The 56,460-nt window shown below is 70.5% G+C and carries 53 protein-coding genes, 4 tRNA genes and 4 pseudogenes (2 of these 61 cut by a window edge); 29 read left to right on the forward strand and 32 right to left on the reverse strand.

Annotation, left to right across the window (positions count from 1 at the left end):
- Nucleotides 1-1,035, forward strand: partial view of an acyl-CoA dehydrogenase family protein gene (locus QQK49_RS15400; protein ID WP_284304695.1) — the 3' portion only. 177 nt of this gene lie to the left of the window's left edge; the window shows 1,035 of its 1,212 coding nt (coding positions 178-1,212); its start codon lies beyond the left edge, outside the window; the stop codon is at nt 1,033-1,035.
- Nucleotides 1,036-1,120: 85 nt separating this feature from the next.
- Here the strand turns inward: QQK49_RS15400 and QQK49_RS22890 are convergent, their stop codons facing one another.
- Nucleotides 1,121-1,330 (reverse strand): hypothetical protein, encoded by a 210-nt coding sequence (locus QQK49_RS22890; RefSeq protein WP_348536208.1) that lies wholly within the window; start codon nt 1,328-1,330, stop codon nt 1,121-1,123.
- 32 nt (nt 1,331-1,362) lie between these two features.
- Between QQK49_RS22890 and QQK49_RS15405 the strand changes: the two genes are divergently transcribed.
- Nucleotides 1,363-2,613, forward strand: a complete 1,251-nt coding sequence (locus QQK49_RS15405; protein ID WP_348536209.1) for an APC family permease — start codon at nt 1,363-1,365, stop codon at nt 2,611-2,613.
- 190 nt (nt 2,614-2,803) lie between these two features.
- Here QQK49_RS15405 and QQK49_RS15410 read toward each other — a convergent pair whose 3' ends face one another.
- The gene (locus QQK49_RS15410) at nt 2,804-3,754 is read right to left on the reverse strand and encodes a threonine/serine dehydratase (protein ID WP_284304696.1); all 951 of its coding nucleotides are present in this window, start codon (nt 3,752-3,754) and stop codon (nt 2,804-2,806) included.
- Complete coding sequence (locus tag QQK49_RS15415; protein ID WP_284304697.1) at nt 3,751-5,073, reverse strand: glycosyltransferase; 1,323 nt, start codon at nt 5,071-5,073, stop codon at nt 3,751-3,753. Before QQK49_RS15415 ends, QQK49_RS15410 begins: the two co-directional genes overlap by 4 nt.
- A 99-nt stretch (nt 5,074-5,172) precedes the next feature.
- Here QQK49_RS15415 and QQK49_RS15420 point away from each other — a divergent pair, with 99 nt between their 5' ends.
- Together QQK49_RS15420 and QQK49_RS15425 are read left to right on the forward strand one after the other, a co-directional pair.
- The gene (locus tag QQK49_RS15420) at nt 5,173-6,135 is read left to right on the forward strand and encodes an ABC transporter ATP-binding protein (RefSeq protein ID WP_284304698.1); all 963 of its coding nucleotides are present in this window, start codon (nt 5,173-5,175) and stop codon (nt 6,133-6,135) included.
- The gene (locus tag QQK49_RS15425; RefSeq protein WP_284304699.1) at nt 6,132-6,887 is read left to right on the forward strand and encodes an ABC transporter permease; all 756 of its coding nucleotides are present in this window, start codon (nt 6,132-6,134) and stop codon (nt 6,885-6,887) included. Before QQK49_RS15420 ends, QQK49_RS15425 begins: the two co-directional genes overlap by 4 nt.
- A 112-nt stretch (nt 6,888-6,999) precedes the next feature.
- On the opposite strand, the gene QQK49_RS15430 is transcribed toward QQK49_RS15425, so the two are convergent.
- Both QQK49_RS15430 and ddaH read right to left on the reverse strand, forming a co-directional pair.
- Nucleotides 7,000-8,298, reverse strand: a complete 1,299-nt coding sequence (locus tag QQK49_RS15430) for a glycosyltransferase (protein ID WP_284304700.1) — start codon at nt 8,296-8,298, stop codon at nt 7,000-7,002.
- A 4-nt stretch (nt 8,299-8,302) separates the two neighbouring features.
- Nucleotides 8,303-9,073 (reverse strand): dimethylargininase, encoded by a 771-nt coding sequence (gene ddaH / locus QQK49_RS15435; RefSeq protein ID WP_284304701.1) that lies wholly within the window; start codon nt 9,071-9,073, stop codon nt 8,303-8,305.
- Nucleotides 9,074-9,481: 408 nt separating this feature from the next.
- Here ddaH and QQK49_RS15440 point away from each other — a divergent pair, with 408 nt between their 5' ends.
- Nucleotides 9,482-10,621 carry an exonuclease domain-containing protein gene (locus QQK49_RS15440; RefSeq protein WP_284304702.1) on the forward strand — a complete coding sequence of 380 codons (1,140 nt, stop codon included), beginning with the start codon at nt 9,482-9,484 and terminating at the stop codon, nt 10,619-10,621.
- A 125-nt stretch (nt 10,622-10,746) separates the two neighbouring features.
- On the opposite strand, the gene QQK49_RS15445 is transcribed toward QQK49_RS15440, so the two are convergent.
- The 3 genes from QQK49_RS15445 to QQK49_RS15455 form a co-directional block, all read right to left on the reverse strand.
- Complete coding sequence (locus QQK49_RS15445) at nt 10,747-12,288, reverse strand: FAD-dependent monooxygenase (protein ID WP_284304703.1); 1,542 nt, start codon at nt 12,286-12,288, stop codon at nt 10,747-10,749.
- 154 nt (nt 12,289-12,442) lie between these two features.
- Complete coding sequence (locus QQK49_RS15450) at nt 12,443-12,730, reverse strand: hypothetical protein (RefSeq protein ID WP_284304704.1); 288 nt, start codon at nt 12,728-12,730, stop codon at nt 12,443-12,445.
- Complete coding sequence (locus tag QQK49_RS15455; RefSeq protein ID WP_284304705.1) at nt 12,727-13,401, reverse strand: MBL fold metallo-hydrolase; 675 nt, start codon at nt 13,399-13,401, stop codon at nt 12,727-12,729. The genes QQK49_RS15450 and QQK49_RS15455 overlap by 4 nt, the downstream gene beginning before the upstream one ends.
- 233 nt (nt 13,402-13,634) lie before the next feature.
- Between QQK49_RS15455 and QQK49_RS15460 the strand changes: the two genes are divergently transcribed.
- A complete protein-coding gene (locus QQK49_RS15460; protein WP_284304706.1) occupies nt 13,635-14,327 on the forward strand; it encodes an IclR family transcriptional regulator in 693 nt (230 codons plus the stop codon).
- A 4-nt stretch (nt 14,328-14,331) separates the two neighbouring features.
- On the opposite strand, the gene QQK49_RS15465 is transcribed toward QQK49_RS15460, so the two are convergent.
- The gene (locus QQK49_RS15465) at nt 14,332-14,478 is read right to left on the reverse strand and encodes a hypothetical protein (protein WP_284304707.1); all 147 of its coding nucleotides are present in this window, start codon (nt 14,476-14,478) and stop codon (nt 14,332-14,334) included.
- A complete protein-coding gene (locus QQK49_RS15470) occupies nt 14,475-15,692 on the reverse strand; it encodes an MFS transporter (protein WP_284304708.1) in 1,218 nt (405 codons plus the stop codon). Before QQK49_RS15470 ends, QQK49_RS15465 begins: the two co-directional genes overlap by 4 nt.
- A gap of 443 nt (nt 15,693-16,135) precedes the next feature.
- Between QQK49_RS15470 and QQK49_RS15475 the strand changes: the two are divergent.
- The 7 genes and pseudogenes from QQK49_RS15475 (at nt 16,136) to QQK49_RS15505 (ending at nt 24,132) form a co-directional block, all read left to right on the forward strand.
- Nucleotides 16,136-17,844 (forward strand): annotated as a pseudogene (locus tag QQK49_RS15475) (nitrite/sulfite reductase).
- A gap of 2 nt (nt 17,845-17,846) precedes the next feature.
- A complete protein-coding gene (locus QQK49_RS15480) occupies nt 17,847-18,668 on the forward strand; it encodes a phosphoadenylyl-sulfate reductase (protein ID WP_284304709.1) in 822 nt (273 codons plus the stop codon).
- Nucleotides 18,668-19,633, forward strand: a complete 966-nt coding sequence (cysD, locus tag QQK49_RS15485; RefSeq protein ID WP_284304710.1) for a sulfate adenylyltransferase subunit CysD — start codon at nt 18,668-18,670, stop codon at nt 19,631-19,633. The genes QQK49_RS15480 and cysD overlap by 1 nt, the downstream gene beginning before the upstream one ends.
- A complete protein-coding gene (locus QQK49_RS15490; protein ID WP_284304711.1) occupies nt 19,633-21,000 on the forward strand; it encodes a sulfate adenylyltransferase subunit 1 in 1,368 nt (455 codons plus the stop codon). The genes cysD and QQK49_RS15490 overlap by 1 nt, the downstream gene beginning before the upstream one ends.
- Nucleotides 20,997-22,373 carry a uroporphyrinogen-III C-methyltransferase gene (gene cobA, locus QQK49_RS15495; protein ID WP_284304712.1) on the forward strand — a complete coding sequence of 459 codons (1,377 nt, stop codon included), beginning with the start codon at nt 20,997-20,999 and terminating at the stop codon, nt 22,371-22,373. Before QQK49_RS15490 ends, cobA begins: the two co-directional genes overlap by 4 nt.
- Nucleotides 22,370-23,317: a sulfite exporter TauE/SafE family protein gene (locus QQK49_RS15500; RefSeq protein ID WP_284304713.1), complete on the forward strand. Its 948-nt coding sequence runs from the start codon at nt 22,370-22,372 to the stop codon at nt 23,315-23,317. Before cobA ends, QQK49_RS15500 begins: the two co-directional genes overlap by 4 nt.
- A complete protein-coding gene (locus QQK49_RS15505) occupies nt 23,314-24,132 on the forward strand; it encodes a sirohydrochlorin chelatase (RefSeq protein ID WP_284304714.1) in 819 nt (272 codons plus the stop codon). Before QQK49_RS15500 ends, QQK49_RS15505 begins: the two co-directional genes overlap by 4 nt.
- 17 nt (nt 24,133-24,149) lie before the next feature.
- Here QQK49_RS15505 and QQK49_RS15510 read toward each other — a convergent pair whose 3' ends face one another.
- The gene (locus QQK49_RS15510) at nt 24,150-24,869 is read right to left on the reverse strand and encodes an alpha/beta fold hydrolase (RefSeq protein WP_284304715.1); all 720 of its coding nucleotides are present in this window, start codon (nt 24,867-24,869) and stop codon (nt 24,150-24,152) included.
- A gap of 76 nt (nt 24,870-24,945) precedes the next feature.
- Here QQK49_RS15510 and QQK49_RS15515 point away from each other — a divergent pair, with 76 nt between their 5' ends.
- Nucleotides 24,946-25,167 (forward strand): type II toxin-antitoxin system Phd/YefM family antitoxin, encoded by a 222-nt coding sequence (locus QQK49_RS15515; RefSeq protein ID WP_284304716.1) that lies wholly within the window; start codon nt 24,946-24,948, stop codon nt 25,165-25,167.
- Nucleotides 25,164-25,553: a type II toxin-antitoxin system VapC family toxin gene (locus QQK49_RS15520; protein WP_284304717.1), complete on the forward strand. Its 390-nt coding sequence runs from the start codon at nt 25,164-25,166 to the stop codon at nt 25,551-25,553. The genes QQK49_RS15515 and QQK49_RS15520 overlap by 4 nt, the downstream gene beginning before the upstream one ends.
- A 320-nt stretch (nt 25,554-25,873) precedes the next feature.
- Here QQK49_RS15520 and QQK49_RS15525 read toward each other — a convergent pair whose 3' ends face one another.
- The 8 genes and pseudogenes from QQK49_RS15525 to QQK49_RS15565 all read right to left on the reverse strand — a co-directional run bounded on the left by QQK49_RS15525 (nt 25,874) and on the right by QQK49_RS15565 (nt 33,316).
- Nucleotides 25,874-26,341 carry a carboxymuconolactone decarboxylase family protein gene (locus QQK49_RS15525; RefSeq protein WP_284304718.1) on the reverse strand — a complete coding sequence of 156 codons (468 nt, stop codon included), beginning with the start codon at nt 26,339-26,341 and terminating at the stop codon, nt 25,874-25,876.
- A complete protein-coding gene (locus tag QQK49_RS15530) occupies nt 26,341-27,288 on the reverse strand; it encodes a sigma-70 family RNA polymerase sigma factor (RefSeq protein WP_284304719.1) in 948 nt (315 codons plus the stop codon). The genes QQK49_RS15525 and QQK49_RS15530 overlap by 1 nt, the downstream gene beginning before the upstream one ends.
- 99 nt (nt 27,289-27,387) lie before the next feature.
- Entirely contained in the window at nt 27,388-29,106 is a 1,719-nt protein-coding gene (locus QQK49_RS15535; protein ID WP_284304720.1) for an alpha-glucosidase, read from the reverse strand.
- Nucleotides 29,103-29,987, reverse strand: a complete 885-nt coding sequence (locus QQK49_RS15540; protein WP_284304721.1) for a carbohydrate ABC transporter permease — start codon at nt 29,985-29,987, stop codon at nt 29,103-29,105. The genes QQK49_RS15535 and QQK49_RS15540 overlap by 4 nt, the downstream gene beginning before the upstream one ends.
- Complete coding sequence (locus tag QQK49_RS15545) at nt 29,984-30,925, reverse strand: carbohydrate ABC transporter permease (RefSeq protein WP_284304722.1); 942 nt, start codon at nt 30,923-30,925, stop codon at nt 29,984-29,986. The genes QQK49_RS15540 and QQK49_RS15545 overlap by 4 nt, the downstream gene beginning before the upstream one ends.
- A 14-nt stretch (nt 30,926-30,939) precedes the next feature.
- Nucleotides 30,940-32,207 (reverse strand): annotated as a pseudogene (locus tag QQK49_RS15555) (ABC transporter substrate-binding protein).
- Between the two features lie 206 nt (nt 32,208-32,413).
- Nucleotides 32,414-32,503, reverse strand: a tRNA-Ser gene (locus QQK49_RS15560).
- 312 nt (nt 32,504-32,815) lie between these two features.
- Nucleotides 32,816-33,316: a nucleoside deaminase gene (locus tag QQK49_RS15565; RefSeq protein ID WP_431310543.1), complete on the reverse strand. Its 501-nt coding sequence runs from the start codon at nt 33,314-33,316 to the stop codon at nt 32,816-32,818.
- A 16-nt stretch (nt 33,317-33,332) separates the two neighbouring features.
- Between QQK49_RS15565 and upp the strand changes: the two genes are divergently transcribed.
- From upp to QQK49_RS15580, 3 genes are all read left to right on the forward strand, one after another.
- Nucleotides 33,333-33,971, forward strand: a complete 639-nt coding sequence (gene upp / locus QQK49_RS15570) for a uracil phosphoribosyltransferase (protein WP_284304723.1) — start codon at nt 33,333-33,335, stop codon at nt 33,969-33,971.
- A 186-nt stretch (nt 33,972-34,157) separates the two neighbouring features.
- A complete protein-coding gene (locus QQK49_RS15575) occupies nt 34,158-34,328 on the forward strand; it encodes a hypothetical protein (RefSeq protein ID WP_284304724.1) in 171 nt (56 codons plus the stop codon).
- A 16-nt stretch (nt 34,329-34,344) separates the two neighbouring features.
- The gene (locus QQK49_RS15580) at nt 34,345-35,286 is read left to right on the forward strand and encodes a PH domain-containing protein (protein ID WP_284304725.1); all 942 of its coding nucleotides are present in this window, start codon (nt 34,345-34,347) and stop codon (nt 35,284-35,286) included.
- 40 nt (nt 35,287-35,326) lie between these two features.
- Here QQK49_RS15580 and QQK49_RS15585 read toward each other — a convergent pair whose 3' ends face one another.
- Nucleotides 35,327-35,938, reverse strand: a complete 612-nt coding sequence (locus QQK49_RS15585; RefSeq protein ID WP_284304726.1) for a MerR family transcriptional regulator — start codon at nt 35,936-35,938, stop codon at nt 35,327-35,329.
- 39 nt (nt 35,939-35,977) lie between these two features.
- Between QQK49_RS15585 and QQK49_RS15590 the strand changes: the two genes are divergently transcribed.
- A complete protein-coding gene (locus tag QQK49_RS15590) occupies nt 35,978-36,535 on the forward strand; it encodes a DUF2306 domain-containing protein (protein ID WP_284304727.1) in 558 nt (185 codons plus the stop codon).
- Here QQK49_RS15590 and QQK49_RS15595 read toward each other — a convergent pair.
- Nucleotides 36,496-37,128: a VOC family protein gene (locus tag QQK49_RS15595; RefSeq protein ID WP_284304728.1), complete on the reverse strand. Its 633-nt coding sequence runs from the start codon at nt 37,126-37,128 to the stop codon at nt 36,496-36,498. The genes QQK49_RS15590 and QQK49_RS15595 overlap by 40 nt on opposite strands.
- Nucleotides 37,129-37,280: 152 nt before the next feature.
- Between QQK49_RS15595 and QQK49_RS15600 the strand changes: the two genes are divergently transcribed.
- Entirely contained in the window at nt 37,281-37,919 is a 639-nt protein-coding gene (locus QQK49_RS15600) for a hypothetical protein (protein WP_284304729.1), read from the forward strand.
- A gap of 67 nt (nt 37,920-37,986) precedes the next feature.
- Here the strand turns inward: QQK49_RS15600 and QQK49_RS15605 are convergent.
- Nucleotides 37,987-38,059 (reverse strand) — tRNA-Arg (locus QQK49_RS15605).
- 355 nt (nt 38,060-38,414) lie between these two features.
- On the opposite strand from QQK49_RS15605, the gene QQK49_RS15610 reads away from it, so the two are divergent.
- The 3 genes from QQK49_RS15610 to QQK49_RS15620 all read left to right on the forward strand — a co-directional run bounded on the left by QQK49_RS15610 (nt 38,415) and on the right by QQK49_RS15620 (nt 42,596).
- Complete coding sequence (locus QQK49_RS15610) at nt 38,415-40,241, forward strand: phosphoenolpyruvate carboxykinase (GTP) (protein WP_284304730.1); 1,827 nt, start codon at nt 38,415-38,417, stop codon at nt 40,239-40,241.
- Nucleotides 40,242-40,383: 142 nt separating this feature from the next.
- On the forward strand, nt 40,384-41,121 hold the full coding sequence (locus tag QQK49_RS15615) for a response regulator transcription factor (protein WP_284304731.1): 738 nt from the start codon (nt 40,384-40,386) through the stop codon (nt 41,119-41,121).
- A complete protein-coding gene (locus QQK49_RS15620) occupies nt 41,118-42,596 on the forward strand; it encodes a sensor histidine kinase (protein WP_284304732.1) in 1,479 nt (492 codons plus the stop codon). Before QQK49_RS15615 ends, QQK49_RS15620 begins: the two co-directional genes overlap by 4 nt.
- 91 nt (nt 42,597-42,687) lie before the next feature.
- On the opposite strand, the gene QQK49_RS15625 is transcribed toward QQK49_RS15620, so the two are convergent.
- A tRNA-Ser gene (locus QQK49_RS15625) sits at nt 42,688-42,778 on the reverse strand.
- A gap of 213 nt (nt 42,779-42,991) precedes the next feature.
- Between QQK49_RS15625 and QQK49_RS15630 the strand changes: the two genes are divergently transcribed.
- Complete coding sequence (locus QQK49_RS15630; protein WP_284304733.1) at nt 42,992-44,488, forward strand: LCP family protein; 1,497 nt, start codon at nt 42,992-42,994, stop codon at nt 44,486-44,488.
- Here QQK49_RS15630 and QQK49_RS15635 read toward each other — a convergent pair.
- The 6 genes and pseudogenes from QQK49_RS15635 to QQK49_RS15655 form a co-directional block, all read right to left on the reverse strand.
- Nucleotides 44,472-45,095, reverse strand: coding sequence for a DedA family protein (locus QQK49_RS15635; RefSeq protein WP_284304734.1), 624 nt, complete (start codon nt 45,093-45,095; stop codon nt 44,472-44,474). The two genes, QQK49_RS15630 and QQK49_RS15635, sit on opposite strands and share 17 nt — an antisense overlap.
- A gap of 34 nt (nt 45,096-45,129) precedes the next feature.
- A complete protein-coding gene (locus QQK49_RS15640) occupies nt 45,130-46,002 on the reverse strand; it encodes a DedA family protein (RefSeq protein WP_284304735.1) in 873 nt (290 codons plus the stop codon).
- A 92-nt stretch (nt 46,003-46,094) separates the two neighbouring features.
- Entirely contained in the window at nt 46,095-46,298 is a 204-nt protein-coding gene (locus QQK49_RS15645; RefSeq protein ID WP_284304736.1) for a cold-shock protein, read from the reverse strand.
- Nucleotides 46,299-46,534: 236 nt separating this feature from the next.
- Nucleotides 46,535-46,930, reverse strand: a complete 396-nt coding sequence (locus tag QQK49_RS23350) for a substrate-binding domain-containing protein (protein WP_431310544.1) — start codon at nt 46,928-46,930, stop codon at nt 46,535-46,537.
- Nucleotides 46,927-47,391, reverse strand: coding sequence for a substrate-binding domain-containing protein (locus tag QQK49_RS15650; RefSeq protein ID WP_284304737.1), 465 nt, complete (start codon nt 47,389-47,391; stop codon nt 46,927-46,929). The genes QQK49_RS23350 and QQK49_RS15650 overlap by 4 nt, the downstream gene beginning before the upstream one ends.
- Nucleotides 47,392-47,543: 152 nt before the next feature.
- A pseudogene (locus tag QQK49_RS15655) lies at nt 47,544-47,672 on the reverse strand (LacI family DNA-binding transcriptional regulator); the annotation flags it as partial.
- A 168-nt stretch (nt 47,673-47,840) separates the two neighbouring features.
- Between QQK49_RS15655 and QQK49_RS15660 the strand changes: the two are divergent.
- The 3 genes from QQK49_RS15660 to QQK49_RS15670 all read left to right on the forward strand — a co-directional run bounded on the left by QQK49_RS15660 (nt 47,841) and on the right by QQK49_RS15670 (nt 48,534).
- A tRNA-Ser gene (locus QQK49_RS15660) sits at nt 47,841-47,927 on the forward strand.
- A gap of 107 nt (nt 47,928-48,034) precedes the next feature.
- The gene (locus QQK49_RS15665; RefSeq protein ID WP_284304738.1) at nt 48,035-48,361 is read left to right on the forward strand and encodes a YtxH domain-containing protein; all 327 of its coding nucleotides are present in this window, start codon (nt 48,035-48,037) and stop codon (nt 48,359-48,361) included.
- Nucleotides 48,358-48,534, forward strand: a complete 177-nt coding sequence (locus QQK49_RS15670) for a hypothetical protein (RefSeq protein ID WP_284304739.1) — start codon at nt 48,358-48,360, stop codon at nt 48,532-48,534. Before QQK49_RS15665 ends, QQK49_RS15670 begins: the two co-directional genes overlap by 4 nt.
- Nucleotides 48,535-48,617: 83 nt before the next feature.
- On the opposite strand, the gene epsC is transcribed toward QQK49_RS15670, so the two are convergent.
- Both epsC and cysK read right to left on the reverse strand, forming a co-directional pair.
- A complete protein-coding gene (gene epsC, locus QQK49_RS15675) occupies nt 48,618-49,397 on the reverse strand; it encodes a serine O-acetyltransferase EpsC (protein WP_431310545.1) in 780 nt (259 codons plus the stop codon).
- Between the two features lie 47 nt (nt 49,398-49,444).
- Complete coding sequence (cysK, locus tag QQK49_RS15680) at nt 49,445-50,380, reverse strand: cysteine synthase A (RefSeq protein ID WP_284304740.1); 936 nt, start codon at nt 50,378-50,380, stop codon at nt 49,445-49,447.
- Nucleotides 50,381-50,803: 423 nt separating this feature from the next.
- Here cysK and QQK49_RS15685 point away from each other — a divergent pair.
- Together QQK49_RS15685 and QQK49_RS15690 are read left to right on the forward strand one after the other, a co-directional pair.
- Nucleotides 50,804-54,750 (forward strand): annotated as a pseudogene (locus tag QQK49_RS15685) (heterodisulfide reductase-related iron-sulfur binding cluster).
- A gap of 158 nt (nt 54,751-54,908) precedes the next feature.
- Nucleotides 54,909-55,613, forward strand: a complete 705-nt coding sequence (locus QQK49_RS15690) for a type 1 glutamine amidotransferase domain-containing protein (protein ID WP_284304741.1) — start codon at nt 54,909-54,911, stop codon at nt 55,611-55,613.
- A 40-nt stretch (nt 55,614-55,653) separates the two neighbouring features.
- Here QQK49_RS15690 and QQK49_RS15695 read toward each other — a convergent pair whose 3' ends face one another.
- A protein-coding gene (locus tag QQK49_RS15695) for an ABC transporter ATP-binding protein (RefSeq protein WP_284305930.1) crosses the window boundary here: on the reverse strand, nt 55,654-56,460 show its end. Its footprint extends 1,080 nt past the window's final position; only the last 807 of its 1,887 coding nucleotides appear in the window; its start codon lies beyond the right edge, outside the window — the gene reads right to left on this strand; it ends in the stop codon at nt 55,654-55,656.

Consider the following 56,460-nt stretch of genomic DNA (forward strand, 5'->3'; position numbering starts at 1 on the left):
CTGGCGCGCAGCTTCGGCGAGATGGGCCTTCTCGGGATGCACCTGGAGGGCTACGGGTGCGCCGGCATGAGCGCCGTCGACTACGGCCTGGCCTGCCTCGAGCTGGAGGCCAGCGACTCCGGCATCCGCTCGCTCGTCTCCGTCCAGGGGTCGCTGGCGATGTTCGGCATCTGGCGGTGGGGCTCGGAGGAGCACAAGCAGCAGTGGCTGCCGGCGATGGCCGCCGGCGAGGCCATCGGCTGCTTCGGCCTCACCGAACCCGACCACGGCTCCGACCCCGGCAACATGCGGACCTTCGCCAAGAAGGACGGCACCGACTGGGTCCTCAACGGCCGCAAGATGTGGATCACGAACTCCCCCATCGCCGACGTCGCGGTCGTCTGGGCCCAGACCGAAGAGGGAGCCGAGAGCGGCAGCAACGGGATTCGCGGCTTCTGCGTCCCGACGGACACCCCCGGGTTCTCAGCCCCGGAGATCCACCACAAGGGTTCGCTGCGGGCATCGATCACCGGCGAGATCGTCCTCGACGACGTGCGACTCCCGGCCGACGCGGCGTTCCCCGAGGTCCGCGGCCTCAAGGGACCGCTGTCCTGCCTCAACGAGGCCCGCTACGGCATCCTGTGGGGCTCGATGGGCGCCGCCCGCACCGCCTACAGCACGGCCCTGGACTACGCCGGCCAACGCGAACAGTTCGGCCGCCCGATCTCCGGGTTCCAGCTCACCCAGGCCAAACTCGCGAACATGGTCGTCGAGATCTCCCTCGGCACCCTCCTCGCGCTCCACCTCGGCCGACGCAAGGACGCCGTGGGCCTGCGCCCCGAGCAGGTCAGCATCGGCAAGCTCAACAACGTCACCAAGGCGATCGAGATCTGCCGCAGCGCCCGGACGATCCTGGGCGGCAACGGGATCTCCTACGAGTTCCCCATCATGCGGCACATGACCAACCTCGAGTCGGTGCTCACCTACGAGGGCACCCCCGAGATGCACACGCTCATGATCGGCCAGGCCGTCACAGGTCAGGCCGCCTTCCGCTGAGCCCACCCCTTCTGCGGCGACGCCGCATCCTCCACCTGCGCGGTCCGCAAGGGCGCGCCCCGCGACAAGGAACCCCATGACCAGATCACACGAGAAGATGGACCGAGTCCTCGGCCGGTGGGACGTCCTCGCCGTCGCCTTCGGCGCCATGATCGGCTTCGGCTGGATCGTCCTCACCGGCGACTTCCTCAACAACGCCGGCACCCTCGGGGCCGCGCTCGCGTTCGTCGCCGGCGGCACGGTCGTCGCCTTCGTCGCGTTCACCTACGCCGAGCTCGTGGCGGCCCTGCCGCACGTGGGGGCGAACACAGTTACGTACTGCGAGCTATGGGTTCACGTGCGTCGTTCTTCTGTTCGTGGACGCTGGTGCTCGGGTACGTCTCCGTGGTCGCGTTCGAGGCCGTCGCCCTGCCCCAGACGCTGCTCTACATCTTTCCCGACATGCTGGTGGGCAAGCTGTGGACGGTCGCCGGGTACGACGTCTACGGCTCGTGGGTGGCCGTGGGTGTCATCGCCGCCATCGTCATGACGCTCCTCAACGTGATCGGGGTGCGTCCGGCCGCGGTGTTCCAGACGGTCGCGGTCCTCTTCCTCGCGAGCGTCGGTGTGTTCCTCGTCGCCGGCTCGTTCATCGGTGGGTCGGTCGAGAACATGCAGCCCCTGTTCAACGGCGGCATGACGGGCTTCATCGGGGTGCTCGTGGCCACCCCGTTCCTCTTCGTCGGTTTCGACGTCATCCCGCAGTCCGCCGAGGAGATCCACCTGCCGTACAAGAAGATCGGGCAGGCGCTCATCGTCTCGGTGTTCCTCGCGATCAGCTGGTACGTGATGATCATGCTGACGACGAGCTCGTCGATGCACGCCGTCGACCTCGCGAACAGCGATCTCGCCGTCGCCGACGGCATGACCGCGATGTTCGGACACCCTGCCTGGGGCACGTTCCTCGTGCTCGGTGGCGTCGCCGGCATCCTCACCTCGTGGAACGGGTTCCTCATCGGCGCGAGCCGGTTGATCTACGCCCTCGCCCGCTCGGGCATGCTGCCCGCGTGGTTCGGGGTGCTGCACCCCAAGTACCGCACGCCGGCCAACGCCGTCATCTTCATCGGTGCGTTGTCCATCGTGGCGCCGTTCTTCGGCCGCAAGACCCTCGTGTGGCTGGTGGACGCGGGCGGCCTGTCGATCGTCGTCGCGTGGCTGCTCGTCGGCATCGCGTTCGTCCTGCTGCGCAAGCGTGAGCCGGACATGGAGCGCCCGTTCCGCACCCCGGGAGGGGTGGTCACCGGTGGCATCGCGGTGGTGCTGTCCGCCGCCATGGCCGTGCTCTTCCTGCCAGGGATGCCCGCCGCACTGACGCCGCCCGAGTGGGTCATCGTCGGCCTCTGGGGCGTGTTCGGAATCGTCCTGATGCTCCGCATCCCCAGCGTGTCAGGTGGCCCCGACGCCGAGCAGCGACTCCTCGCGGCCACCCACCCCGCCTGGGGTGAGGAGGGCGCGCACCAGCCCCCGGCCGAGATCTTCCGCCACGACCACACGGCGGGCGAGGGCCGCCCTCAGCCCGAGGAACGAGCGGGGCGCTGAGATTCAGGCGGGCGAGAACGCCGGGTCTCCGGCATCGAAGAACAACACCGACAACATCGACCGCATGCTCGGCACCGCCCACCTGGGCAGATGCCCGAAGCGAGCTGGTCGATGTCGTCGGTGTTGTTCTTCACCCGCGCCCATCACCGCTGGGGTACGCCCAGACGGGGCGCACGGTGTCGCGGCTGTCTCACCAGTGCATCGGGTCGGTGTTCGCACCGCACAGGACGACGGCGACGCGGCCCCGCGGCCGGTGGACGCCGCTGGTCAGGGCGGCCAGGGCCGTGGCCGCCCCGTGCTCGACGACGATCCGGTACTCCTCCCACAGCCACCGTCGGGCCTGCCTGATCGCGTCGTCCTCCACCAGCACCGACTCGACGCCGGTGCGCGTCGCCACGTCGTAGGCGATCTCGCCGACCCGTCGGGCGCCGAGGGAGTCGGCGGCGATGCCCGAGACCTCCACGTCGACCGGGCCGCCGCCGGCCAGGGCCGTGTGCAGCGTCGGGATCGTGCGGGGCTCGACGGCCACCACCCGCGCGACCCCCTCCACCGCCGCGGCGACACCCGCCATGAGGCCACCGCCACCCACGGCGACGACGACCTCATCGACCTGATCGACCTGATCGACCTCGTCGACCTCCTCTGTGTCACCGAGGATCTCCAGCCCGATCGTGCCGGCGCCGGCGACGATCTCGGGCTGGTCGTAGGCGTGGCAGAACACGGCACCGCTCGCTTCGGCCAGCTCGAGCGCAGCCTCGTAGGCGAGCGCGTACTCGCGGCCGTGCAGGACGACCTGCGCCCCGAGCGCCCGCAACTTCTCGACCTTGACGATCGGCGCGGTCTCGGGGACGACGACCGTGGCCGGCACCCCCAGCGCCCGGGCGGCGAACGCGTTGGCGAGTCCGGCGTTGCCACCCGAGGCCACGACGATGCCCACCCGCGGATCCAACGTGCCGTCCGCCGCCGCGCCCAGGACGCGGTTGAACGCACCGCGCGCCTTGAAACTGCCTGTGTGCTGGAGGTATTCGAGCTTGAACACGACCTGGCCGCCCAGGGCGTCGCCGACATCGAGCATCGGCGTCCGACGGACCCGCCCGGCGATGCGGTCGCGGGCGGTGTCGATGTCGTCGCGGGTGATCATCGGGGCTCTCCTGATCCGTCGCGGCGCGTGGACGACCGGTGCACCGGCCGGCGGATGGCGGCGAGTTCGAGGAGCAGCGCAGCGCCCAGCTCCCCGGCGTCGAGTCGGCCCATCTCCTCCTGCAAGCGTGCCGCAGCCGCCCGCTGGGGTGAATCGCCGAGCACCCGCCACACCGCGTCGCGCACCCGCTGCGGGGACGGGCGGTGCGTCGCGAGCCGGATCCCCGCGCCGCTGTACGCGATCCGCGCACCGATGTCCGCCTTCTCCTCGGTCGTGCCCGCCTGCACGACGGGAACGCCGTGCGACAGGGCGAGCGTCACGCCGGTGTATCCCCCGTTCGTCACGAACACGTCGACGTGGGGCAGCAGCGCGTCGTAGGGGACGAAGCGTTCGATGAGCACGTTGTCCGGCACGCGGCCGTCCAGGGCGCGCACGACGTCGTCGCTCGTCGCCCGCCCGGAGGTCACCAGCACCGTGACGTCGAGATCGGCCAGACCACGCACCGCGGGGACGACGAGTTCGCCCATGTCACCGCGGATGGTCCCCTGGCCCACGAGCACCAGCGGACGGGAGCCCTCCGCCGTCACCGCATCCCACCACTCCGGTGGCCGCCATTGCGGACTCGGCGCCGGCCGCAGCGCCCCCACCCAGTGCACCTGCTCCGGCAGATGCGCGCGCGGGTACTCGAACCCCGCCGTCGCACCGTGCAGATGCAGGTACGGGGAGAGGTTGGCCTCCAGCACCGACCCGCCGCCGCCGCCGAGCCCGGCCGCGTGCCGCACCGACCGCAACCGCCGTTCGGCGCGCCCGAAGACGACGCGGCGCGAGATCGTGCCGACGACGAGATTGCGCAGCACCCACGGCCATCCGGTGATGCGCGGCAGGCCCGACCCGAAGGGCGGGGTGTCGCGGTCGGGGAAGTGCAGGGGTCCGTCGCCGAAGCTCGCCCACGGGATGCCGGTGGCCTCGGCGGCGAGCCCCGCACCGTAGGCCAGGGAGTCGGTGAGCAGGACGTCGACGCCCTCCGCCTCGATGACGGCCCGCAGATCGGCGAGCCGGGTGGGCGCGGCGCCGACGAACGACTCCTCGAAGGCGCGGCGCACGTCACGCAGCCGGTCCATCTGCTCGGGCTCGGCCACGGCCCGCGAGGGGGCGTGCGGCGTGGCGCCGGAGCGTTCGATGTGGGCGTGGAAGGCGCGGTCGGCGTACCAGTGCACGCGATGCCCCTGCGCCACGAGCCGGGTGACGAAGGGGGTGGCGTTGTAGGTGTGGGCGGGGACGGAGACCGTCGCGACGAGCACGGTCCGGGGCGGCGCCATCACCCTCCTGAGGTCTGATGCGGGACGTCCCGCCACGCTATCGCCCGGCGGCGCACGTAGCCTGACGAGGTACCCCTGGCACCCGACGGACGTGAGTGGATGACCGAGAACGACCCTGACGACGCCCGCGTCGGCGACCTCGCCCGCGCCGAGGTCGCCGACGACACCGATGCCGAGGTCGTCGCCGAACTCAGCGATGTCCACCGGTCTTTCGGCGACCACGAGGTGCTGCGCGGCGTCGATCTGCGGGTGCGCGCCGGTGAGTCCGTGGGCCTGCTGGGGCCCAACGGCGCAGGCAAGTCGACGATGCTGTCGATCCTCACCGGCCTGCGGCGTCCGGACTCAGGCACGGCGTCGTTGTTCGGCGGCTCCCCGACGGACCCGGCCATGCGCGCGGGCCTGGGCGTGACACCGCAGGCCACGGCCCTTCCGTCGGCGCTGCGGGTGCGCGAGGTCGTCGCGCTCGTGGCCGGGCACTACCCCGACCCGATCCCGACGCCCGAGATCCTCGACCGGTTCGGACTCGCTGCCAAGACCGACGCCCAGTGCGGTGGCCTGTCCGGCGGGCAGCAGCGGCGCCTGTTGGTGGCACTCGCGCTCGTCGGGCGTCCGCGCCTCGCGGTGCTCGACGAACCCACGACGGGCCTGGATCTCGACGCCCGCGACGCGCTCTGGGCCGCCCTGTCCCGGTTCCACGCCGAGGGCGGCGCACTGCTCGTGACCAGCCACTACCTGGAGGACGTCGAGCGGCTGGCCGGGCGGGTCGTCGTCCTGGACGAGGGACGGGTGGTGACGCAGGGCTCGCTGGCCGAGGTGCGCTCCACGGCGTCGATGTCGACGGTGCGCTGCCGCACCGACGCCGCTACCGAACGCCTCTGCGCGTTGGCGGGAGTCGTCGAAGTGCGGGACGAATCGGCGCACGGGACCGTGCGGATCGACACCCGCGACGCCGACGCCACCGTCACCGACCTCGTCCGCTCACAGGTCGAGTTCACCGACCTCGACGTGCGACCCGCCTCCCTGGAGGACGCGCTGCGAGCCATCACCGGAGCCGCCTCGTGAGCGCCCCCACGCGACCGCCCACACCCGCCCGGACCTCCGCGCTCCGGCTGGTGCTCGCCCACGCCCGCGCCCAGGCGTTGGAGGTCGTGCGCAATCCCCTGTCGCTGGTCACGAACACGATGTACCCGACGCTCGCCTTCTGCTTCTTCGTGCTGCCGCAGTCGCGCATCGTCACCGACCCGACCCAATCCGTGATCGCCACAGGACAACTCGCGATCTTCGGTGTGCTGACCTCACTCGTGTTCGGCTACGGCATCGCCGCCGCGCAGGACCGCGCCGACCCCTGGACCACCTACGTGCGCACCCTGCCCGCCGGGGCGATCGCCACGACCGCCGCCCGATTCGTCGTCGCGTTCACGGCGGTGGCCGTGAGTCTGATCCCCCTGATGCTCGCGTCGGTGTGGTTCACCGCCACCCCCGCGGCGTTCGGCGACGGAGGTCTGCCCTGGTGGCGGGCGCTGGCCGGAGCACTGATCGTCCTCGCCTCCGGGGTGCCGTTCCTCGCCATGGCCGTGGCCATCGGCTACTCGACGACCCCGCGCTCTGCGCTGGCGTTGGCGCAGTTGGTCACGTTTCCCCTGGCGTTCGCGGGAGGACTCATGTTTCCCCCGACATGTTTCCCGCCTGGGCCGACGTGCTCTCTCTCGCGACCCCGACCCGAGCCGCGCGCGACCTGGCGATCGGGGTGCTCCTCGACGCCCCCATCCCGCCCTCGACCCTGCCGGTCTTCATCGGCTGGTCGGTGCTGCTGACCGTCGTGGCCGTCCGCGCCAACCGCCGCGACGAGGGACGCCGCTTCCGCTGATCGCCCGGCACCCATCCGATCTCGCACCGCCTCGCACCGGGGGTCCTGGTCGAGCGCGGTCAGCGGAGCAGGGCATCGGCGGCGACGGACACTCCGTCGGTGCGCAACTCCGCCGCCGTGGCGAGCGCGCGAGCGCGCATCCGGGGTGCCTCGGGACCGGTCAGGGTCCGCAGAAGCCCGGCCAGGCGGCGGGTCGTCAATCGGGCGCGGGGGACGGGGCGCGGGCCGAGACCCAGCTCGGCGACCCGACGTCCCCAATACCCCTGGTCACCCAGGTGCGGGACGACCGCGCTGGGCACACCCGCCCGCACCGCCGTCGACATCGTCCCGGCACCACCGTGGTGCACGACCGCGGCCATCTCGCCGAACACGAGATCGTGCGGCGCCTCACCCAGCACGAGGACGTCGTCACCGAGGTGCGACGCCGGGTGAGCGCCGGGCGAGGGTTGCGTCACGAGGCGGACTCCGGCGAGGCGGGCGGCGCGGACGAACTTCTCGAGATCCGCGTCGGGATCGGCGACCGGGCAGGTGCCGAAGCCGACGTAGACCGGCGCTGGGCCGGCCGCGAGGAACGCCTCCAGCCGACCGGACCAGTCCTGCTGCCCCGCAGCCGTCCCCGGCTCCGGGACCGCACCGCCTCGGGACTCCTCCACGTGCAGGCGGGCCGAGCGGGTCCAGAACCCCGTCTGCCGGACCCCGGTGGGCCAGGACGACGAGGGCGGGACCAGCGCGGGGTCGGCGGCGAGAAGAATGCGCAGACCCAGGGCCTCGGCGGCGATGAGGTCACCCCGCCCGGCACCGTTCCGATGGCGCATCAGCCGCCCGGCGCGACCCGACATCTCGACACTCATCAGCCATCCCACGGACGACGTCAGCCGCGTCGCGCGGCCCGGCACCCGGACGCCTGCGAGGCCCGCGGCCATGACCGTGCCGGCAGGGTCGTCGCTGGGGAGCACGGGCGCGAACAGGGCCAGCACCACCGGGTGGCGCGGGGCCAGTGCCACGGCGACGCCGGCCGTCGCCAGGCCCGCGACCACGGTGTCACCGGGTCTGACCGCACGCTCTACGGCCTCGACGACCTGTGCAGCGGCACGACGCATCCGGGTCGTCATGCCGAGGAACATCAGTCCGGGCTGGGCGAGCATCAACCGCCGGGTCGTGGAGTCGGGATGCCACATCGCCTCGGCGACGTCGGCATCGACCGGGACGTGAACGGCGCCGGCGGCCCCGACGAGCCCCGCGTAGTCGCGCAGCGCGACGACCGTGACCTCCGCTCCGCGCGAACGACATTCGCCCGCAAGCGCGAGCAGCGGTGCGAGATCGCCCCGCGACCCGATCCCGAGGAGGACCAGACCCACCCGGTCAGCCGCGCAGCCGCACCGACAGGCAGGTGACGCAGCCCTCGAGCTTCTCGAACTCGGAGATGTCGACGGTCACGACGTCCAGGCCGCGACCGCGCAACTCCTCCTCGGTCTGCGGCGCCGAGGAGGCCATCAGCACGGTGTCGCCCCCGAGCAGCACGACGTGCGAGCCGGTCTCCTCGGGCACGGCCTCGAACGACTCACCCCAGGTGAGCGGCGCGTCGACCACCGGCGGATAGCCGATGATCGTCCCGTCCGGCAGCGCGGTCACCGCCGACTTGAGGTGCAGCACCGAGGCCAACGGCACACCGACGACCTCGACGTCGAACGGACGGAGGAGCTCGGTCAACTGCGCCAGACCCTCGGCGTTGGTGCGGCCGCCCTGCCCCACCCACACGGTGCCGTCGAACTTGAGGACGTCACCACCGTCGAGCGTCGCCGGCTCGGTGACCTCCTCGACCCGGTAGCCGTGCTCCTCGAGCACCTCGCGCAACCCCGCGGTCTCACCGCGACGTTCGGGCGCACCGGACCTGGTGAGGACAGCCAGATCGCCGTAGACGAACACCGGATCCTCGAGGAAGACCCCGTCCGGGTGATCGTCGGCCGGCGGGACCTCGACCGTCTCCCAGCCTGCGGCGTTCAGGGCGGCGACGTACCCCTCCCACTGCTCCAGGGCGAGGTCGACATCGACGGCCGACCTGCCGATATGAGTGACGAGCCCGTCTGCCAGACGAGGACTCGGACGACGTACCAGGGCGAGGCGACGATCCATGCCCCCAAGCCTGCCACAGGGCGGGTGCCCGCACCCGCCATCGGTCCGGCTTCCGCCGCCGAGGCCTCACCGGACCCACGCCGACCTCAGGTCGCGTGCGCAGATCCCGATGGGCAGTCGAGGATCGGGGCGACGACGGAGGCAGCACGGCATGACGCAACTCGTGATCGTCGTCGTGTCGGTCGTGATGCTCATCGTCTTGTTCCGGATGTTCGCCGACTCGGGGGACGGTGACGGCGGGCAGGAGTCGGCCGAGCCGGCCCCGCTGCTCCCGGGCACACCCGACCCGTCGCGACGTCCCGGCCCACCGCTGCGAGCCCGCAGCGAGGACTCCGCCCCGCAGGCCCCGCTGCCGCGCCCCACAGGCCCACGGTCGCTGCCCCCGCCTCACGACCCGGCCGGACCCGGTTGTTCGGGCTGGGCGAGATCGACGGCGCGGGCGTTCCGCACACCGGCCCCTACGCGGTCGTCGGCTACCAGACGACCGGATTCACGCCCGTGCGCGACCGGATCGTGTCGCTGGCCGTGCTGCACACCGACGCCGAGGGCCGCGTGCAGGGCCGCTACGCCACCCACCTCGCGCCGGGTCAGGCGAGCATCCCCGCACATCTGGAGTCGGAGGCCGGGCAGATCCTCCAGGCGCCCTCGTTCGCGCGATCCGCGCCCCACCTGCTCAAACTGCTCGAGGGCAGGGTCGTCGTCACCCATCACGCGGAGTTCCTCGAGCAGTTCCTCGACGCCCAGCTCATGGAGGCGGGAATTCTCGCCGCGAGCCTGCCCGCGCTGTGCACGTTCCAGATCGGGCGGACGACCTTCCCCACCCGCAACCATCGCCTTTCGACCTTGGCCCGGCACGTCGAGTCCCCGGTCGTCACCGGCCGCAGCGCGCTGGAGGACGCCTACGCCACGGCCGCCGTGCTGCCGGGAATCCTGCTGCGGCACGGCGATCGGCTGGTCTATCCGTGCGAGGCCGCCGGGACCCCCGCCGCGGTCGTGCTGCAGTCGGCCGGGCGTCCGCCCGCCGCCGACGCCCCCGGCCTCGACCCGTGGCTCGCCCGCCTGTTCGCGCACTCCTCCGGCCTCGCCCGCGAGCTCAACGACACCCGCGTCGCCCGGTTCGTCGACATCCTCGTGCCGATGCTGCTGCAGGGACGCATCGTCGTCGACGAGGTCCGCGAGCTCACCAAACTCATGGTCGCCGCCGGGTACAGCGCCGGTGAACTCCGCCAGATCCAGGAGCGCCTCCTCGAGACCCTGCGACGAGCCGCGTTCGAGCACAAGCGGATCAGTGCGAGGGGCCTGCATCACCTGCGCGCCACCGCGACCTCGGTGGGCGTGCCCACCTACTTCGACGACCTCATTCCCGAGAAGCCGCCACCCGCGCCCGCGCCGGGGTCGGGATCGTTCTCACGCCCCGTGCGCAAACCGCTGCCGCCCGCCCCGCCCGCGCACCTCCCCCGCTGTGGCCACTGCCTGGAGATCGGCCACTACACCTCCCAATGCCCCCGCCGAGAACGGGGCCCGGTCCGGGCGATCTCCCCGATCTGACGCGCGACGCGCCCGGCGTCCGGCTCCGGCGTCCCCATCCCACCGGGTGCACCCGGTTCACCCGTCCTGCACACGATGCTGCGGCCGTGCTCCCCCGATGGCAGGAGCACAGCCGCAGTTTCACGTCACCCGTCGCCGAGGGAGCGGCGGACGGCGGTCTCGACGTCTTCGGGGCTCGGGGAGATGAGGACGGCCGCGATGTGGGCGTCGGGTCGGAGCACCCAGACCTCCTCCGGAGCGGCGTCCAGCGCGACGGCCAGATCGGCGAATCCCGGTGCCGCCAGAGAGTGCACCCCGACCGGCGCCGCGACGGCCCTGCCCAGCCGCTCGGCGAGCTCCGCCGGGTCGTGAGTCTGCGCCCCGACCAGCACCGTCACCCCGAGCCGCGCCAGCTCGCGGCTACGCCCGACGTTCAACCCCTCCACCGAGACGGGGACGTCCGGCACGAGCACTCCGGGCGACGGTTCCGGAGCCTCACCCTTGGGCGGGCGGCCGGCGAACCCCCGACGCCCGCTCGGCGTCGTCAGGGGTGAGTCGACGTACCAGAACGGTTCGGCGAGGCGGCCGGAGTCGACCCGCGCCCGCGCCGCGTCGTGCACGCGGGCCTCCTCGAGGATCTCGCGCCGCTCGACCCACTCCTGCTCGTTCTGCGGCACGAGGAAGCGCATCGTCGCCGAGGTGACCTCGAGGTTCTCCACCGCCGCGGCGTGCCGCTCGACGTGGTAGCTCTCCAGCAGCGACTCCGGCGCCCAGCCGTGCCAGACGAACGCCAGCTTCCACGCGGCGTTCTCGGCATCGGGCACCCCCGAGTTGAGCCCCCGGGCTCCGAAGGGGGCGACGAGGTGCGCGGCGTCGCCCGCGACCAGCACCCGCCCGAGCTGCATCCGATCGACCTGGCGGGCGTGGAAGCGGTACTGGCTCTTCCACACAATCTCGTAGTCGCGGTCGCCGATCACCGACCGGATGCGCGCGTCCAGCGCCCCGCTCGCCTCCTCGTCGGCGATGTCGTACTCCGGCGGCACCTGCCAGTCGATGCGGAACGTGGAGTCCGGACACGGGTGGATGAGCACCTGCCGGCCCGGGTTCCACTCGGGGTCGAAGTAGAAGCGGCGCTCCTGCCCCCAGCCGGGCATGTCGGTGCGTATGTCGCAGATGAGGAACTGATCGCTGAAGGTCTTGCCCTCGAAACTCAGGCCGAGTTCGGCGCGCAGGGTGTCGCTGCGTGCACCGGAGCACACCAGGGCGAAGGAGCCGTCGACCTGCACGAACCGGTCGCTGCCGGCGACGTCGGTCTGGATGTCGACCGCGCACCGCAACCGCACCCCCGAGGCGTCCTGCTCCACCCCGACGACCCGGTGCCCCCACCGCACGTCGATGTGTGGCTGCTCGGCGATGCGCTCGTCGAGGATCTGCTCGGTGCGGGTCTGGGAGATGTTGACGAACGGCGGGAACGGGGAACGCCCCTTGTCGACGAAGCCCTGACAGAACAGTTCGGAGTCGCGGTAGAGCGTGCGGGCGCGGGTCCACGTGAGGCCCTCCCGCGCGATCTGCTCACCGGCACCCACCGCCGTCCAGATGTCGAGGACGTCGCGCTGCTGGCACAGCGCCTTGGACCCGACCGCGTCGCGCTGGGGGCGGGCGTCGAGGAGGACGACCGGAACCCCCACCCGGCCAGCAGGAGCGCGGCGGTCTGCCCGACCGGCCCGTTGCCGACGACGATCACCGGGTCGGAGAAGCCTGCCGATCCGCCGACCGAGGTCATGCCGACGCCGTTGTCGGTCATGGTGTCAGTCATGTCCTGTGCCCTCTCGTCTCGACCGGTCAACCCTGCAGCTGGTCCCAGACCTCGCGGTCCCGCTCGGCGGTCCACACGCGCGGCCAGTCGAGTCCGTCCAGCTCGTCCCACACGCGCTGCACGTCGAAGGGCAGGCAGTGCTCGAAGATCGGCCAGTGCCCGTACGTGGGCGCGAGCGCGGCGTGCGTCGCCTCGAACGCCTCCTTGAGGGTGCCGCCGGCCGAGTGGACCGCGCCGACCTCGCTCAGCATGACGGCGATGAAGTCGCGGGTCTGTTCGATGGCGGCGTCGACCTGGTCGCGGCCGCGGGTCACGCCGCCCCGACCGCCGATGAGCTGCTCGGCCCCGAAGGCCTTGACGGCGTCGAGCGTCGCGCCCGACCAGTCGCGGTGGAACGCGTCCCCGGTGTAGAGGGCGGCCTCGGCCTCGACGAGGTCGCCGGCGAAGAGGATCTTGGGCCCTCGACCCAGGCGACGATGTCGCCGGCCGTGTGGCCGCGGCCGCAGTAGGAGAGCACGAGCTCGCCGCGATCCCCGCCGAGGTCGATGCGGTACTCGTCGGCGAACACCTCGGTGGGGTGGGTGAGTCCGGGGATCGTCTCGGGATGCTTGAACAGCCTCGGCATGCGGCCGTACTCGCTGTCCCAGTCCTCCTGCCCGCGCTCGTCGATGAGCTTCTTCGTGTTCTCGTGGGCGACGATGATCTCCGCGTCGTACGCGGCGGCGCCGAGCACCCGCACCGCGTGGTAGTGCGACAGGATCAGGTACTTGACCGGCTTGTCGGTGTGTTCGCGCAGCTCGGCGAGCCACTCCTGGGCGGCCGCGGGGGTCGCGAGCGCCTCGAAGCACACGAGGAAGTCCTCGCCCTCGATCGCGCCGATGTTGGGGTCGCCCTCGGCGGTGAGGGCGTACACGCCGTCGGCGAGCACCTCGAGGGTGCGCCTCTTCTCACCGAGGTCGGCCGAGGAGGCGAAGGGCTTCGACATGGCATCTCCTGGAGTTCTGCGAGTTCTGCGAGTCCTGCGTGCGCTTCTGGCTGAGTCCGGCCGGCGTTCGGCGTGAGTTCCGCGCGGGCCGGTCAGGCCCAGGCCGACGAAAGGGGTTCGATTATCGAAACGATCGTTCTATACTGCGACAACGCTAGGGGCGACGACCCTCCGGCGCAAGACCCCCGGCACCGCGTGGACGACGCGGTCTCGAACCCGGAAGGAGCGCCGAGGTGACCGACGACAAGCCCACCTCCCGATCGCAGACCCTCGACCGGGGGCTGATGATCCTCGAACTCATCGGCCGCGCCTCGACACCACTGACGGTGGCGCAGATCTCGCGCACCCTCGAGCTACACCGATCGATCGTGTACCGGCTGGTGCGCACCCTGGAGGATCGCGATTTCGTCGTCCGCGAGGGTGGTGACGCCTACCGCCTCGGCCTCGGGCTCCTCGCCCTCCGGCAGGGCGTGGCCTCCGACCTCGGCGCGATCCTCACTCCCGAACTCCGCTCGCTCGCCGACGAACTCGGGTACGCCACGTTCGTCGTCGTGCAGTCGGGCTCGGAGGTCGTCACGCTCGTGGTCGTCGAACCCACCGACCCCGGGCCGATGTTCACCCTGCGGGTCGGCCAGCGACACCCCGTCGACCGGGGCGCGCCGGGCCGCGCCGTGCTCATGCACGCCCCCTACCGCACCGGCGAGGATCCCCGCACCACCGAGGCGCGCGACCGCGGGTGGGCCCAGTCCCACGGCGAGGTCCTCGACGGGGTCTCGGCGATCGCCGTCCCGCTCCTGGGCCACCGCAGTCCGGCCGGCCTCGCGACCTCGTGGGTGGGCGCCGCCGACGAGCAGGCCGTGGCGGCGGCGATGATCCGCACCGGCGCACGCATCGACGACACCCTCCGCCGCCTGCAGGTGTCCTGACCTCTCAGTGCCCCGACATCGTGTGCAGCGGCTCCTGCGAGCGGTCCTTGATGAAGAAGATCGACGCGAGACTGATGGCGGTGATGAGCAGCAGGTACCACGCGACGTTGACGACGCTGCCCGTGGTCTGGGTGATGTACTGCGCGATCATCGGTGCGAACGCGCCTCCGAACACGGCGCCGATCGCGTAGGCCAGGGAGACTCCGGAGAGCCGGATGCGGGCCGGGAACATCTCGGCGAACATCGCGGACTGCGGCCCGTAGGTGAGCCCCTCGGGCACGGCGATCCACAGCAGCGCGAGGCCGACGAGCAGGACGCTCTGCTGCCGCACCCCTCGGCGACGAGCCAGAACGTCGGGAACATCCCGAGCGCCATGAGGACGTAGCCGATCTTGTACGTCTTGGTGCGCCCGATGCGGTCGGACATGATCGCCGCGGCCATCGTCGTGACGCCCCACAGCGCCGCCGAGGCGAGCACCCACATGAGCACCGACGGGCGGGCGAGGCCACCGCGGGTGGCGACGGCGAGGATGAAGCCGCCCACGAGCATGTAGCCGAAGGCGTTGTTCGCCATGAACGAGGCGGCCGCGGTGACGACCTCCTTGAAGTTGTTGCGCATCAGCTCGGTCTGCGGCGCGGTGGCCTGCTCGCGGGCCTCCTTGAGCTCCTCGAAGACCGGGGACTCCGCGACCCGGCGACGGATCCACCAGCCGATGATGATGAGCACGAACGAGAAGAGGAACGGGAGGCGCCAGCCCCAGGCGTCGAAGGCCTCCTTGCCGAGGACCGTCGTCAGGACGGTGAGGAAGATCGTGGCGAGCAGCATGCCGAGCGGCACGCCGATCTGCGGGTAGGCACCGAACTTGCCGCGCTGCCCGTGCGGGGCGTGCTCCACGGCGAGCATCGCGGCGCCACCCCACTCACCACCGGCGGAGAAGCCCTGGAGGCAGCGCAGGACGATGAGCAGGATCGGGGCGAGGACGCCGATCTGTTGTGTGGTCGGCAGGAGCCCGACGGCCGTGGTGGCGATCCCCATGAGCCCGAGGGTGAACACGAGGACGATGCGGCGGCCCCAGCGGTCACCCACGTACCCCATGGCGATCGCCCCGGCCGGGCGGAAGAAGAAGGCCACGCCGACCGTGGCGAAGGAGGCCAGCAGACCCCACTCACCCAGCCCGCTGAAGAAGAGCTGCCCGAACAGCAGCGCCGCCATGTTGGCGTAGATGAAGAAGTCGTACCACTCGATGGTCGTCCCGATCATCGTGGCCATGGCGACCCGTCGGTACTCCGAGGGGGAGGTCGTGGGGGCGTTGGCGTCGAGGTAGATGTCCGGCTCGGTGGAGTCGGAGTGATGCGTCGAAGACATCCTCGTCCTTTCGGCGCACATCGCTGTGCACACATGACGTCGGTTCTATTACCGAACACGGCGTCGGTAATCAGCGTGCGTGAAAGGTAGGGGTCGGGGGTGCGCACCCGATAGACCCACCGGCCCGTGGGGCGACGAGCGGGCCTGCGAGCTCGATGAACGGTCACACGACTTTCGCCGTGGAAAGCCTCAGGTGCTAACAGTTTGTGATGCCTGCGATAAGCGTGCATTATGAGAGGCATGGATTCCCGGGGTCGCCCGCTGACGCGGCGCTATGAGCTCGACCTACAGCGCACCAGCAGCATGCTGATGCGCGCCTGTCGCTGACCCCACCCCGATCCCCTTCTGCCCGAGGGCCGCTCGCTGCGCGAGCCGGAAGACCTCGTCATGCCCGACTCCCATGACACGCCTCTGAACTCCCCACGAAAAGGTGCGATTCCGCCATGACCACGCATGCCCCCACGCCCACCCGCGTGCGCCCCTCCCGCTCCGGCAAGCCGCAGGGCCAGTGGGCCGTCGACGGCACCGAGCCCCTCAACGCCAACGAGGTCTTCAAGGCCGCCGACAACGGGCTCAACGTCCGCGAGCGCATCGAGACGATCTACGCCAAGCAGGGGTTCGACTCCATCCCCACCGACGACCTGCACGGCAGATTCCGCTGGTGGGGTCTCTATACCCAGCGCAAACCGGGCATCGACGGCGGGCGCACCGCCAAGTTGGAGCCGCACGAGCTCGAGGACCGCTACTTCATGTTGCGCGTGCGCACCGACGGCGCCGTGCTGAACGCGGACGCGTTGCGTGTGCTCGGCGGGATCTCCACCGACCTCGCCCGCGGCACCGCTGACATCAGCGATCGGGAGAACATCCAGTACCACTGGGTCGAGATCGAAGACGTCCCCGAGATCTGGCGCCGCCTGGCGAGCGTCGGCCTGGAGACCACCACGGCCTGCGGCGACACCCCCGCGGATTCCTCGGCAGCCCCGTCGCGGGCGTCGCCGCCGACGAGATCATCGACCCGACGCCGGTCATCGCCGAGATCAAGGAACGCTTCATCGGCGACCCGGAGCTGGCCAACCTCCCCCGCAAGTTCAAGACCGCCATCACCGGCCACCCGAGCCTGGACGTGGTCCACGAGATCAACGACGTCTCGCTCGTCGGGGTCGTGCACCCCGAGTTCGGGCCGGGGTACGACGTGTGGGTGGGCGGCGCGCTGTCGACCACGCCGCGGCTGGCCGAGCGGCTCGGGGCGTTCGTCCGCGAGGACCAGGCCGCCGAGGTGTGGCACGGAGTCGTGCGCATCTTCCGCGACTACGGCTACCGCCGGCTGCGCAACAAGGCGCGCCTCAAGTTCCTGCTCGCCGAGTGGGGCACCGAGCGGTTCCGTGAGGTGCTCGAGACCGAGTACCTCGGCTACGCCCTGCCCGACGGCCCGGCCCCGGCACGCCCGACCAGCCCCGGCGACCACGTCGGCGTCCACCCCCAGAAGGACGGGCGCTTCTACGTGGGCGCGGCGCCGACCGTCGGCCGCGTCGGCGGCGACCTGCTCACCCGGCTCGGCGACCTGGTGGAACGCACCGGCTCCGACGGTGTGCGGCTGACCGCGTTCCAGAAGCTGGTGGTGCTCGGAGTCCCGGCCGAGCGGGTCGAGGAGCTGGTCGACGGGCTCGAGGAGCTGGGCCTGACCGCCCGGCCCAGCCTGTTCCGTCGCACGACCATGGCCTGCACGGGCATCGAGTTCTGCAAGCTGGCGATCGTCGACACCAAGGACACCGCCGAGTGGGCCGTGGCCGAGCTGGAGCGCCGCCTCACCGACATCGAGCCGCTGCTGGAGCACCCGATCACGTTGCACCTCAACGGATGCCCGAACTCCTGCGCCCGTATCCAGACCGCCGACATCGGCCTCAAGGGCCAGATCGTCACCACCGACGACGGCGCGCAGGTGCCCGGATTCCAGGTCCACCTCGGCGGCGGCCTCGCCACCGTCGACCACGACGAACCCGAGCTCGGACGAACGGTCCGCGGACTCAAGGTCACCGCTTCCGACCTGCCCGACTACGTCGAGCGCGTCGTCCGCCGGTACGCCGAGACCCGCGCATCGGGCGAGACCTTCGCCGCCTGGGCCCACCGCGCCGATGACGAGGAGCTGCAGTGAGCGTGTCGACCGAGCCCCAGACCGAGACCCGAACGACCGAGACGGCCGAGGAGCGGGCGAGCCGGTTGCGGCAGCTCGCCGAGCGCGCCTCGGCGCACTTCGCCGAGCTGGACGCCACCGGCGACCTGCCGCCGTACCTGCTCAGTGAGGCCGTGCTGAGCTGGGCGGCGACGCAGTTCGCCGACTCCCTCGCGGTCGCCTGCTCGATGGCCGACGCCGTCCTCCCGCACGTCGTCGCCCAGCACGTGCCCGGGGTGGACGTGCTGTTCCTCGAGACCGGCTACCACTTTCCCGAGACGATCCAGACCCGCGACAAGGTCGCCGACAGCCTCGACGTCACGATCGTCGACGTGCTCCCCGAGCGCACCGTCGCCGAGCAGGACGCCGAGCACGGCCCGAGGTTGCACGACCGTGACCCCGGCCTCTGCTGCGCACTGCGCAAGATCGAGCCGCTGCGCCGCACGCTGGCCGGCTACGACGCATGGGTCACCGGGGTCCGCCGCGAAGAGGGCCCGACGCGCGCCGACACCCCGTTGGTGACCTACGACGAGTCTTTCGGCCTGGTCAAGATCAACCCCCTGGCCACGTGGAGCTTCGACGACCTGCTGAGCTTCTCCGAGCGTGAACTCCTGCCGGTGAATCCGCTGCTGGGCCAGGGCTACCCGAGCATCGGCTGCGCGCCGTGCACCCGTCCGGTGGCTCCCGGCGAGGACCCGCGCGCCGGCCGCTGGGCCGGGTTCGCCAAGACCGAGTGCGGCCTGCACCCGGCCGGCTCGACCGCCGCCGACACCACCCCCGACAGCACGACGACCGAGGAGTCCTGATGACGACCACGGCCCAGCGCACATGGCCCACCGAGGCGCAGCACACCCCGCAGCCGGCGCCGGTCGCGCCCCCTGCGCACGACCTCCTGGACACCCTGGAGAGCGAGTCCATCCACATCATCCGCGAGGTCGTCGCCGAGCTCGAGCGGCCGGTGCTGCTCTTCTCGGGCGGCAAGGACTCCGTGGTCATGCTGCACCTGGCGGCCAAGGCGATGTGGCCGGCCCGGATCCCCTTCCCCGTGCTGCACGTCGACACCGGCCACAACTTCCCCGAGGTCCTCGCCTATCGCGACGCGACCGTCGAGCGGCTCGGCATCGAGCTGCGTGTGGCGAGCGTGCAGGACTACCTCGACGACGGCCGCCTCAAGGAGCGCGCCGACGGCACCCGCAACCCGCTGCAGACCATGCCGCTGCTCGACGCCATCGAGGAGCACCGCTTCGACGGTGTCTTCGGCGGAGGCCGCCGCGACGAGGACAAGGCCCGCGCCAAGGAGCGGGTGGTCAGCCTGCGCGACTCCTTCGGCCAGTGGGACCCCAAGAACCAGCGTCCCGAGCTGTGGCGGCTCTACAACACCCGCCACCGTCCCGGCGAGCACGTCCGGGTGTTCCCGCTGTCCAACTGGACCGAGCTCGACGTCTGGCGCTACATCGCCCGCGAGGGCATCGAGCTGCCGGGCCTCTACTACGCCCACGAGCGCGAGGTCTTCGAGCGTGACGGGATGCTGCTCACGCCCGGCCCGTGGACGACACCGCGCGCGAACGAGCAGGTGAGCACACGAATGGTGCGCTACCGCACGGTCGGCGACATGTCGTGCACCGGCGCCGTGGAGTCGGTGGCGGTCGACGTCGAGGACGTCATCGCCGAGGTCGCCGCGACGACCATCACCGAACGCGGCGCCACCCGCGCCGACGACCGCCTGTCCGAGGCGGCCATGGAGGACCGGAAGAAGGAGGGGTACTTCTGATGAGCACCCAGACCCAGCCCCACACGCACGACCTGACCGGCGACCTCCCCGACGCGGCGCCGTTCCTCGAGGAAACGCCCACGCTGCTGCGCCTGGCGACCGCCGGATCGGTGGACGACGGCAAGTCGACGCTGGTGGGTCGACTCCTCCACGACACCAAGTCCGTCCTCGCCGACCAGATGGCCGCGGTCGAGGCGGTCAGCCGCCGACGCGGGTGGACGGGCGAACTGGCCGACCTGGCGTTGCTCACCGACGGCCTGCGGGCCGAGCGCGAGCAGGGCATCACCATCGACGTGGCCTACCGCTACTTCGCCACCCCGCGCCGCTCGTTCGTCCTGGCCGACTGCCCCGGGCACGTGCAGTACACGCGCAACACCGTCACCGGAGCCTCGACCGCCGACGTCGTCGTCGTCCTCGTCGACGCGCGGCACGGGGTCGTCGAGCAGACCCGGCGCCACCTCGCGGTCGTCGCGCTGTTGCGGGTGCCGCACGTCGTGGTGGCGCTCAACAAGATCGACCTGGTCGAGGACGCCGAGGCCGTGCACCGCGCCGTCGTGGCCGACCTCGCCGCCCTCGGTGAGGTCCTGCGGCTGCCCGACGTCTCGATCGTGCCGCTCTCGGCGCTGCACGGCGACAACGTCGTCGAGCCGTCGGCGCGCACCCCCTGGTACACCGGGCCCACGCTGCTGGATCTGCTGGAGACCCTGCCGGCCGAGAACGAGGTCGACGAGCCGATGCGCTTTCCGGTGCAGCTCGTCATCCGCCCGCAGCACGGGGCGATCGACCCGGCGTTCGTCGACTACCGCGGGTACGCGGGCCACGTCGCCTCGGGTGTCGTGCGGGTCGGTGACGAGGTCGTCGTCTCCTCCTCGGGCCGCCGCACCACGGTCACCGGCATCGACCGCGGCGGTGTCTCCGTCGAGCAGGCGGAGGCTCCCCTGTCGGTCACGCTGCGGCTGACCGACCAGGTCGACGTCTCCCGGGGCGACCTCATCGCTGCCGGGACCTCGGCCCCGACCCCGGTGAGCAGCACCGACGCCGTGCTGTGCTGGCTCGCCCAGTCGCCCCTCCGGCCCGGTGCCCGGGTGCTCGTCAAGCACGGCACCCGTACCGTGCGCGCGCGGATCTCGACGATCGAGGAGCGTCTCGACGTCGGATCGCTGGAGGTCGGCCCGGCGCAGGAGGCGGGGCTCAACGATCTCGTCCGGGTGTCGGTCGCCCTCGCCGAGCCGCTGCCGCTGGAGGAGTACGCCCTCTCCCGCGACGGTGGGTCGTTCCTCGTGCTCGACCCGCAGGACGGCACCACCTTGGCCGCAGGCATGGTCGGCGCGGAGCTGCGCAGCCCCACCAGCGAGGAATCGCCGTGAGCACGGCCACGCACTCCCTGCCGCCGGCAGGTGCCGACGCCGCAGCTCCCGTGCTGTTCGGCCTGTCTCTGGCGGGGCGTCGGGTCGTCGCCGTCGGTGGTGGGCGCGTCACGGCGCGGCGAGTGCGGGATCTGCTCGCCGAGGGTGCGCGGGTGGAGGTCATCGCCCCCGAACTCGACCCGTCGCTGAGTTCGCTCGTGAACGGTGAGGACAGCGACGTTCACGCCGATGCGGCCCTGAGCTGGACCTCCCGGCCCTATGCCGGGAACACCGACCTCGACGGCGCCTGGTTGGTGCACGTCGCCACCGGTGATCCGGTGGTCGACGCCCAGGTGGCGGCGGACGCCGAGGCTCACCGGATCTGGTGCATCGCAGCGGGTTCGGCGACCACCGGCAGCGCACGCGTCCCCGCACGCGGGACCGTGCCCACCGCCGCCGGACCGGTGCGCGTCGCCGTCCACGCCGCCGACGACCCGCGCCGGGCCGCGCACGTGCGCGACGAACTCCAGACCCACCTCGCGAGGAGCGCGGCCGCACACCTGTCCTCCGGCGTCGTCGACCTGCGGGCGCGTCGCGCTCGTGGCGGTTGGGTGGCGCTGGTCGGCGCCGGCCCCGGTGACGCGGACCTCCTCACCGGGCGGGCGATGCAGTTGCTGGCCGGTGCGGACGTCGTCGTCACCGACCGGCTCGTGCCGCACTCCGTGCTCGAGGCGCTACCCGAGGACGTCCGCATCATCGACGTGGGCAAACGCCCCGACCACCACCCCGTCCCCCAGGACCGGATCAACCGCATCCTCGTCGAGCAGGCCCGCGCCGGACACGGCGTCGTGCGGCTCAAGGGCGGGGATCCCTACGTGCTCGGACGCGGCGGGGAGGAACGCCTCGAGTGCGAGGCCGCGGGTCTGCCCGTCGAGGTCGTCCCCGGCATCACGAGCGCCGTCTCGGTTCCCGCCGCGGCGGGAATCCCGGTGACCCACCGGGGCCTGGCGCGGGGCTTCACGGTCGTCACCGGACACGACGACATCCCCCACCTGCCGACCGGCGGGGACCACACGGTGGTGCTGCTCATGGGCGTCGCCACCCTGCACCGGACCGTCGCTCTCCTGCGGGAGCACGGTCGCGCGGCCTCGACGCCCCTCGCGATCGTCGAACGCGGATGGACCGCCGACCAGCGCGTGACGCTGGGCACGCTGGCCGACATCGCCGACCGTGCGGAGGCCGCGGGCGTGCGTTCGCCGGCGGTCGTCGTGGTCGGTGACGTCGTCACCCTGGCGCACGGGTGGACCGGTGCGCTGACCGGCGGCGCGAGCAGGCCCGTCACCTCCCGCGCTCATGCCCGAGCGCGTCGTGAAGGCTCGGAGGGAGCAGCATGATCGACCACCTCCTGTCCGCGCTCGCCGGCTTCGGGGCGCAACTCGTCGACGGCGCCCTGGGGATGGGGTACGGCATCACGGCCACGAGCCTGCTGCTCACCGCGGGGTTCGCGCCCGCGCTGGCCAGCGCCTCGGTCAACTTCGCCCAACTGGGCACCACGCTCACCTCCGGCGCGAGTCACTGGCGGGTCGGCAACGTCGACTGGCGGATCGTGCGCCGGCTCGCGCTGCCCGGCGGGATCGGGTCGTTGGTGGGGGCGATGGTGCTGTCGTCGCTGTCCACCGCAGCGGCGAGGCCGGTCATGGCCGTCCTCCTCATCGTGCTCGGAGCGGGGGTCATCCTGCGCTTCGCCACCCGACGTCCCGGCAGCCAACCCGCCGGAGCGGCGTGGGCGGCGCAACGCCGATTCCTCGGCCCGCTCGGGCTGGTCGGCGGGTTCGTCAACGCCACCGGCGGAGGCGGCTGGGGCCCGGTGGTCACCTCGGCCCTGCTGTCCACGGGCCCGGTCCCGCCGCGCAAGGTCATCGGGTCGGTGTCGGCGTCGGAGTTCGTCGTGACCGTCTGTGCCAGCGTCGGTTTCGTCCTCGGTCTCGGACTGACCGGCCTGCAGTGGGGCACGATCCTGGCGCTGATGCTCGGCGGCGTGCTGGCGGCGCCGATCGCGGCGCTGCTCGCCGGGCGGCTGCCGGCGCAGATCCTCGGGGTCACGGTCGGCACGCTGATCGTCGCCCTCAACCTCGGCCCTGCGCTGGCGGTGATCGGGGTCGCCGGTCCGCTCGCGCAGCTGCTCCACCTCGTGACGATCGCCGGCTGCCTCGTGCTCGTGGCGATCACGGCGACGCGGCACGCGGTGGCGGTGCGTCGTGGAGACGTCGTCGTCTCGGACCGAGAGGAGTCGGAGCCGGCATCCAGCGCCCGGCCCCTGAACGAGCCGGTCGGATGACCCGTCCGCTCGTCCTGGCGGCACACGGCACCGAGAACCCCGACGGCCGCGCGGTCGTGGAACAGGTCGCCGCCCGCGCCGCCGCTCTCCTCGGCGTCGAGCACCGCGTCGGCTACGTCGACGTGTGCGGACCGACACTCGCCGAGGTCCTTGCCTCGCTCGTCGAGGCGGGCGGGGCGGCGGGGCAGGGTGGGGGCACTGCGGCGCCGGTCGTCGTCCCGTTCTTCCTGTCCCGTGGCTATCACGTGCGGTACGACGTGCCCTCGGCCGTCGCCGCCATGACCCCGGCTCGAACCGCCTCCGATGAGAGGCGGTTCGAGTCAGGGGGAGCCGATTCGAGCACGGACGCGGCCGTGGTCACTCCCGCCCTGGGCGCCGAACCGGAGGTCGTCGAGGCCTTGACCGGGCGGATCCTGGAGGCCGACCCGACGCCGCGCGCGGTCGTCCTCGCCGCCGCCGGGTCCGGTGTCGCGGCGGCGCGTGAGGAGGTCGCGGAGGTGGCACGGCTCGTGCAGGAAAAGCTCGGCATCCCGGTGGAGCCCGCATTCCTCAGCGGTCCTGGACCTCGACCGGAGGACGTGGTCTCTGGTTGGGCGACATCGACCTCCGACACCACCCGCACCGATCCGGCACCGACGACCCACGGCAGCGAACGCGGCGGGATCGTCGTCGCCGCACATTTGCTCGCGCCGGGGTTCTTCCTGGAGAAGGCCGCCCGCGTGGCCGTCGAGATCGGCGGGGTCGCGACCGGCCCGCTGGCCACCCACCCGAGCCTCGTGAACCTCGTTCTGCGTCGCTACCGCCAGGCGCTCTGACGCCTGCCCGATGGGGGTCAGGCCGACCGCTCCCAGACCTGGCGGATCTGACGTGCCAGGGCCTCCGGCTGCGCGAGCAGGACGAGGGTCCGCGCTGCGCCGATGGTGACCAGGTCGGCGCGTGGAGCGAGTGCGGCCGCCGCAGCGGCGTCCTCGGGCGTCCAGTCACCGCGGTTGTCGGAGGCGACGAAGAGGCTGGGCACGCGCAGGTCCACCAGCCCGGCGGTGACGTCGATCCGGTTGAGGCTGAACGACTGCACCGCCAGGGCCAGGCTGTGGCGGGTAGGCCGGGCCAGGGCTTCCTCCACGACCCGCAGGATGGGTTCGCGAGCGGCGGAGGCGTCGGTGAGCATCGTCGAGAGGATCGCCGAGCGCACCGGTCCGACCGGCCCCGCCGCCCGGAGGATCGGGAGCAGGAGTCTGATCCGGGCGCGCAGCGGACCGGCGACGGCCTGGGTCGGTGAGCTGACGGCGACCAGGCTGCGGAGGACGCCGGGTCGTGCGCCGAGCGCGAACCCGACGTGCCCGCCGAACGCGTTGCCGACCCAGTCGACCGGCCCCTCGACGCCGAGGCCGGCGAGCAGGTCGATGGCGGCGTCGGCGGCGCCCGCGATGTCGCTGACCCGCGTGAGCGGCTCGCTCAGGCCGAGCCCCGGCGGGTCGACGAGGACGTTCTGGTCGACTCCATGAACCCTCCTGGTGGCTGGGACTTCACGCTCATCCCGATTGTCCTGCACCGGTGGCGCTCTCAGCGAGGCGGCGTACAGGCGGAACGGGGTTGACCAACCAAACCTGGTCAACCAGACTAGCTGTATGAGCACGCACACGGTGCAGTCCGCCAAGACCCACCTCTCTCGAATCCTCACCGAGGTGGAAGCGGGGCACGAAGTGACGATCCTCCGGGGCAAGCAGCCAGTGGCCCGGCTGGTGCCCGCGGTCGCGCCGCCACCACGAACGTTCGGGACGATGCGGTTCGAGGTGCCCGACGACTTCCACGCTCCGTTGAGCGACGACGAGCTGGCGGAGTGGGAGTGAAGTACCTGCTCGACACGCACGTCTTGCTCTGGCTTCTCGGGCAGCCTGAGCGCGTCCCGAGCCACGTTCGTGAGACCCTCGCCGATCCTGGGGCGAACCTGCTCGTGTCAGCGGTCTCAGCGATGGAGATCGCGACGAAGACCCGCATCGGCAAGCTTCCCGACGTGGGGGTCGTCCAGGCCTGGCCTCGCCGCCTCGAGGACATCGGCGCGGTCGAGGTACCCCTCACTGGTCCTCACACCACCACCGCCGGCAGCATGCCTTGGGCTCACCGGGACCCCTTCGACCGGCTTCTCGCCAGCGTCGCTATCCACGAGAACGCAGTCCTCGTCACCGTCGACAGCGCGTTCCTCGGCCTCCCTGCTCCCACCTTGCTCACCTGGTGACAGTGGGTCCCGGCCGCCGCACCGCGGTGCCCGCGCGTGTCAGGAGAGGTGTCCGAGAGGAGGACCGATGCGCGATCCGTACGAGTCGCCGGCCCCGGACGGGACGATCGCGTCCGGCGCGAGCCGTGATCGGGTCCCGGTCGAGTTCGAGCCGGTCATCGCGGACGTCGTGAGCCGCCTCGACCCTCAGGTGACCAGTTCGTCGATCAGATCGGCGCCTGGCGCTGAATCCTGCGGCGACGCAGCACCTCTCGCCACACCGCGCCCCCGGCATCCGTTGATGTCGGGGGCTGTCGGGGGCTTGCACGCTACGTGGTGACTCAGGCGAACTGGCCCACCTCGTAGTGGCCGCCCTGCTGCCGGGTCATGACGTTGAAGCGGTTGAAGGTGTTGATGAGGGCGATCTGGGCGACGAGGGCACCCAGCTCGGCGTCGTCGAAGTGACGCGCGGCGTCCGACCAGGTCTCGTCGCCGACGCCGGTGCTGTCGGCCAGGCGGGTGCCCTCCTCGGTGAGCGCGAGGGCGGCGCGCTCCTGGTCGGTGAAGACGCTGGTCTCGCGCCAGGCCCCGACGAGGGTGACGCGCAGCGGGGTCTCGCCGGCGTGGAGGGCCTCTTTGACGTGCATGTCGAGGCAGGCGCCGCAACCGTTGATCTGGCTGGCGCGGATGTTGACCAGCTCGGCGATGCGCTCGGGCAGTGCGCCGCTCGCGGCCCGGCCGGCCGAGATGACGTGCGGGAGGATGCGCTTGAGGGTGTCGTGGGTGAAGGGGTCGAGTCGGGCTTCCATCACGTTCTCCTTGGTTGCGGGTGGTACCCCCTTGACGGCAGCCCGGCCACAGTGGTCACACCGTCACCTCTCGGCGGACGATCCCGCACCCCGGCCGCCAGCACCCGCGCGCGGTCGTTGATCGAGACGATCTCCACGATCCGCCCCTCGACGACGGTGCAGCCCATGACGCCGAACGCCCGGCCGTCCTTGCTCCGGAACACCACGCCGGGAACCCCGTCGACGATCGCCGCAAAGCCCATCGCCCCGCCGCGGGCACCGCGCTCGGCGACGGCTGCGACCTCCGTCGCGCCGAGGCGCACGCTCGAGCCGCGCGGGGTGTCGATGCGCAGGGTCACGTCGGGGTCGAGGACCGCGAGCAACCCCGCGAAGTCACCCTCCCGCGCCGCCGCGAGGAACGCCGTGACGACGGCCCGCTCGGCCCGGCCGCGACCCGGCGGCTCCGTCCCCCGGACCTTGCTCCGGGCCCGGCTCGCCAGCATCTTCGTGGCGTCACCCGACCGACCGAGGATCTGCCCGATCTCGGCGAACGGCACCGCGAACACGTCGTGCAGCACGAACGCGAGCCGCTCGGCCGGGGTGAGCGTCTGCAGCACGACGAGCATCGCCAGCCCGACGGACTCCGCGAGCACCGCCTCGTCCTCGGGCGCCTGCCCCTCGTCCTCGACCACGACCAGCTCCGGGAGCTCGTCGAACGGCATCGCGCTCCGGCTCCTGCGGGCGCGCAGCACGTCGATGCAGACCCGTCCGACGACCGTCGTCAGCCAGCCCGCAAGGTTGTCGATGCCGTCCACGTCCTGGCGGGACAGACGCAGCCACGCCTCCTGCAGCGCGTCCTGGGCATCCGTGCGCGACCCGAGCATCCGCACGGCGACACCCTCCAGCCGGCCGCGGTGTTCCTCGAACGCCGCGGCGAGGTCGTCGGTGCCTGACGCCAGACTCACCATGGTGCCCACCTTCCTCCGTCGATCGCTCCTCGTCACGGGGATGACGGATCAGGCGCACGAAAGGTCACACGGACCACCCGTCGTCGGCTCACTGCCGCCTCAGCGGCGCAGGACCGTGGCCTCCCACGGGCGCAGGATTCCTGACGCGCCGCGGGGGTCTTGGTAGGTGCCGAGCAGGACCTCGGCGTCGTCCCAGCCCTCGATCCCGATCTCGGTGTCCTCACTGCAGAGGTTGGCCACGACCAGCAGCTCGACGCCGTCGTGATCGCGCGTGAACACGTAGAGCCGCGGGTGCTCGGGCAGTAGCATCGTGAAGTCGCCGTGCGCGACGACCGGCTCGTCGTGACGCAGCGCCACCAGCCGGCGATAGTGCGCGAGCACCGAATCTGGGTCGTCCTGCTGGGCGGCGACGTTGACACTCGCGTGGTCCGGGTTGACCCCGAGCCACGGATCCCCGGTGGTGAACCCGGCGTTCGTGCTCGCGTCCCACTGCATCGGGGTCCGGGCGTTGTCGCGGCCCTTGACGAGAACGCCCTGCCACGCCGCATCCGTGTCCTCGTGCCGGGCGGCGACGTCGGCGAGATGGCGGATCGACTCGATGTCGCGCAGCTCGGTGTCGGAGGTGAAGGGCATGTTCGCCATGCCGATCTCCTCGCCCTGATACACGTACGGCGTGCCTCGGTGCAGGTGCAGCACCGTGCCGAGGGCCTTGGCCGACAGCGTCCGCCACTGCGGTGAGTCGTCGCCGAACCTGCTCACCGCGCGCGGCTGGTCATGGTTGTTCCAATACAAGCTGTTCCAGCCGACGTCGGCCAGCCCCTCCTGCCACCGGTTCAGGCTCGTCTTGAGCTCGACCAGGTCCATCGGCGCGAGGTCGAACTTGCCGGCCGGTCCGGAGTCCAGGTCGACGTGCTCGAACTGGAACACCATGTCGACCTCGCGGCGCTCGGCATCGGTGAACAGCCGCGCCTGCTCGATCGTCACCCCCGGCATCTCCCCCACGGTGAGGAACGCCCCGTCACGCCCGGCGAAGACCTCCATGTGCATCTCGTGGAGGAACTCGTGGATCCGCGGGCCGCCCATATAGAACGGTGTGCCGTCGCCGAGCGCCTGCCCCGGCAGTGCTTCGCCGTCCCGCAGTGACCCGTCCGCGCCGACGTCCTTGGACAGGAGGTTGACCACGTCCATCCTGAACCCGTCGACCCCCCGGTCCAGCCAGCGCCGCATCATCGCGTACACCGCCTGCCTGACCTCGGGGTTCTCCCAGTTGAGGTCGGGCTGCTTGCGGCTGAACAGGTGCAGGTAGTACTCGCCGGTGGCCTCGTCCCAGTGCCAGGCCGGGCCCGAGAAGAACGACGCCCAGTTGGTCGGCTCCGCCCCCGGCTGCCCGGCGACCGCACCCTCGCGGGCCGGTCGCCACCAGTACCAGTCCCGCTTGGGCGACTCGCGCGAACTGCGGCTCTCGACGAACCAGGCGTGCTCGTCGGAGGTGTGGTTGACCACGAGGTCCATGACGAGCTTGATCCCGCGCTCGTGCAGACCGGCGATCAGCGCGTCGAGATCGGCCAGCGACCCGAACAGCGGGTCGACGTCCTCGTAGTCGCTGATGTCGTAGCCGTTGTCGTCCATCGGCGAGCGGTACACCGGCGAGAGCCACACGACGTCGACGCCCAGGCTCGCCACGTGGTCGAGCCTGGACAGGATGCCGGGGATGTCGCCCACCCCATCGCCGTTCGAGTCGGCGAAGCTGCGCGGATAGATCTGGTAGACGACCGCGCTCTTCCACCAGTCGGGCTCGATGCTCTGATCGGTGCTCATTTACCCGAGCCTCGCATGACTCCGGAGATGATCCAACGTTGGGCGAACACGTACACGATGACCAGGGGCGCGAGAGCCATGAGGTAGGAGGCGAACGCAGCCGGATAGTCGGTGCTGAACTGCCCCTGGAAGACGAACTGCGCCAGTGGCAGGGTGCGCTGATCGGGGTCGGAGAGCACGACGAGCGGGAGCATGAAGTCGTTCCACGCCCACAAGGCCGTGAGGATGCCGACCGTGGCGTTCATGGGCCCGAGCAGCGGAAAGATGACCTTCCAGAACGTCGTCCACGTCGAGGCCCCGTCGATCAGGGCCGCCTCCTCCAGATCGCGCGGCAGCGACTTGATGTACCCGACGTAGAGAAAGATGTTGAAGCTCAACCCGTACACCGTGTAGAGGAAGATCAACCCCCACCGGTTGTCCATGCCCAGCAGCGCCGTCTGCTTGACCACCGGTAGCATGATGATGGGGAACGGCACGAACAACGCGGAGATGAAGTAGAAGTACAGCCCCTTGAAGAGCTTTCGATCGAGGTTGCGCGCGATGGCGTAGGCGACCATCGAATTGGTGAGCAGGGTGAGGATCACGGCGCCGGCGGTGATGATGAGGCTGTTCATCACCGTCAGCGGAAAGTCCACAAGGTCCCAGGCGGTGCGGTAGTTCTGCCATTGCGGGGCGGCGGGCAGACCGAATCCCGATCCGCCGAGCTCCTGGGGCGTCTTGAGCGAGGTGACGACCGCGAAGTACAAGGGCGCCAGCACGCTGAGCGACAGGACGACCATGATGATCGTCACCGGCCAGTTCGTCGACCGGTCGCGATTTCGGCGCTTCGGCTCTCGGGTCGGGTTCTCGTCCGTCGTCGGGGGTGTCGTCACGGTGCTCATCCGATGTCACTCTCCCGGCTCTGGAGGAACCGTAGCTGCGTCATCGAGACGATGACGATGACGACGAAGTACACGACGGCGTTCGCGCTCTGGTAGGCGAACTCACCGCCCTGGAATCCGCCCTTGTAGATCAGCATGGCCACGGAGGTCGTCGCATCTCCCGGGCCGCCGTTGGTCAGGGCGATGATCTGGTCGAAGACCTGCAGGAATCCCTTGAGGGACAGGACCATGTTGATCGTGAAGAACGGCAGGATCAGGGGGAACGTCAGGCTCGTGAACTTGCGCCACTCCCCCGCGCCGTCCACCGTGGCCGCCTCGTACACCTCGGCCGGCACGGTCTGCAGACCGGCCAGGTAGATGAGGACGTTGAAGGCCACGGCCTGCCACACGGTGACGAAGAGGATGACGAGCCACGCGTGATCGGGGCTCGTCAGCAGGTTCTCGCTCAACGTCTCGCTGCCGATGCGCTGCCCGAGCCACGGCACGGTGTTGGCGAAGATGAAGCTGAAGACGTAGCCCACGATGAGGATCGCGAGCACGTTGGGCAGGAAGAACACGGCCCGCAGGGTCGCCTGCAGTTTGATCTTGGCGTTGAGGCCCAGGGCGATGGCGAGCGCGATGGCGTTGACGAGGACCGTGGCGGCGATCGCGAACTTGAACGTGAAGCCGTAGGCGTCGAGGACGCGGCTGTCGCGGAACAGATTGATGTAGTTGTGCAGCCCGACGAACTCGTGGGACCCATAGCCGGCGGAGTCGGTGAACGAGTAGTACACGCCCTGCAGGACGGGGATCGTGTGGAAGACGAAGAACAGGACGAACGCCGGGGCGATCATCCACAGGTACACCGGTGCGATACGGGACCTCGAACGCTTGGCGCGTGCGGGGTGAGCGCTCGCCTCCGACGGTGTCTCCGGAGAAGTCTTCTCGATGGAACTCATGATCGAGGCCCCCTTCACTGCCGACGGGGCGAGCGTCGCTCAGCGACCTTGTCCCATTCCTGGTCGAGTGTGGTGAGGAACCCCTCGGTGTCCCCGTCGATGCGCGCCTGATGCAGATACGGCTCGAGTCCCACCGACGGTGGGATGTGCAGATCGATGAATCCGATGAGCCGGTCGTTCTCGTAGTACGGCATGAGATCGACGAGCGCCTTCTCGGAGGGCTCGACCCCCTCCAGCGTGGGCACCGCACTCTGCGCCTTCGTGAACGCCTCGACGTTGTCCTCGCGCATGAGGAATTCGATGAACTTCATCGACTCCTGCGGGTGCGGCGCGTCCTTGACCATCGTCAGCGTCACGTCGACGCCGGAGGTGAGGACCTGCTCGTCGGCGTTCTTCGCCACCGGGTAGGGGAACACGCCGATCTCGAAGCCGGGTTCGAAGCCGCGGATGACGGGGATGGCCCAGCTTCCCTGCGGCAGCATCGCGGCCTCCCCTTGGCGAAGGCCTCGTTGCCCATGTCGTAGTCGGTGGAGAACAGATTCTTCTGCGCGTAGGAGTACAACTGCGCCTGACGCGCCATCGGTTCGGCCCACGCCTGGCCGAACGACGTCTGCTTGGCGGCCCGCTTCTCCCAGAAGTCCGGCCCCACCGACGGACCGACGAGACCGTTGAACGAGGGCAGCGCCGTCCATGCCTCCTTGAGGGTGCCCTGGATGGGCGTGACGCCGGCGGCCTTGAGCTTCTCGCACGCCGCGACGAACTCCTCCCACGTGGTCGGCGGTTCGATGTCGTGCTCGGCGAAGAGATCCTTGTTGTAGATGATGCCGCCGGCGCTCATCGTGTACGGCACGCCGGGGACCTGCCCCTCCACCGCCGTCCCCAGGTCGGTCATCACCTTGAGCGACCCGTCGCTGACGTTCGTCAGCACGGGATCGGAGGAGAAGTCGCGAAAGACGTCGGCCTGCGCCAGTTCGGCGAACGGCCCGTTGACGTTGAGTGCCATGACGTCGGGGACGTCGTTCTTGACGAGGCGGACCCGGATGGCCGTCTCGGCGTCGGGCGAGTCGTTCTGGACGACCCGGATCCCGGGATTCTCGGCGTTGAACTTGTCCACCAGCTCCTGGAAGTCGGCGATCGCCTCGCTCTTGAACTGGAAGAACTCCAGCTCGACGACCCCACCCTGGCCACCCGTCGAGGGCAGACCACACGCGGCGGGCAGCACCGCCAGGAGAGCCACCGCCACCGCACCGGCCGATCGCCGGGTACTTCGTCGCCTCGCCATCCGCGCCTCACGGTCCGGGCGCCGGGAGAACGCCACCACGAGGGGCGGGCGCCGCGCCGGTGCGATCGAGACCCACGACAGCCCGTGGACCGTCGCCGAGCCTAGTCCCGCCGATCCGCGAAATGTCGGAATGACGGGGGAAGGAACATGGCGAAGGCCCGAACCCCTCGTGCGTGGGTTCGGGCCTGACCGTGCCTGACATGCAGTGGCGGTAGCGGTGGGATTCGAACCCACGGTGGAGTTGCCCCCACACACGCTTTCGAGGCGTGCTCCTTTGGCCGCTCGGACACGCTACCGCGGGCAACCTTACAAGAGCGTGAACGGACCGGCGAAATCCGGCCGCTCACATGCGGCGTCGGCGAAGGCGCACCTGGCGTCCTCGGCTTCGTGCTGACCGACGCCGTCGAGGCCATCACCGCCACCGGCCGCGTGGCCCGGCCACCTCGTCGCAGGCGACCCGGCACCACCGAGGAGATGTAGCGAGCACCAAGCGGGAGGGTAACGCGCGCCAGACCGTGCATCTGCGCCTGGCGCAACCCCGCCACCTGCGACGATGCGCGGACAGTGACTAGGTAGGCAGCCTTTATAGTCCCGCTCGGTGCTCGGTGTCAGCGGCGTCCGGCGAAGAAGTCATGGAGAAGGGCCGCGCAACGTTCCTCCTGCACCCCACCCACCACCTCCACGCGGTGCAGCGCCCGCGGGTCGCGCACGAGATCCCACACGGAGCCGCACGCGCCGGCCTTCACGTCCCACGCCCCGAAGACGACGCGGTCGACCCGGGCCTGCAACAGCGCACCGGCGCACATGACGCACGGTTCGAGCGTGACGACCAGGGTGCATCCGTCCAGGCGCCAGGACCCCCGCGCCCGCGCCGCGTCCCGCAGTGCATGGACCTCAGCGTGCCCGGTGGGGTCGCCGCACTCCTCACGCACGTTGCGACCGCGACCGACGACCTGCCCCGCCGCATCGACCACCACGGCGCCCACCGGGACGTCCCCGGCGCGCAGGCACTCCGTCGCCAACCGCAGCGACTCCTCGATCCACGGGCCGAACTCCGACACTCCGCCGACGGCGCGGCCGGGAGGGGCGGGCATGGAGGCGTCGGTCACCCGCTAAGTTTCCCCCATGCGCGTCCACGTGGCCGATCACCCACTCATCAACCACAAGCTCACCTACCTGCGCGACGAGCGCACCGACTCCCCCACCTTCCGGCGCCTCGCCGAAGAGCTCGTCACCCTGCTGGCGTACGAGGCGACCCGCGAGGTCCGTGTGGAGCCGTTCGAGATCCGCACGCCCGTGGCCCCCACCACCGGCATCAAGTTGTCCAAGCCCAAGCCGGTCATCATCCCGATCCTGCGGGCCGGGCTGGGCATGCTCGAGGGCATGACCCGGCTGCTGCCGAGCGCCGAGGTCGGGTTCCTCGGCATGGTCCGCGACGAGGAGACCCTCGAGGTCAGCGCGTACGCCAACCGGCTGCCCGACACCCTGACCGGCCGTCAGGTGTTCGTCATCGACCCGATGCTCGCCACCGGCCACACCCTCGTCATGGCCTTCGAGTTCCTGCGCGACCTGGGCGCCGACGACATCACCACCGTCTGCCTCATCGCCGCCCCCGAGGGCATCGAGACGGTCCGTGCGGCGGCCGACCAGCTCGGCATCCCCGTCACGCTGGTCGTGGGCGCCATCGACGAGCGGCTCGACGAGCGCGGCTACATCGTCCCGGGCCTCGGCGACGCCGGCGACCGGCTCTACGGCGTCGTCTGACCTCGGCGGCGGCGTGGGCCGACCGAGGGCGGCTCCGGACGGGTGGGCGGAATGTCTCATCGGCGCGCCGGAGACTCGGTGACCGGCCTTGCCCGCCCGATGTGGTTCGATGACACCGGGTGTCGTCCACCCCACCGTCGCCCGACCCCGCCTGCGAGCCCGCCGCATCCGTGAAAGAGGAGATCGATGCCCCACTCGATCAAGAGGATTTTCACGTGGATCTTCTGGATCTTCGTGCTGTGGGCGATCTTCACCTCGCCGAACCGGGCCGCCGACCTCGTGTTGACCATCTGGGAGATCATCCTCAACGGCTTCAACGCCATCGCCGTCTTCTTCGATCGGCTGCTGGGCGGCTGAGTCCCGAAGGGGTGGCATGAAGGACCCGAGTGAGGCCAGCCTCCGCAAATACCTCACCGAGGGTGAACGGATCGTCGTCGCCACCCATCGGCACTGGTTCGCGGTCTCCGAACCCCTCGCCACGGCGACCCTCTCGCTCCTGCTGACCGGCGTCGCGTTCGTCGCCGGAGCCCCCGTCGGCTTGGTGCAGGGTCTGCTCGTCGCCTGGCTGGTGGTGTTCGGGCGGGCCGTGCTCCGCATCTGGGAGTGGAACCTCGAATGGTTCGTCGCGACCGATCAGCGTCTGCTGCTCATCTACGGCTTCATCATCCGCAAGGTCGACATGCTGCCGATGTCGAAGGTCACGGACATGACCTTCCGGCGCTCGATCATGGGCCGCGTCTTCGGCTACGGCACATTCGTCCTCGAGAGCGCCGGGCAGGACCAGGCCCTGTCCGACCTGCACTTCATCCCCGACCCCAACGAGACCTACCTGCAGATCGTCGCGACGATCTTCAAGACCGGCCCCGACGAGGAGGACGGCGAGGACCTCGACGACGAACACGACCTGCACGACGGGCACGACGGGCACGACGGGCACGACGGGCACTCGAAGCATCCGCGCGACGTCCGCGACGAGTGGGAGGAGTGGGAGGACGACCCCACCGGGCGCCCCTCGCTGCGCGCCGACCTGGCCGAACTCGCCCGTCGCCGCAGGCCGGGCGACCGAGAACGGCGCGAGCACCACGAGCCCCGCGACCAGCACGACGACGACCCCGACACCCTCGGGTTCTCGATGGGTGCCGTCGCCGAGGGCAACCCCGTGGCCGACCACGAGCGCCGCAGACGCCGCGGCGGGCGCAAGGACGACTACGCCGAAACCCTGTACAGCTCCCTCGGATCGGTTCAGGCCGACCCGTGGGACGAGGGAGACCACGGCCCGCACCGCAAACGCCGTCGCCGCTGGTGGGGCACCTGAGTCCGCACGCCGGCCGACCGTTCCCTCACGTCACGTCACATCACGTCGCCGAGCGCGCCACGCCGGCCTGAGCGACACCGAGCATCCGCAGCAGCAGCCTGCTGTAGCTGTGGACTCCGACGGCGACGCGCATGACGGCCTCGTCGGGTGAGGTCGCCGCCGTGATCACGCCGACCTCCATCCGCGCGATGCGGTCCGCGGCGTCGGCGTACACCTCGAGGGTCTGCGCCGAGGTCTCGATCCCGAGGTCGTTCATGGTGCGCACCTGCTCGGCGAGCAGGGCGCGGATCTCCACCGCCTCGACCCACCCACGCGCCTCCACCAGGCGCGTCACCTGTTCCGGCTCCTCGTCCACCGCCGGCCGGTGGTCGCCGGGGAGGCCCAGTCCGAGCAACTGCGCACGCCCGAACGCCGAGTAGAGGTCGACCTCCGGGGCGTCGAGCATGGCGACCAGGGAGCGGATCTCCTCGATGGGCGAGCCCACGATCTGCCGCAGCGCCGTGATGAGGTGGAGTCGCGCGACATGCGAGTCGTCATACTCGGCGAGGGTGGCGTTGATTCGCCTGCCCGGGCGCAGCAGGCCCTCACGCAGGTAGTACTTGATGGACGCCGGTGAGGTCCCGGTCGTCTCGGCGAGGTCCTTGAGCCGCACGGATTCTCCCTTCCCGACGAGGCGGTGAGCTCTTGGATAGTGCTCCGGCCTGCGAAGATCTACGTTGCCTGGCTTGGACAGTGCTCCTATCTTATCGGTATGGAGCCGCTCATCGCCGTTCACGCGCTCGCCGCCTCGCTCGTGCTGACCCTCGGCCCGGTGCAGTTCGTCCGCCGCCACCGCGACCTCGCCCACCGCATCATCGGCCGCCTCTGGGTCGTGGCGATGGCGATCACCTGCCTGAGTTCCTTCGCGATCCATCCGGACGGCTTCAACTGGCTGCACGGGCTGGCCGTGTTCACCCTCGTATCGGTGACCGCCGGTGTCATCGCCATCCTTGGCCATCACGTGGGGACGCATCGCCGCAACATGATCGGCAGCTATGTCGGCACCTCGATCGCCTTCGTGTTCGCCGCGACCATGCCCGACCGGGCCATCGCAAGGATGGCGGTGGAGAGCCCTCTGGAACTCGCGGGGCTGATCGCCCTGATCCTCGCTACGACGGCGGCGATCGTCTCGGCCGCTCTCACCGTGAGCCGCGCGCCTCGGACCCGGCGTCAGCCCTCGGTGGGATCCGGCGTGGTGGACGCCCGCTGAGCCTCGGCGGGACGCCCGTTGCCGCTCGGCAGCCCCAGCTCGGCTCGGATGGCCTCGACGTCGACCTCGCCCGGGTCGCCACCCTGCTCGTACACGCGGCGGCGCTCCGCACGCACCCGCTGGTCGAGCTGCTGCAGCAGCCGCTCCTCCTCGGTGACGAGCGGTCGCGGTGCGAGCAGGTGATAGAACCCGAGGGCGTTGCCCCAGTTGTCGGAGAAGTTGACGAACTGCACGACGTCGGGCACCGCCACGACCTCGCCGTACGGCACGCCGGCGTCGTCGAGCCGCTTGACGGCGACCTCGATGTCCTCGACCTCGAACCGCACCCGGGCGTTGTTGCCCCCGGGGCGCTCGTGCCCGGTCGAGACCTGCAACCACGCCCCCTCGCACACCTGCCATTCGAGGAAGTCGTCCATCGGCTTGGTGTCGGGGCCACGACCGAAGACCTGGGTGTAGAACTCCAACACGTCCTCGTGATCGCCCGCATTGATCGCGAAGGTCATTCCGTGCAGTGAACGCGGGTCGGCCATATGCCCAGGGTAGAGCACCTGCGCCGTCATCGAAGAAGCTCTTGGCGACCATGGCGTGCCCACCCCGGCTCCTCGGTGGGAGGTCGGCGCGCGATCGGTGGCCTCAAGGGGTCAACCTGCCGCCGGCGCGGACGATGAGGAGATACCCGGGCGAGCCGTGACTGCCACTGCGACGCGACACCGGGAGCGCACTCGTCGACCCGACAGGAGGAACCGTGATCGGCCGTGCCGACGACGCCCTCGTGTTCTGCCTGATCGCCGCCGCCCTCGTCGTGCTCGCCCACGCGATCGACGCCCTGGGTTCGCGCAAGGGCGACGGAGACGGGTGGGCCAACTCGCTCGCGCTGTCCCTGTGCGGCCTCGCGCTGGGGATCCTCGTCGTGGGAGCCACGATCGCCCCCTCGCGCACCGACCTCCTGCTCACGATGTCCACCGCCGGGGCGGTGATCGTGAGCGCCCTACCCCTGGTGGGCTTTCGCGCCGGCGACGGGGAGAACATGCACCCGGCCAATCCGTGGGACCGCGCGTTCCGCGTGCGTCGCTCGCGGGTCTCCGAACTGCTGTCGCCCACCCCGCGCCCTCAACCCGCCGACCCGCCGCGAGCCCGCCGCGGACCCGCCACCCCGCCCGGTACACCTCGCGAGGGCGTGATCATGCCCGCGGTCGACCCGCGAGCGGCGGCAGCGCAACCCCCACCGCGGCGACTCCGCCACGGACCCGCCCGGCTGCCTCCTCCCCCGAGGTCTACGAGGCGGAGGAGACCCTGCACGACGTCAGCGAGGTCGTGGGCGACCTCGGCCGCCTCCTCGGCCTCGACAGACGCGAGCACCCCCGCCGCTGACCCGGTCATGTGAACACGCGAAGGCCCCGGACCTGGTGATTCTCAGGTGCGGGGCCTTCGTCGTCTGTCTCGACACAGAGCGCGCCCGAAGGGATTCGAACCCCTAACCTTCTGATCCGTAGTCAGATGCTCTATCCGTTGAGCTACGGGCGCATGCCGCCTCAGGCGACGTCGTGAGACTTTACCTGGGGTCCTCACAGAATGCGAATCGGCGGGGCGGCCCGCATCCACGCGGAGGGCGAGGTCGGGGCACCTCACCTGCCGTCCTGTGAGGTCCTTCACACCGGCCGTGAGGTGGTTCACGTGTATCGGTGATTGACCTGCTCAGGCCGTCACCACGCCCCGACGTGGGCCGTTACCGTGAGAGCAGATCCTGACTTCGGTCCATGGAACGGACGCTCGAGGCTCACCTGCTGCACGACTGGGGGCCTCTTCGGCGCAACCGGGCCTAGGCTTGGCCGACACGGACGTGACTCAGCGGCGAGAACGCGAAAGGGACGACGAGACGATGACGACTACCTCGACAGACATCCCCACCACCGGAGGCACCAGCCACAAGCAACTGGCTGCCTGGGTCGAGGAGGTCGCAGCCCTCACCACCCCCGACGAGATCGTGTGGATCGACGGATCGCAGGAGGAGTACGACCGCCTGTGCGGTGAGCTCGTCGACGCGGGCACGTTCGTCAAGCTCGACGACGCCAAGAAGCCCAACTCCTACTGGTGCGCCTCGGACCCCCTGGACGTCGCGCGCGTCGAGGACCGGACCTACATCTGCACCAAGGACGAGGACGGCGCCGGGTTCACCAACAACTGGATGGCCCCGGACCAGATGAAGACCGAGATGGAGGCGCTGTACAGCGGGTGCATGAAGGGCCGCACCATGTACGTCATCCCCTTCGTCATGGGTCACCTCGACGCCGACAGCCCCATGTACGGCGTCGAGCTCTCCGACTCCGCGTACGTCGTCACCAACATGCGCATCATGGCCCGCATCGGCGCCGACGTCCTCAAGCAGATGGAGGACACCGACGCCGACTTCGTGCGGTGCCTGCACTCGGTGGGTGCGCCGCTGGAGCCCGGTCAGCAGGACGTCGCGTGGCCGTGCAACGAGACCAAGTACATCTCCCACTTCCCCGAGGAGCGCACGATCTGGAGCTTCGGCTCCGGCTACGGCGGCAACGCCCTGCTGGGCAAGAAGTGCTACGCGCTGCGTATCGCCTCGGCCGTCGCCCACGACGAGGGCTGGATGGCCGAGCACATGCTCATCCTCAAGCTGACCTCGCCGGAGGGGAAGTCCTACAACATCGCCGCGGCCTTCCCGAGCGCCTGCGGCAAGACCAACCTCGCCATGCTCGAGCCCACCATCGACGGCTGGAAGGCCGAGATGGTCGGTGACGACATCGCGTGGATGCGCTTCGGTCCCGACGGCCGCCTGTACGCCGTCAACCCGGAGTTCGGCCTCTTCGGCGTCGCACCCGGAACCGGCTGGTCCACCAACTCCAACGCCATGCAGACGATCGAGAAGGGCAACTCGATCTTCACCAACGTCGCGCGCACCAAGGACGGCGACGTCTGGTGGGAGGGCGCGACGGACGAGAAGCCGGCCGAGCTCATCGACTGGAAGGGCAACCCCTGGACGCCGGAGTCCTCGGAGAAGGCCGCGCACCCCAACGCCCGCTTCACGACGCCGGCCAAGCAGTGCCCGATGATCGCGCCGGAGTACGACAACCCCAACGGTGTCCCCATCGACGCGATCCTCTTCGGTGGTCGTCGCGCGACGACGATCCCGCTGGTCTACCAGTCGCGTGACTGGAACCACGGCACGTTCGTCGGCGCCACGCTCTCCTCGGAGACCACGGCCGCGGCCGCCGGTGCGGTCGGCGTCGTGCGCCGCGACCCGATGGCGATGCTGCCCTTCATCGGCTACAGCGCCACCGACTACATCCAGCACTGGATCAACATCGGCAAGGACAACGACGAGTCCAAGCTGCCGAAGATCTTCGGGGTCAACTGGTTCCGCAAGAGCGACGACGGCAAGTTCCTGTGGCCGGGCTTCGGCGACAACAGCCGCGTCCTCAAGTGGATCTGCGACCGTCTCGAGGGCAAGGTCGAGGCCGACGAGGCCCCCATCGGCCTGCTGCCCAAGGCCGAGGACATCGACGTCACCGGCCTGGACATGAGTGCCGACGAGGTCGCCGCGTCCCTCGCCTACGACGCCGAGGCGTGGAACAAGGAACTGCCGATGATCGAGGAGTGGCTCGCCAAGTTCGGCGACAAGCTCCCCACCGAGCTCTCCGAGCAGTTGGCCACGCTCAAGAAGAACGTGCAGAACTGAGATCAGGCGCCACCGGCGCCGATGAACGAACGCCCGCTCCGCAGCGCACCTGCGGGGCGGGCGTTCGTCGTCGCGCGCGTGCACAGCCGCGACACAGCCCGGGCACAGGCCTGCGGGCGTCTCGGCGAGGTTCACTGGAGTCATGGCTGCCGATCCCGCGACCTCCCCACCCGCTCTGACCCGCCCCGACGGGTCACCGATGCGGGTGCTCGTCGTCGACGACGAGGCCAACCTCACCGAGCTGTTGTCGATGGCGATGCGGTACGAGGGTTGGGAGGTGCGCACGGCGTTGACCGGACTCACCGCCGTGCGTGAGGCCAAGGACTTCAGGCCCGATGCCGTGGTGCTCGACATGATGCTGCCGGACTTCGACGGCATGGAGGTCCTGCGGCGTCTGCGGAGCGACGAGCCCGACATCCCGGTGCTGTTCCTCACGGCCAAGGACGCGGTGGAGGACCGCGTCGCGGGTCTCACCGCGGGCGGCGACGACTACGTCACCAAACCCTTCAGCCTCGAGGAGGTCGTCGCCCGGGTGCGGGGGCTGATGCGCCGGACCGCCGTCCACGTCGGGTGCACGGGCTCGGTGTTGGTCGTCGGCGACCTCACCCTGGAGGAGGACAGTCACGAGGTCCACCGAGCAGGCCGTGAGATCTCCCTGACGGCGACGGAGTTCGAGCTCCTGCGCTACCTCATGCGCAACCCCCGCCGGGTGCTGTCGAAGGCGCAGATCCTCGACCGGGTGTGGAACTACGACTTCGGCGGGCAGGCCAACGTCGTCGAGCTCTACATCTCCTACCTGCGCAAGAAGATCGACGCCGGGAACGAGCCGATGATCCACACCCTGCGCGGCGCCGGGTACATCCTCAAGGCGGCGTCGTGAGCGTCTCGGGTGTCGTCGTCGGCTCGCCGGAGCATCCCCGGCGATCGGGCGTGCTGTCCGGCTGGACCCTGCGGCGGACCCTGGTCACCCCGATCGTGGCGTTGTTCGCGCTGGTCACGCTGCTCAGCGGGGTCGGGATGAGCTACCTGCTCGAGAACGCCCTGCAACGCGAACTGGATCACCGTGTGGCCTCGACCGCCCGCGGGTTCGGCCCCGACGACCCGGGACGCGGGCCGGAGGGGCAGCGACGCCGCGTGGTCGGCCCGGACATGCTCGCCGTGGTGGTCGACGGATCGGTCGTGCGCACCAACACCGTTGCGACGCGGGGTGGTCAGCGAGAAGCCCTCAACGAGCAGCAGATCCGGGCGCTGCTCCAGGCCGGCCTGAGTGAGCAGCCCTCCACGCTCGACCTCGGAGAACCGCTCGGGCCGTACCGCCTCATCGCCTTCTCGACCCCGGAGGGAGCGCAGGTCGTCACCGGCCTGCCGCTGGATCCGATGCTGGACTCCGTGCGGCGGGTGCGGCTGATCACGGTGGGACTCGGCCTGCTGGGGTTCGTCGTCGTCGGGTTGGGGACGGCGTGGGTCGTCGGTCGCGCCCTGCGGCCGCTCGAGCGGGTGGCCGCCACGGCCACACGCGTCTCCCAGGTGCCGTTGTCGAGCGGGGAGGTGAGCGTGACCGAGCGGGTTCCCCTCCGCGACACCGACCGTCGCACCGAGGTGGGTCAGGTCGGTGCGGCCCTCAACGATCTGCTCGAGCACGTGGACTCCGCGCTACGCGTCCGCCAGGAGGGCGAGGCCCGACTCCGCCGGTTCGTCGCCGACGCGAGTCACGAACTGCGCACTCCCCTGTCCTCCATCCGGGGGTACACCGAGTTGTCGATGCGGGACCCGGAGCTGCCGTCGGACGTGCGGCGCTCGCTGACCCGGGTCGACTCCGAATCCCACCGCATGGCCGACCTCGTGGAGGACCTGCTGCTGCTCGCGCGCCTCGACGCGGGCCGGCCGCTGGCGCGCGAGCCCGTCGACCTCACCCGACTGCTCATCGACACCGTCAGCGATGCCCGGGCGGCGGGTCCGGGACATCAGTGGCGGCTCGACCTGCCCGAGGACGCCGTGGAGGTGACGGGCGACGGCGCGCGCCTCACCCAAGTGCTGGTCAACCTCCTGGCGAACGCCCGCACGCACACCCCTGCCGGGACGACGGTCACCGGCCGCGTGCGCCGGGAGGGCAGCGGCGTGTTGCTCGAGGTCGAGGACGACGGCCCCGGGATCGACCCCGCGCTCGTGCCGACGGTCTTCGAGCGATTCAGCCGCGGTGACTCCGCGCGCACCCGCGCCGGCACCTCCACCGGCCTCGGCCTGTCGATCGTCGAGGCCGTCGTCGGCGCACACGGCGGGTCGGTGCACGTGGACTCACGCCCGGGGCGGACGCGATTCACCCTCCGACTGCCCGCCGCGACGACGGACGACTGACGTGCACGCCGGGTAGGACGGCCCCCGAGACGCGAAAGACCGCTCGGTGCGATACGGACGTGATCCGTACCGCACCGAGCGGTCTCATCTGCGGAGGCGGAGGGATTTGAACCCTCGATGGGGTTTAACCCCCAAACCCGCTTAGCAGGCGGGCGCCATAGACCGGACTAGGCGACGCCTCCACTGCCACACGCGCGGACGCGATGAACGGCGAATGACAGGCTACCCGGAGCACTCCCCCGGCACAAAACCGCCTCGCCGGTCGTTGGGGCAGGGGTGAGGGCCGCCACGACGGTGGGGCGGGGGTGGCAATCGGCGCAGAACCGCAGAGAAACTGCCGATTACCGTTGCAGAATGGGTGGAATCGCGTCGTTGACGCGCAGGAAGGGAACCAGATGAGCTCAGCGCACCCGACAGGGGCGCCCGAACGACGCCGTGGCCTCGGTCGATTCGTCGGCATGACGGCGCTCGGCGCGGTTCTCCCCGGGTCCGGCCTGCTGCTCAGCGGACGCCGGATCATCGGTGGCCTGCTGCTGTTCTCCTTCGTGGCTCTCGTCGTCGGCGCCGCCGCGTTCATCTACGTCAAGGGCCCCACCGCCGCGGCGCTGTACCTCGGCGTGCGCCCCAACCTGCTCACGGCCCTCGTGGTCGCCGGCGTCGTCGGACTCGTCGTCCTCGCGGCCTCGGTGATCCACACGGCCGTCGTCAACTGGCCGAGCCGCCCCCAGACCGGCAAGCGGGTCCTCGCGACGCTGTTCACCACGCTGCTCGTGGTGGGCCTCATCGCCCCGGCCGCGCCCGCGGTGCAGTACGTCATGATCCACCGCGACCTGGTCGGAACCCTGTTCACCGACTCGCACGGGCGGGGTACCGAGGGCGCATCCCCCATCGGCAGCGGCGAGGACGCCTGGCGCGACGTCCCCCGCCTCAACGTCATGCTCATCGGCTCCGACGCCTACCCGGGACGTCCCGGCATCCGCACCGACTCGATGATCGTGGCCAGCATCGACACCCGCTCCGGCGACAGCGTGCTCTTCGGCGTGCCGCGCAATCTCCAGAACGTACCGCTGGGGCCCAGCAACCCCCTCTCGCAGATCTACCCCGAGGGGTACAACTGCGGCCGCAAGTGCCTGATGAACGAGGTGTGGAACGAGGGCGACACGCACAAGGACCTCTTCCCCGGCGACCCGATGCCGGGGATGACGGCGACCCGCCTGGCCCTGTCCGAGGTGCTCGGCCTGGGCATCGACTACGGCGTCGTCATCGACATCCAGGGCTTTTCAGCCCTGGTCGACGCCATGGGCGGTGTCGATGTGAACGTGCGTGAGCGCATCCCGATCGGCGGCAAGGTCGAGAACGGACGCATCGTGCCGGGGTCGATCAACGGCTGGATCGAGGCCGGGCCGCAGCACCTCAACGGCTACCAGGCCATGTGGTTCTCCCGCTCCCGGGCCACCACCGACGACTTCGACCGCATGGCGCGTCAGCGGTGCATGGTCGGCGCGCTCGTCAACCAGGTGAATCCCGGCACCATGCTCGACCGCTACCCCGAGCTGGCCAAGGTCGCCAAGGACCACGTCTACACCGACGTCCCGCCCCAGCACCTGGGCGCCTGGGCCGAGCTGGTCTCGCGCATGCAGCAGGGCAAGATCCGGTCCCTGCCGTTCACCGACAAGATCGTCAAGGTGGGCAACCCGGACTACGACCGCATCCGCGACGTGGTGCAGAACGCGATCTCGCCGCAGCCCACCGAGGGCACCCCCGCTCCGTCGACGCCGACCTCGACGTCGTCGCGGACTCCCGCCGAGGTGCCCTCCACGCCGACGAGCACGTCCTCCCCGTCCTCGACCGGGCCGAAGCAGGGCCTGGTCAACGTCAAGGACGCCTGCTGACCCTGCGCTTGGCCCACCAGGACCGGGCGCCCGCGACGATCATGGCGACGAGCACGGCCAACCCGATCCAGCCTGCGTAGATCGCGTACTCGCGCACGACGGCCACGGCCGACTCCCCGAGCCACATGCCGAGCAGGAGGAACACCGTCTGGGTGGCGGCGGCCGCCAGCAGGTCGACGAGCAGGAACCGCCGGAACGGGACTCCCGCCGTACCGAGCGCCACGTGGACGATCTCGCGCGGGACCGGCAGCGGGACGTAGGTGAGCACGATCGCGAGCAGTTGATACCGGCGCACCACGGCCTCCGCGCGGGCGATACGTCGCCGGGCCCGCGGCGAGTCGCCGCCGACCCGCACGAGGGCCGCCTCTCCCCACAGTCGCCCCGCCCACCAGAACACCCAGTGGAACTTGACGATCGAGAGGATGGCCGCCGCCAGCGGCCAGAGCCACGGCTGTGACTCCGCCGCCGCGAGGGCACCGACGGCGATGAGTGCCGGCCTGCTCCCGGTGACCACGGCGAGGACGTGCGGCGCCTGCCCGAGCAACCACGGCCGCAACGGCAGGACGAGGACGCCGTACACCGTGACGACCGCCAGGCCCACGCCCACGACGACCTCCGGCCATCGGGACGGATGTGGGCGATCAGTCGCGCTGCTCACCCGCGGCCTCGCCCGGCGCCGCTTCCGCCGGCCGGCTCGCGACGGCCTTGCCTGCGCTGCGGGACTTGCGCATCGCGGTGACGATGACGACGACCAGGATCGCCAGGGAGATCCACAGCGAGTAGCGGGCGATGACCTCGACGACCTGCACCACGGGCTCGCCGATGCTGTAGCCCAGGTAGAGCCACGTCGCCTGCACCACGGCCGCGGCCAGGAGATCGACGACGAAGATCTTGCGGAACGAGGCGCCCGAGACACCGAGGACGGCGAAGACGATGCCCTTGGGGATCGGCAGCACGGGGATGTTGCTGATGATGATCGCGAGGACCGAGTACCGGCGGGCCAGCGACTCGGCGCGCGCGGCCTGCTTGGCCCGGCGCTTGGAGTCGCCGATGAGGCTCTGGACGAAGAAGTCCCCCCACAGGTGACCGGCCCACCAAAACAACAGGTCGAGCTTGATGAGGCTGAGGGTGGCGATGACGAACGCCGTGATGACGACCGTCATGCTCGTCGCATCGGTCCCGAACAGGGCCCCGATGGTGACGAGCGCGGAACGGCTGCCCGACAGGCCGGCCAGGACCAGCGGGTTGTATCCGAGGAGGATCGGCCGCGCGAGCATGACGCCGATGCCGTACACACCGCTGATCGCCAGCAGGGTGAGGCAGATGTAATCGGCCCGGTCGGGCGTGTAGTCCTCGGGCCAGATACTCGGCTGCGCGGGTGTCGACCTCGTGGCGCCCGTCTGGGTGGAGGACGTCGAAGGCGTGGACGATGCAGCCGCCGCCGACGTCGGTCCGGCGGGCCCCTGCCCCGGATCGGGCGTGGGCCGGGTCGGGCGGTCCTCGTCGTCGGTCACGCCCCTCAGCGTAGGGCACCGCGGAGGACGCACCCTGAACGACGAAGGGCTCCCGGCCGAAGCCGGGAGCCCTTCGCGAAGGTCTGACGAGGTCAGAGAGGACGGACGTCGTCCGCCTGCGGGCCCTTGGGGCCCTGCGTGACCTCGAACTCGACGCGCTGCGCCTCTTCGAGGGAACGGTAACCGCTGGACTGGATGGCCGAGTAGTGAACGAACACGTCGGGGCCACCTCCGTCCTGCGCGATGAAGCCGAAGCCCTTCTCAGCGTTGAACCACTTGACGGTGCCCTGTGCCATGGGGAATACAACTCTCTACTGGTGTGGCGATGGAGCCCGCACTTCGCGAGATCCTGGCTGCCGCACGACCCCTGTTCGAGCGGAACACGAGGGCACGTCTTCGCCGAAACGAAGCCCGTGCATCGGCGATCCGTAGCTTTACTGCGAGGAACTGCACTTGCAACCGCGATCACGTTAGCACGGTCGAACGGCGTTGAGCAGGGGTCGAACGGCATTGCTTCGGAGGCCGTCCGATGTCACGAATGGCCTGGCCAGGGCACCGATGGCCCTCGAAATGACCACCCTTCGGACTTGGCATGGCCACAGGCTGACACCCGCGTGAACACGCGGTGACTCCGGCCGTCGTGGACCCCGTGACGCCGGGGTTGCGTCTCAGCTCCCGCACCCGCACGAACGACGGTGGGTGATCTCCCCGTTGATCCGCAGAGTCTGGGGGCGGCGTCGGGATCGGACAGCCGTCGGGCGAGCAGTTGCACGGCGCGCGCCCCCATCGCGAACGTCGGCTGGGCGATGGCGGTGAGCCCCGGGCTGCACAGATCGCCCCAGGGCGGGTCGTCGAAGCAGACCAGCGCGACGTCGTCGGGCACGGTGCGTCCCATCTCCTGTAGCGCCCGCAGGGAACCCATCGTCATGGCGTCGTTGCCGATGAACACCCCCGTGGGGGCTCGCGCCGGGTGAGCAGCATCCGCATCGCCTTGCGGCCGCCGTTGTCGGTCGATTCGCCGTTGACGACCAGACCCTCGTCGACGGGGATGCCCTTGGCGGCCATCGCGGCGCGGAATCCGGCCACGCGTTCGTCGGTCGTCGACAGACCCGCCCTGCCCGCCATGCACGCGACGCGGGTGTGCCCGCGCGAGATGAGGTGCTCCACCAGCGTGGCCGTGGCCCGCTCGTTCTCGACACCGACCTGATCGACGGAGGCCCGCTGCAGGCGGTCGACGAGGACACACGGCACCTGGTGGTCACGGATCACCCGAGCGGCTCCCCCGAGCCAGCCCGAGGTGGGCGACACGAGCAGCCCACGGATGTGGTGGGCGACGAGGTTGGCCACGACCTCACGCTCCCGCTCGGGATCGTCGGAGGTGTCGGACACCAACACGGCGAGGTTCTGCCGCCGCGCCTCCCCTCGATACCGGCCAGGAGCTCCTGGTGGAAGGGGTTGCCCGACAGGGGCACGGCGACCCCGACCGTGACCGTCGTGCCGGCCGCCAGCGACCGGGCCACCGGGTGGTGGGTGAAGCCGAGGCGATCCATGACCGCCAGCACCCGTTGCCGCGTCTGCTCCGCGACCGGGCGCGTGCCGTTGATGACGTGCGAGACAGTGCTGACGGAGACTCCCGCCTCCTTGGCCACCATCGTCATCGTCACCGGCATGTCTCCGATTCTTGCGCAAAGAGGGCTCTAGGTCCGGCTTTCGGCCCTGGGCGAAACCGGGAGGACTCCGACATCGGCCCTCCCCGGGTGATGCCGCACGCGAGATCCATGCGCCTCCTTCGGCCCCCCGACCGGTACCGTGGACCCGCCGGTGCATCGCGCCGGCGAGGAGGGCTCGCATAGTGGCCTAGTGCGGCGGTCTTGAAAACCGCTATGTCGGCAACGGCATCGTGGGTTCGAATCCCACGCCCTCCGCCGCGATCACGCCCCAGAGGCCGCTGCACCCGGGTGGCCCCGCCTCGGTAGGCGAGCCGCCAACTCACCCCGTAAAGTCGTCCTGAGTCGACGAAAGGGTTGTATCCATGAAGCTCAAGCTCACCTTCCTGGCCGGCACGGCCGTGGGATACGTGCTCGGCACCCGCGCCGGGCGTGACCGCTACGACGAGATGAAGAAGCAGGCCGACGCCCTCTGGCACGACCCACGCGTGCAGGAGAAGGTCTCCCAGGCCGGCGACACCGTCAAGGAGAAGGCCCCCGAGATGGGCGCCAAGCTCAGCGCCGCCGCCGGATCCGCCGCCTCCGCCGCCAAGGACAAGGTCAGCGGCCAGGGCGACAAGGACTCCGGTCTCATCGGCGAAGAGTCCGGTAGCGACTACACGCCGCGGGAAACCAAGGTCCAGAGCTCGTGACCGACCCGGGCGACACCGACGAGCGGGCGGTGCTCCTCCCCGAGGAGCAGGCCGCCGGGAGCGACGCCCCGGAGCAGCAGGCCGAGGCCATCCTCGCCGAGTCCGAGGAACGCACCGAGAACGAAGCGGTCGGCATCCGTGAGGACAACGTCGCCTCCGAGTCCGACGGCTGAACCCGCCCCGACGGAACAGCCCGAGAGGGCCCCACGATCAGATGATCGTGAGGCCCTCTCGTCACGCCGGGCGGGTCAGCCGGTCAGATCCACAGGGCCGGCTCGGCGAACATCGCCTCGTACGGGTCCTCGCGGTCGGCCAGAGCACGGTGACGCGCCGGGATGCCCGTCGCCACGTGGTTGCCGGGGACGTCCTTGACGACCACGGAGTTCGCGCCGATCTGCGCCCCGTCCCCGAGCTCGACGGCACCGAGGATCTTGGCGCCGGCACCGACGGTGATGCCGTTGCCGAGCGTGGGGTGCCGCTTGCCCTTGTTCAGGGTTCGACCGCCCAGGGTGACCCCGTGGTACAGCATGACGTCGTCACCGACCTCGGCGGTCTCGCCGATGACGACACCCATCCCGTGATCGATGAAAAAACGGCGACCGATGGTGGCACCGGGGTGGATCTCCACGCCCGTCGCGGTGCGCGCCACGTTGGACAGCACCCGCGCGGGCAGACGCAGACCCTCCTTCTGCCACATCGAGTGCGCCACCCGGTGCGCCCAGATCGCATGCAACCCGGGCGAGACGACGGCCATCTGCGCCCGCGAGGTAGCCGCCGGGTCGCGCTCGACGGCGGCGTCGAGGTCCTCCAGCACCCGATCCCGCGCACGCACCCACCACGGCCGGCGGCTCTCGGCCAGACGCTTCTCCTCGTCGTGCTCGTGCTCGTGCCGGCACCGGATCCCGACACACAGGTGGTCGGCGTCCGGCGGGGCATCGGTGTGCGCGGCGTCCTCGCGCGAGCGCCCGCCCGCGACGAGCCGAAGGCCGGGCAACGCGTTGCGCGCTGCTCCGACGACGGAACTTGCCTGTGACATGGTCTCGTCCTCTGGTCGGGGTCGGGTGGGTGCGGAGGTGGCGGCGGTCAGTCGCGCAGACCGTCGAAGAGCACCGTGGACAGGTAGCGCTCGCCGAAGGAGGGGATGATGACGACGATCGTCTTGCCCTTGTTCTCGGGACGCTGCGCCACCTGCTGGGCGGCGGCGAGGGCCGCACCGGAGGACAGACCGACCAGCAGACCCTCCTGCGTCGCGGCCTTGCGCGCGAACTCGACGGAGGCGTCGATGTCGATGTCGAGCACCTCGTCGTAGATGTCGGTGTCGAGGATCTCGGGCACGAAGTTGGCGCCGATGCCCTGGATCTTGTGCGGACCGGGCTTGCCGCCGTTGAGGATCGGCGACTCCTTGGGCTCGACGGCCACGAGCTTGACCTCGGGCTTGCGCTCCTTGAGCACGCGACCGACGCCGGTGATCGTGCCGCCGGTACCGATTCCGGCGATGACGATGTCGACCTCGCCGTCGGTGTCCTTCCAGATCTCCTCCGCCGTGGTCTGGGCGTGGATCCGGGGGTTGGCCTCGTTGGCGAACTGACGGGCGAGGATGCCACCGCGCTCCGCGGCGATCTGCTCGGCCTTCTCCACCGCACCGCGCATGCCCTCGGCACCGGGGGTGAGCACCAGCTCGGCGCCGAACGCGCGCAGCAGCGCCTTGCGCTCGGCGCTCATCGTCTCGGGCATGGCCAGCACGACGTCGTACCCGCGGGCAGCGCCGACCATCGCGAGCGCGATCCCGGTGTTGCCGCTGGTCGCCTCGACGATGGTGCCGCCGGGCTTGAGCTCACCCGAGGCCTCCGCGGCGTCGACGATGGCCACACCGATGCGGTCCTTCACCGAGTTCGCCGGGTTGTAGAACTCGAGCTTGGCCGCCACGATCGTCGAGTCGTCGACCCCCTGCAGGGCGCGCTTGACGCGGACGAGCGGCGTGTTGCCGATGAGCTTGGTGACGTCGTCATGAATGGGCACTGATGGAGCCTTCCGTCGAGTCTGAAGAGTGGGCGTCGCGGGCCGACCATGTTTCCGACGGTTCTTCGGACGGTCCGCACGGCCCGGGCGGTCCCGGGCGCATCGACGTTGGCAACACTCCGGGACTTATCGATATTCCAACACTCGATTATGGTCGCGGCGCCTCGGCCACCCGCGCCCGGCATCCGCGATACGAGACACGGGTCGGGGCGTGGGTCGACCGCGGGGCGTGACGCCGCTCACAGGTCCGGTTACCCGCAAGTCACTTGACGGACGGCGAACCACCACGTCGCTGCGGGAACCGGACGCACCGGACAGGCCCGCCGCAGGGTGAATCGACCCGCGACAAGGGTTGCTCACCACGTGAGGACCGCATTTCGCCATCTGAGTTCGTATCATTTGCCCATGTCAGCCCCGCTGCCCATGTCGGCCCTGCAGATCACGGCGATCGGCCTCTGTCTCGTCATCCCGACGATCGGATGGGTCCTGCTCTTCCGGCAGGTCTACCGGTACACGTCCCTCTATCGAACGGGCGCACCGGATCGCAGCCGCACCGACCGGCCGGCGACACGCACGGCCACGCTGCTCCGTGAGTTCCTCGGGCACACGCGCATGGCGCGGCTCCCGGTGGTCGCGATCGCCCACTGGTTCACCGCACTGGGCTTCCTGGTGCTCTTCTCGACGCTGGTCAACGCGTTCTTCCAGCTCGTCTGGCCCGAGTTCGCGCTGCCGATCATCGGCCACTTCCCCCGTACGAGTGGCTCATCGAGATCCTCGCCTGGGGCACCATGATCGGCATCGTCGCGCTCATCGCGATCCGCCAGAAGAACCACCCGCGCAGCGCGGCCGGCGAGCAGGGGCGTCGCAGCCGCTTCTTCGGATCCAACTGGGGCCAGGCCTACTTCGTCGAGATCATCATCCTGCTGGTCACGATCTGCATCATCTCGCTGCGGAGCCAGGAGGCCGCTCTCTACCGGTACACCGACCCGGACATGAACCTCCTGCTGCACTTCCCGCTGACCTACTGGCTGAGCTTCATCTGGTCGCCGTTGTCGGAGGAGTGGCTGCGGGAGTCGATCATCGTCGTCGCGGCGATCAAGATCCTCGTGTCGTTCACCTGGATGATCGTCGTCTCGCTCACCCCGACGATGGGTGTGGCCTGGCACCGGTTCCTCGCGTTCTTCAACATCTGGTTCAAGCGTCACGCCGACGGCCGCACCTCCCTCGGTGCGTTGCAGCCCATGCAGGTGAACGGGCAGGCCGTCACGGCCGAGAACCTCGAAGAGATCATGGAGGCCGCCGAGGAGGAGACCGAGGACGAGGACGAGCCGGCCCTCTCGATGGGCGCCGGCCACGTGAAGGACTTCACGTGGAAGCAGATGCTCGACTTCTCCACCTGCACCGAGTGCGGCCGCTGCCAGAGTCAGTGCCCGGCGTGGAACACCGACAAGCCGCTGTCGCCGAAGATGCTCATGATGACCCTTCGCGACCACGCGAACGAGATGGCGCCGTGGCTGCGCGCCTCCGCCGAGGATCGCCGGGGTCTGCCCGAACACACCCGCAAGCTCGCCGAGGTGCCGCTCGTCGGCGCCACCGGGTACGAGTCGGATCACCCGCTCGGCGCCTACGACGCCCTCGGGCCCGACGCGATCATCGACTCCGACGTGCTCTGGTCGTGCACGACCTGCGGCGCCTGCGTCGAGCAGTGCCCCGTCGACATCGAGCACGTCGACGCCATCGTCGACATGCGTCGCCACCAGGTGCTCATCGAGTCCGCGTTCCCCGCCGAGTTCGGTGGGCTGTTCAAGAACCTGGAGTCCAAGCAGAACCCGTGGGGCATGGCGCCCAAGATGCGCCTCGACTGGGCCAAGGGGCTCGAGTTCGACATCCCGGTCGTCGGTGTCGACGTCGAGGACCTCGGCGATGTCGACTACCTCTTCTGGGTGGGCTGTGCGGGCGCGTTCGAGGACCGGGCCAAGAAGACGACGCGCGCGGTGGCGGAGCTGCTGCACGAGGCCGACGTGTCGTTCGCGGTGCTCGGTGAGGGCGAGGCCTGCACCGGCGACTCCGCCCGACGGGCCGGCAACGAGATCCTCTACCAGATGCTCGCGGCGCAGAACGTCGAGATGCTCAACGAGGTCGGGGCGAAGAAGATCGTCGTCACCTGCGCGCACTGCTTCAACACGCTGCGCAACGAATACCCGCAGAACGGTGGGCAGTACGAGGTGCTGCACCACACGCAGCTCCTCAACCGCCTCGTCCGCGAGAAGCGGCTCGTGCCGGTCTCACGGCCCGAGGAACACCCGGGTCTGTCGACGGCCAAGAAGGTCCAGTCCACGGCCGCCACGGTCACCTACCACGACCCCTGCTACCTCGGCCGGCACAACGACGTGTACGCGCCGCCGCGCGAGCTCATCGGCGCGCTGCCGGGCGTCGAGCTGCGTGAGATGCCGCGGCACGGCATGAAGTCGTTCTGCTGTGGCGCCGGTGGTGCCCGCATGTGGGCCGAGGAGAACCTCGGCACCCGGGTCAACCTCAACCGCACCGCGGAGGCCGTCGAGACCGGCGCCGACCGGATCGCGGTCGGCTGCCCCTTCTGTCGCGTCATGCTCACCGACGGCCTGACCGCCATGCAGTCGGAGGACACCGCCCGCGAGGAGGTCGAGGTCGTCGACGTCGCGCAGATGCTGCTGGCCGCCGTCCGTCGCGGTGAGACGCCCGACGAGTCCGACGTCGACACTCCCGACGCCGCCGGACAGACGGGCACGGCCGCCGCGTCGGCCCCCGCCGAGGACGTCGAGGCCGCGAAGGAGGAGGCTGCCGAGGGCGGTTCGCCCGAGGTCGAGACCTCCGACGCGACCGCGAAGGCCGCCGACGAGGCCCGCGCGGAGCAGGCGACCGAACCCGCCCCCGCCGAGCAGGAACAGCCGGCCCAGGCTCCCGCGAAGGGCGGCAAGATGTCGGCCGCCGACGCGCTGGCGATGATGCAGGCTCAGGGCTCTCAGAGCGACGACGCCGACACGAAGGCCCCCGAGGCCACGGCCGAGGCGACCCCGGCGGCGGAGACCACCGCGTCCCAGCCGGCTGCGGCCACGTCGGAGGCCGCCGAGGCGCCCAAGGCCGAGATGCCCAAGGGCAAGATGTCGGCCGCCGACGCCCTCGCCATGATGGGTGGGGCCGCTGCTGGTACCGCCCAGACGCCGGAGAAGAAGGACGCGGCGCCCGAGCCCACGGCGGAGGCGACCACTCCCGCAGACGCGGACGCGCAGGCAGGGCAGAGCTCCGCTCCCGCGGCTCCGGCTCCCAAGGCGGAGATGCCCAAGGGCAAGATGTCCGCCGCCGACGCCCTCGCGATGATGCAGGCCCAGGCGCCCGCCGCCGAGCCCGAAGCGCAGAAGGCGGCACCGACGGCATCCGCCACCCAGGAGGAGCCGGCCAAGACCGTTGCCGACGACGCCGCGTCCACTCCCGAGGCGGCACCTGCCGTGCAGGACACGACGCCGACACCTTCGACGACCGAGCCGGCGGCGGAACCTGCCGCGCAGAAGTCCGCAGCCACACCGGCTCCGGCGGCACGCAAGGCGCCGGTGGAGATGCCCAAGGGCAAGATGTCGGCCTCCGAGGCCCTGGCGATGATGCAGGCCCAGGCCCCGGCTGCCACATCCGAACCGGACGCGGCGGCCGACACCGCACCGGCCGAGGCCGAGCCTGTCGACACGGCACCGGCCGACACTGCTCCGGCTTCCGAGCCGGAGACGCAGGCCGCTGCTCCCGAGTCGGCCGCAGCGCCGGAGCCCGAGCCCGAGCCGGTCGCCACGGAGTCCGCCACGACCGACGAGGCCGAGGCGCGACCGCAGCCGACCACCGAGACGACCGCCGCGAGCGCTCCGGCGACGTGCCAGCCGGCCGTCACGCAGAGCGCTCCCGCGAAGCCTGCACCGACGAAGCGGGTGGAGATGCCGAGCGGCAGGATGTCCGCCTCGGAGGCGCTGGCCCTCCTCGGCGGCATGGCCGCCCCGGCAGCGGACGAGCCGGAGGCACCGGCGCAGCCGGAGGCCGAGGCCACCCCGTCCGCGCAGCCGGAGACGGCGCAGGCCCCGACCGAGGACGCGTCGACCGAGACGACCCCGGCGTCCGCGGCGACGGTGACGACGGAACCGGCGGCACCGGCAGAGACCGAGACCCCGGCGGCCTCACCCACCCCGGAGGCGGCACCGGCACCCGAAGCCGCATCCGACGGTGACGCACCGAAGGCTCCGGCATCCGCGCCGGCCAGGGTCGACACCGGCGCATGGGCACGTCTGCAGGAGGCGGCGGGAGGCAAGCCGATCGCCGCGTCCGAGGCGCTGAAGATCCTCGGCGGGTCATAGCTCTCGTCCACCTCGAACCCGGAGGGTGGCGTTGACATCGGAGGCACTGGCATCCGGTCTCAGCGCCACCCTCCGGGTTTTCCGTTGTCCGGCAGCAGGTGTTTTCGCTCCCGGCCGACGGGGAATAGGAGCAGGAGACACCGAGCCGGAAGGGGCCGATGATGCCGAAGCAGAAATCCCGCAAGCGCGTGCTCGCCGTGACCACGAGCGTCGACGAGTACCGCACCACCGGGTACCGCACGGGCCTGTGGCTGGGCGAACTCACCCACTTCTACGACGTCGTGACCGACGCCGGGCACGAGGTGGTCATCGCGAGCATCGACGGCGGCTTCGTCCCCCTGGATCCCGAGAGTCTGTCGACGATCATGCTCGCGCAGGGCGGCACCAAGAAGCGCTACGCCGACCGGGCCTTCATGGACCTGCTGCGCGACACCCCCGCGGTGTCCACGCTGCGCGCCCTCGACTTCGACGCGATCTACCTGACCGGCGGGCACGGCACCATGTACGACTTCACGGACCCTGCGCTGGCGCGACTGGTCTCCGACTTCTGGGCGCAGGACAAGGTCGTCTCGGCCGTCTGCCACGGACCGGCCGGCCTGCTCGAGGCCACGGACACGAAGGGCCGCCCGCTCGTGGCCAAGCGCAAGGTCACGGGGTTCTCCTGGCCCGAGGAGAAGCTCGCCGGACGCGCCGACGCGGTCCCGTTCGACCTGTCGAAGGCCCTCAAGCAGCGCGGCGCCAAGTACGACAAGGCGCTGCGTCCGATGGCGAAGAACGTCGTCACCGACGGTCGCCTCATCACCGGGCAGAACCCCATGAGCGCCAAGGCCGTCGCCAAAGCGGTGCTCAAGAAGCTTCGCTGACGACCGGACGCGCCTGCCCGGGTGGTCGCGTCCGCGCTGGTTACGTCTCCTGGCCGGCGAACTGGGCGGCGTGCAGGCGGGCGAAGGTGCCGCCTGCCGCGAGGAGCGCCTCGTGGGTGCCCTGCTCGACGATGCTGCCCTGCTCCATGACGAGGATGAGATCGGCGTCGCGGATCGTCGACAGACGGTGCGCGATGACGAAGCTCGTCCGCTCGCTGCGCAGCGCCGCCATGGCCTGCTGCAGCAGGACCTCCGTGCGGGTGTCGACGCTCGAGGTGGCCTCGTCGAGGATGAGCAGGCTCGGCTGGGCGAGGAACGCCCGTGCGATCGTGATGAGCTGCTTCTCCCCCGCGGAGATGTTGCCGCCCTCGTCGTCGAGCATCGTGTCGTAGCCGTCCGGCAGGTGCTGGACGAACCGGTCGACGTAGGTGGCCTCCGCCGCCTCCCGGATCTCGTCCTCGGTGGCCTCGGGCCGCCCGTAGGCGATGTTGTCGCGGATGGTGCCCTTGAAGATCCACGTGTCCTGCAGCACCATGCCGATCCGGCTGCGCAACTGGCGCCGCGACATGTCGGTGATGTCGACACCGTCGAGGGTGATGCGGCCGGAGTCCAGCTCGTAGAACCGCATGATGAGGTTGACCAGGGTCGTCTTGCCGGCACCGGTCGGGCCCACGATGGCCACGGTCTGACCGGGCTCCGCGACGAGATCGAGGCCGTCGATGAGGGGTTGGGCAGGGTCGTAGCTGAACGTCACGTCGTCGAACTCGATGCGCCCACGGGCACGGTCCGACAGCTGCGCGTGGGTGCGCTCCTGCTCCTGCTCGGGCGCATCCAACAGCTCGAAGAC

It is taken from the genome of Mobilicoccus caccae, assembly GCF_030161635.1.
Lineage (GTDB): Bacteria > Actinomycetota > Actinomycetes > Actinomycetales > Dermatophilaceae > Mobilicoccus > Mobilicoccus caccae.

Excerpts from the sequence above, each read along its gene's own strand:
- QQK49_RS15405 (WP_348536209.1), top strand. The coding sequence starts at position 1,363 with ATGGGTTCACGTGCGTCGTTCTTCTGTTCGTGGACGCTGGTGCTCGGG.
- QQK49_RS15410 (WP_284304696.1), bottom strand. The coding sequence starts at position 3,754 with ATGATCACCCGCGACGACATCGACACCGCCCGCGACCGCATCGCCGGG.
- QQK49_RS15415 (WP_284304697.1), bottom strand. The coding sequence starts at position 5,073 with ATGGCGCCGCCCCGGACCGTGCTCGTCGCGACGGTCTCCGTCCCCGCC.
- QQK49_RS15420 (WP_284304698.1), top strand. The coding sequence starts at position 5,173 with ATGACCGAGAACGACCCTGACGACGCCCGCGTCGGCGACCTCGCCCGC.
- ddaH (WP_284304701.1), bottom strand. The coding sequence starts at position 9,073 with ATGGATCGTCGCCTCGCCCTGGTACGTCGTCCGAGTCCTCGTCTGGCA.
- QQK49_RS15455 (WP_284304705.1), bottom strand. The coding sequence starts at position 13,401 with ATGTCGAAGCCCTTCGCCTCCTCGGCCGACCTCGGTGAGAAGAGGCGC.
- QQK49_RS15465 (WP_284304707.1), bottom strand. The coding sequence starts at position 14,478 with ATGATCGCGCAGTACATCACCCAGACCACGGGCAGCGTCGTCAACGTC.
- QQK49_RS15470 (WP_284304708.1), bottom strand. The coding sequence starts at position 15,692 with ATGTCTTCGACGCATCACTCCGACTCCACCGAGCCGGACATCTACCTC.
- cysD (WP_284304710.1), top strand. The coding sequence starts at position 18,668 with ATGACGACCACGGCCCAGCGCACATGGCCCACCGAGGCGCAGCACACC.
- QQK49_RS15490 (WP_284304711.1), top strand. The coding sequence starts at position 19,633 with ATGAGCACCCAGACCCAGCCCCACACGCACGACCTGACCGGCGACCTC.
- QQK49_RS15500 (WP_284304713.1), top strand. The coding sequence starts at position 22,370 with ATGATCGACCACCTCCTGTCCGCGCTCGCCGGCTTCGGGGCGCAACTC.
- QQK49_RS15505 (WP_284304714.1), top strand. The coding sequence starts at position 23,314 with ATGACCCGTCCGCTCGTCCTGGCGGCACACGGCACCGAGAACCCCGAC.
- QQK49_RS15515 (WP_284304716.1), top strand. The coding sequence starts at position 24,946 with ATGAGCACGCACACGGTGCAGTCCGCCAAGACCCACCTCTCTCGAATC.
- QQK49_RS15525 (WP_284304718.1), bottom strand. The coding sequence starts at position 26,341 with ATGGAAGCCCGACTCGACCCCTTCACCCACGACACCCTCAAGCGCATC.
- QQK49_RS15530 (WP_284304719.1), bottom strand. The coding sequence starts at position 27,288 with ATGGTGAGTCTGGCGTCAGGCACCGACGACCTCGCCGCGGCGTTCGAG.
- QQK49_RS15535 (WP_284304720.1), bottom strand. The coding sequence starts at position 29,106 with ATGAGCACCGATCAGAGCATCGAGCCCGACTGGTGGAAGAGCGCGGTC.
- QQK49_RS15540 (WP_284304721.1), bottom strand. The coding sequence starts at position 29,987 with ATGAGCACCGTGACGACACCCCCGACGACGGACGAGAACCCGACCCGA.
- QQK49_RS15545 (WP_284304722.1), bottom strand. The coding sequence starts at position 30,925 with ATGAGTTCCATCGAGAAGACTTCTCCGGAGACACCGTCGGAGGCGAGC.
- upp (WP_284304723.1), top strand. The coding sequence starts at position 33,333 with ATGCGCGTCCACGTGGCCGATCACCCACTCATCAACCACAAGCTCACC.
- QQK49_RS15575 (WP_284304724.1), top strand. The coding sequence starts at position 34,158 with ATGCCCCACTCGATCAAGAGGATTTTCACGTGGATCTTCTGGATCTTC.
- QQK49_RS15580 (WP_284304725.1), top strand. The coding sequence starts at position 34,345 with ATGAAGGACCCGAGTGAGGCCAGCCTCCGCAAATACCTCACCGAGGGT.
- QQK49_RS15610 (WP_284304730.1), top strand. The coding sequence starts at position 38,415 with ATGACGACTACCTCGACAGACATCCCCACCACCGGAGGCACCAGCCAC.
- QQK49_RS15615 (WP_284304731.1), top strand. The coding sequence starts at position 40,384 with ATGGCTGCCGATCCCGCGACCTCCCCACCCGCTCTGACCCGCCCCGAC.
- QQK49_RS15630 (WP_284304733.1), top strand. The coding sequence starts at position 42,992 with ATGAGCTCAGCGCACCCGACAGGGGCGCCCGAACGACGCCGTGGCCTC.
- QQK49_RS15645 (WP_284304736.1), bottom strand. The coding sequence starts at position 46,298 with ATGGCACAGGGCACCGTCAAGTGGTTCAACGCTGAGAAGGGCTTCGGC.
- QQK49_RS23350 (WP_431310544.1), bottom strand. The coding sequence starts at position 46,930 with ATGACGATGGGTTCCCTGCGGGCGCTACAGGAGATGGGACGCACCGTG.
- QQK49_RS15665 (WP_284304738.1), top strand. The coding sequence starts at position 48,035 with ATGAAGCTCAAGCTCACCTTCCTGGCCGGCACGGCCGTGGGATACGTG.
- epsC (WP_431310545.1), bottom strand. The coding sequence starts at position 49,397 with ATGTCACAGGCAAGTTCCGTCGTCGGAGCAGCGCGCAACGCGTTGCCC.
- QQK49_RS15690 (WP_284304741.1), top strand. The coding sequence starts at position 54,909 with ATGATGCCGAAGCAGAAATCCCGCAAGCGCGTGCTCGCCGTGACCACG.